56 protein-coding genes and 2 tRNA genes (1 of these 58 running past the window's edge) are annotated in these 55,580 nt (G+C 60.4%); 29 read left to right on the top strand and 29 right to left on the bottom strand.

Translation table 11 applies throughout. The features are described 5' to 3' along the window. On the top strand, window positions 1-102 hold the 3' portion of the coding sequence (locus tag DXY10_RS02545) for a resolvase (protein WP_115015817.1). The gene continues 369 nt to the left of window position 1, outside the view; only the last 102 of its 471 coding nucleotides appear in the window; its start codon lies beyond the left edge, outside the window; its stop codon occupies window positions 100-102. Here the strand turns inward: DXY10_RS02545 and DXY10_RS02540 are convergent. From DXY10_RS02540 to psbH, 4 genes are read right to left on the bottom strand one after another with little or no spacing between them, the layout of a single operon-like run. Further along, window positions 80-337, bottom strand: coding sequence for a DUF3146 family protein (locus DXY10_RS02540; RefSeq protein WP_115015815.1), 258 nt, complete (start codon window positions 335-337; stop codon window positions 80-82). The two genes, DXY10_RS02545 and DXY10_RS02540, sit on opposite strands and share 23 nt — an antisense overlap. Continuing rightward, window positions 334-954 (bottom strand): aminoacyl-tRNA hydrolase, encoded by a 621-nt coding sequence (gene pth / locus DXY10_RS02535; RefSeq protein WP_115015813.1) that lies wholly within the window; start codon window positions 952-954, stop codon window positions 334-336. Before pth ends, DXY10_RS02540 begins: the two co-directional genes overlap by 4 nt. After that, window positions 954-1,256, bottom strand: coding sequence for a TatA/E family twin arginine-targeting protein translocase (locus tag DXY10_RS02530; protein ID WP_115015811.1), 303 nt, complete (start codon window positions 1,254-1,256; stop codon window positions 954-956). The genes pth and DXY10_RS02530 overlap by 1 nt, the downstream gene beginning before the upstream one ends. Window positions 1,257-1,265: 9 nt before the next feature. Continuing rightward, a complete protein-coding gene (gene psbH, locus DXY10_RS02525) occupies window positions 1,266-1,466 on the bottom strand; it encodes a photosystem II reaction center phosphoprotein PsbH (protein ID WP_115015809.1) in 201 nt (66 codons plus the stop codon). A gap of 86 nt (window positions 1,467-1,552) precedes the next feature. Here psbH and psbN point away from each other — a divergent pair, with 86 nt between their 5' ends. Continuing rightward, window positions 1,553-1,693: a photosystem II reaction center protein PsbN gene (gene psbN, locus DXY10_RS02520; RefSeq protein ID WP_115015806.1), complete on the top strand. Its 141-nt coding sequence runs from the start codon at window positions 1,553-1,555 to the stop codon at window positions 1,691-1,693. Here the strand turns inward: psbN and DXY10_RS02515 are convergent. Continuing rightward, window positions 1,681-4,683 (bottom strand): alpha-mannosidase, encoded by a 3,003-nt coding sequence (locus DXY10_RS02515; protein WP_115015803.1) that lies wholly within the window; start codon window positions 4,681-4,683, stop codon window positions 1,681-1,683. The genes psbN and DXY10_RS02515 overlap by 13 nt on opposite strands. Window positions 4,684-4,744: 61 nt before the next feature. On the opposite strand from DXY10_RS02515, the gene DXY10_RS02510 reads away from it, so the two are divergent. Beyond that, window positions 4,745-4,864 (top strand): photosystem II reaction center protein I, encoded by a 120-nt coding sequence (locus DXY10_RS02510; protein WP_006042333.1) that lies wholly within the window; start codon window positions 4,745-4,747, stop codon window positions 4,862-4,864. A gap of 178 nt (window positions 4,865-5,042) precedes the next feature. Continuing rightward, window positions 5,043-8,123 carry a DUF3769 domain-containing protein gene (locus tag DXY10_RS02505; protein ID WP_371411110.1) on the top strand — a complete coding sequence of 1,027 codons (3,081 nt, stop codon included), beginning with the start codon at window positions 5,043-5,045 and terminating at the stop codon, window positions 8,121-8,123. 22 nt (window positions 8,124-8,145) lie between these two features. Here DXY10_RS02505 and DXY10_RS02500 read toward each other — a convergent pair whose 3' ends face one another. The 7 genes from DXY10_RS02500 to DXY10_RS02470 form a co-directional block, all read right to left on the bottom strand. After that, on the bottom strand, window positions 8,146-8,613 hold the full coding sequence (locus tag DXY10_RS02500) for a pentapeptide repeat-containing protein (RefSeq protein ID WP_115015797.1): 468 nt from the start codon (window positions 8,611-8,613) through the stop codon (window positions 8,146-8,148). Between the two features lie 60 nt (window positions 8,614-8,673). Continuing rightward, complete coding sequence (locus tag DXY10_RS02495; RefSeq protein WP_115015796.1) at window positions 8,674-9,291, bottom strand: 3-isopropylmalate dehydratase small subunit 2; 618 nt, start codon at window positions 9,289-9,291, stop codon at window positions 8,674-8,676. 56 nt (window positions 9,292-9,347) lie between these two features. Beyond that, window positions 9,348-10,763, bottom strand: coding sequence for a 3-isopropylmalate dehydratase large subunit (leuC, locus tag DXY10_RS02490; RefSeq protein ID WP_115015793.1), 1,416 nt, complete (start codon window positions 10,761-10,763; stop codon window positions 9,348-9,350). Window positions 10,764-10,784: 21 nt separating this feature from the next. Further along, on the bottom strand, window positions 10,785-12,089 hold the full coding sequence (locus tag DXY10_RS02485) for a competence/damage-inducible protein A (protein WP_115015790.1): 1,305 nt from the start codon (window positions 12,087-12,089) through the stop codon (window positions 10,785-10,787). Then, on the bottom strand, window positions 12,082-13,227 hold the full coding sequence (locus DXY10_RS02480) for an MraY family glycosyltransferase (RefSeq protein WP_115015788.1): 1,146 nt from the start codon (window positions 13,225-13,227) through the stop codon (window positions 12,082-12,084). Before DXY10_RS02480 ends, DXY10_RS02485 begins: the two co-directional genes overlap by 8 nt. 90 nt (window positions 13,228-13,317) lie before the next feature. Then, window positions 13,318-14,610, bottom strand: coding sequence for a serine hydroxymethyltransferase (glyA, locus tag DXY10_RS02475; protein ID WP_115015786.1), 1,293 nt, complete (start codon window positions 14,608-14,610; stop codon window positions 13,318-13,320). Window positions 14,611-14,699: 89 nt separating this feature from the next. Then, a tRNA-Arg gene (locus DXY10_RS02470) sits at window positions 14,700-14,773 on the bottom strand. Window positions 14,774-14,901: 128 nt separating this feature from the next. Here DXY10_RS02470 and DXY10_RS02465 point away from each other — a divergent pair. Genes DXY10_RS02465 through DXY10_RS02455 form a run of 3 tightly spaced genes read left to right on the top strand, consistent with a single transcriptional unit; the run spans window position 14,902 to window position 15,762 of the window. Beyond that, complete coding sequence (locus tag DXY10_RS02465) at window positions 14,902-15,186, top strand: hypothetical protein (protein ID WP_115016019.1); 285 nt, start codon at window positions 14,902-14,904, stop codon at window positions 15,184-15,186. Further along, window positions 15,183-15,473, top strand: coding sequence for a DUF3181 family protein (locus DXY10_RS02460; protein ID WP_115015783.1), 291 nt, complete (start codon window positions 15,183-15,185; stop codon window positions 15,471-15,473). The genes DXY10_RS02465 and DXY10_RS02460 overlap by 4 nt, the downstream gene beginning before the upstream one ends. Before the next feature lie 25 nt (window positions 15,474-15,498). Continuing rightward, window positions 15,499-15,762: a cytochrome-c oxidase gene (locus DXY10_RS02455; RefSeq protein WP_115015781.1), complete on the top strand. Its 264-nt coding sequence runs from the start codon at window positions 15,499-15,501 to the stop codon at window positions 15,760-15,762. Here the strand turns inward: DXY10_RS02455 and murJ are convergent. Then, window positions 15,749-17,356: a murein biosynthesis integral membrane protein MurJ gene (murJ, locus tag DXY10_RS02450; protein ID WP_115015778.1), complete on the bottom strand. Its 1,608-nt coding sequence runs from the start codon at window positions 17,354-17,356 to the stop codon at window positions 15,749-15,751. The two genes, DXY10_RS02455 and murJ, sit on opposite strands and share 14 nt — an antisense overlap. Window positions 17,357-17,468: 112 nt before the next feature. Between murJ and sfsA the strand changes: the two genes are divergently transcribed. From sfsA to DXY10_RS02430, 4 genes are all read left to right on the top strand, one after another. Then, the gene (gene sfsA, locus DXY10_RS02445) at window positions 17,469-18,242 is read left to right on the top strand and encodes a DNA/RNA nuclease SfsA (RefSeq protein ID WP_115015776.1); all 774 of its coding nucleotides are present in this window, start codon (window positions 17,469-17,471) and stop codon (window positions 18,240-18,242) included. Between the two features lie 126 nt (window positions 18,243-18,368). Further along, complete coding sequence (locus tag DXY10_RS02440; protein WP_115015773.1) at window positions 18,369-19,910, top strand: ammonium transporter; 1,542 nt, start codon at window positions 18,369-18,371, stop codon at window positions 19,908-19,910. Window positions 19,911-20,063: 153 nt separating this feature from the next. Continuing rightward, complete coding sequence (locus tag DXY10_RS02435; protein ID WP_115015770.1) at window positions 20,064-21,266, top strand: 4-hydroxy-3-methylbut-2-enyl diphosphate reductase; 1,203 nt, start codon at window positions 20,064-20,066, stop codon at window positions 21,264-21,266. A 61-nt stretch (window positions 21,267-21,327) separates the two neighbouring features. After that, window positions 21,328-21,972: a DUF1997 domain-containing protein gene (locus DXY10_RS02430; protein WP_115015769.1), complete on the top strand. Its 645-nt coding sequence runs from the start codon at window positions 21,328-21,330 to the stop codon at window positions 21,970-21,972. Between the two features lie 35 nt (window positions 21,973-22,007). Here the strand turns inward: DXY10_RS02430 and DXY10_RS02425 are convergent, their stop codons facing one another. Together DXY10_RS02425 and purH are read right to left on the bottom strand one after the other, a co-directional pair. Then, window positions 22,008-22,466: a DUF4079 domain-containing protein gene (locus DXY10_RS02425; RefSeq protein ID WP_115015766.1), complete on the bottom strand. Its 459-nt coding sequence runs from the start codon at window positions 22,464-22,466 to the stop codon at window positions 22,008-22,010. Window positions 22,467-22,546: 80 nt separating this feature from the next. Then, complete coding sequence (purH, locus tag DXY10_RS02420) at window positions 22,547-24,109, bottom strand: bifunctional phosphoribosylaminoimidazolecarboxamide formyltransferase/IMP cyclohydrolase (protein WP_115015764.1); 1,563 nt, start codon at window positions 24,107-24,109, stop codon at window positions 22,547-22,549. Window positions 24,110-24,167: 58 nt separating this feature from the next. On the opposite strand from purH, the gene DXY10_RS02415 reads away from it, so the two are divergent. Continuing rightward, on the top strand, window positions 24,168-24,803 hold the full coding sequence (locus DXY10_RS02415; protein WP_115015762.1) for an alpha/beta hydrolase: 636 nt from the start codon (window positions 24,168-24,170) through the stop codon (window positions 24,801-24,803). Between the two features lie 28 nt (window positions 24,804-24,831). Here the strand turns inward: DXY10_RS02415 and DXY10_RS02410 are convergent, their stop codons facing one another. Further along, entirely contained in the window at window positions 24,832-25,200 is a 369-nt protein-coding gene (locus DXY10_RS02410; RefSeq protein WP_115015760.1) for a DUF3155 domain-containing protein, read from the bottom strand. Window positions 25,201-25,558: 358 nt separating this feature from the next. Here DXY10_RS02410 and DXY10_RS02405 point away from each other — a divergent pair, with 358 nt between their 5' ends. Further along, window positions 25,559-26,707 (top strand): sensor histidine kinase KdpD, encoded by a 1,149-nt coding sequence (locus DXY10_RS02405; protein WP_115015757.1) that lies wholly within the window; start codon window positions 25,559-25,561, stop codon window positions 26,705-26,707. Here the strand turns inward: DXY10_RS02405 and cobS are convergent. Further along, on the bottom strand, window positions 26,652-27,449 hold the full coding sequence (cobS, locus tag DXY10_RS02400) for an adenosylcobinamide-GDP ribazoletransferase (protein ID WP_115015755.1): 798 nt from the start codon (window positions 27,447-27,449) through the stop codon (window positions 26,652-26,654). The two genes, DXY10_RS02405 and cobS, sit on opposite strands and share 56 nt — an antisense overlap. Before the next feature lie 72 nt (window positions 27,450-27,521). Between cobS and tgt the strand changes: the two genes are divergently transcribed. Further along, on the top strand, window positions 27,522-28,640 hold the full coding sequence (tgt, locus tag DXY10_RS02395; RefSeq protein ID WP_115016016.1) for a tRNA guanosine(34) transglycosylase Tgt: 1,119 nt from the start codon (window positions 27,522-27,524) through the stop codon (window positions 28,638-28,640). Between the two features lie 31 nt (window positions 28,641-28,671). Then, on the top strand, window positions 28,672-28,815 hold the full coding sequence (locus DXY10_RS02390) for a photosystem II reaction center protein K (protein WP_115015753.1): 144 nt from the start codon (window positions 28,672-28,674) through the stop codon (window positions 28,813-28,815). A 111-nt stretch (window positions 28,816-28,926) separates the two neighbouring features. Here DXY10_RS02390 and DXY10_RS02385 read toward each other — a convergent pair whose 3' ends face one another. Then, complete coding sequence (locus DXY10_RS02385) at window positions 28,927-29,661, bottom strand: WecB/TagA/CpsF family glycosyltransferase (protein WP_115015750.1); 735 nt, start codon at window positions 29,659-29,661, stop codon at window positions 28,927-28,929. A 49-nt stretch (window positions 29,662-29,710) separates the two neighbouring features. On the opposite strand from DXY10_RS02385, the gene DXY10_RS02380 reads away from it, so the two are divergent. Beyond that, window positions 29,711-32,923: a glycoside hydrolase family 15 protein gene (locus tag DXY10_RS02380; RefSeq protein WP_115016014.1), complete on the top strand. Its 3,213-nt coding sequence runs from the start codon at window positions 29,711-29,713 to the stop codon at window positions 32,921-32,923. A 15-nt stretch (window positions 32,924-32,938) separates the two neighbouring features. On the opposite strand, the gene DXY10_RS02375 is transcribed toward DXY10_RS02380, so the two are convergent. From DXY10_RS02375 to DXY10_RS02365, 4 genes are all read right to left on the bottom strand, one after another. Next, on the bottom strand, window positions 32,939-33,943 hold the full coding sequence (locus DXY10_RS02375) for a Gfo/Idh/MocA family protein (protein WP_115015748.1): 1,005 nt from the start codon (window positions 33,941-33,943) through the stop codon (window positions 32,939-32,941). Between the two features lie 66 nt (window positions 33,944-34,009). Further along, entirely contained in the window at window positions 34,010-35,323 is a 1,314-nt protein-coding gene (locus tag DXY10_RS02370) for a hemolysin family protein (protein ID WP_115015746.1), read from the bottom strand. A 13-nt stretch (window positions 35,324-35,336) separates the two neighbouring features. After that, window positions 35,337-35,409 (bottom strand) — tRNA-Ile (locus DXY10_RS14420). 13 nt (window positions 35,410-35,422) lie between these two features. Further along, window positions 35,423-35,962, bottom strand: coding sequence for an occludin/ELL family protein (locus DXY10_RS02365; RefSeq protein ID WP_371411108.1), 540 nt, complete (start codon window positions 35,960-35,962; stop codon window positions 35,423-35,425). Window positions 35,963-36,021: 59 nt separating this feature from the next. Between DXY10_RS02365 and pyrE the strand changes: the two genes are divergently transcribed. The 3 genes from pyrE (at window position 36,022) to DXY10_RS02350 (ending at window position 37,845) form a co-directional block, all read left to right on the top strand. Further along, window positions 36,022-36,579 carry an orotate phosphoribosyltransferase gene (gene pyrE, locus DXY10_RS02360; RefSeq protein ID WP_115015744.1) on the top strand — a complete coding sequence of 186 codons (558 nt, stop codon included), beginning with the start codon at window positions 36,022-36,024 and terminating at the stop codon, window positions 36,577-36,579. Next, window positions 36,576-37,433, top strand: a complete 858-nt coding sequence (locus DXY10_RS02355) for a folate-binding protein YgfZ (RefSeq protein ID WP_115015742.1) — start codon at window positions 36,576-36,578, stop codon at window positions 37,431-37,433. The genes pyrE and DXY10_RS02355 overlap by 4 nt, the downstream gene beginning before the upstream one ends. Before the next feature lie 70 nt (window positions 37,434-37,503). Next, window positions 37,504-37,845, top strand: a complete 342-nt coding sequence (locus DXY10_RS02350; RefSeq protein ID WP_115016008.1) for a DUF805 domain-containing protein — start codon at window positions 37,504-37,506, stop codon at window positions 37,843-37,845. A 122-nt stretch (window positions 37,846-37,967) separates the two neighbouring features. Here DXY10_RS02350 and DXY10_RS02345 read toward each other — a convergent pair whose 3' ends face one another. Next, entirely contained in the window at window positions 37,968-39,431 is a 1,464-nt protein-coding gene (locus DXY10_RS02345) for a TM0106 family RecB-like putative nuclease (RefSeq protein ID WP_115015739.1), read from the bottom strand. A 65-nt stretch (window positions 39,432-39,496) separates the two neighbouring features. On the opposite strand from DXY10_RS02345, the gene DXY10_RS02340 reads away from it, so the two are divergent. The 6 genes from DXY10_RS02340 to DXY10_RS02315 are packed head-to-tail and all read left to right on the top strand — an operon-like array spanning window position 39,497 to window position 46,516. After that, on the top strand, window positions 39,497-40,957 hold the full coding sequence (locus tag DXY10_RS02340; RefSeq protein ID WP_115015736.1) for a phosphoglucomutase/phosphomannomutase family protein: 1,461 nt from the start codon (window positions 39,497-39,499) through the stop codon (window positions 40,955-40,957). Window positions 40,958-40,988: 31 nt separating this feature from the next. Beyond that, window positions 40,989-41,576 (top strand): RdgB/HAM1 family non-canonical purine NTP pyrophosphatase, encoded by a 588-nt coding sequence (gene rdgB / locus DXY10_RS02335; protein WP_115015733.1) that lies wholly within the window; start codon window positions 40,989-40,991, stop codon window positions 41,574-41,576. A 52-nt stretch (window positions 41,577-41,628) separates the two neighbouring features. Next, window positions 41,629-42,666 carry an SAM-dependent methyltransferase gene (locus tag DXY10_RS02330; protein WP_115015732.1) on the top strand — a complete coding sequence of 346 codons (1,038 nt, stop codon included), beginning with the start codon at window positions 41,629-41,631 and terminating at the stop codon, window positions 42,664-42,666. Next, window positions 42,666-43,721 (top strand): Glu/Leu/Phe/Val dehydrogenase dimerization domain-containing protein, encoded by a 1,056-nt coding sequence (locus DXY10_RS02325; protein ID WP_115015729.1) that lies wholly within the window; start codon window positions 42,666-42,668, stop codon window positions 43,719-43,721. Before DXY10_RS02330 ends, DXY10_RS02325 begins: the two co-directional genes overlap by 1 nt. Continuing rightward, a complete protein-coding gene (locus DXY10_RS02320) occupies window positions 43,718-44,908 on the top strand; it encodes an FAD-dependent oxidoreductase (protein ID WP_115015727.1) in 1,191 nt (396 codons plus the stop codon). The genes DXY10_RS02325 and DXY10_RS02320 overlap by 4 nt, the downstream gene beginning before the upstream one ends. Before the next feature lie 36 nt (window positions 44,909-44,944). Continuing rightward, window positions 44,945-46,516: a BCCT family transporter gene (locus DXY10_RS02315; protein ID WP_115015725.1), complete on the top strand. Its 1,572-nt coding sequence runs from the start codon at window positions 44,945-44,947 to the stop codon at window positions 46,514-46,516. On the opposite strand, the gene DXY10_RS02310 is transcribed toward DXY10_RS02315, so the two are convergent. The 5 genes from DXY10_RS02310 to fabI all read right to left on the bottom strand — a co-directional run bounded on the left by DXY10_RS02310 (window position 46,501) and on the right by fabI (window position 51,589). Beyond that, window positions 46,501-47,679: an MFS transporter gene (locus DXY10_RS02310; RefSeq protein WP_244281896.1), complete on the bottom strand. Its 1,179-nt coding sequence runs from the start codon at window positions 47,677-47,679 to the stop codon at window positions 46,501-46,503. The genes DXY10_RS02315 and DXY10_RS02310 overlap by 16 nt on opposite strands. Before the next feature lie 51 nt (window positions 47,680-47,730). After that, a complete protein-coding gene (locus tag DXY10_RS02305) occupies window positions 47,731-48,474 on the bottom strand; it encodes an SIMPL domain-containing protein (RefSeq protein ID WP_244281895.1) in 744 nt (247 codons plus the stop codon). Between the two features lie 55 nt (window positions 48,475-48,529). Then, on the bottom strand, window positions 48,530-50,041 hold the full coding sequence (locus DXY10_RS02300) for a carotenoid oxygenase family protein (protein WP_115015719.1): 1,512 nt from the start codon (window positions 50,039-50,041) through the stop codon (window positions 48,530-48,532). Between the two features lie 56 nt (window positions 50,042-50,097). Then, the gene (hisB, locus tag DXY10_RS02295) at window positions 50,098-50,700 is read right to left on the bottom strand and encodes an imidazoleglycerol-phosphate dehydratase HisB (RefSeq protein WP_115015717.1); all 603 of its coding nucleotides are present in this window, start codon (window positions 50,698-50,700) and stop codon (window positions 50,098-50,100) included. A gap of 106 nt (window positions 50,701-50,806) precedes the next feature. Beyond that, window positions 50,807-51,589 (bottom strand): enoyl-ACP reductase FabI, encoded by a 783-nt coding sequence (gene fabI, locus DXY10_RS02290; protein ID WP_115015715.1) that lies wholly within the window; start codon window positions 51,587-51,589, stop codon window positions 50,807-50,809. Window positions 51,590-51,700: 111 nt separating this feature from the next. Between fabI and DXY10_RS02285 the strand changes: the two genes are divergently transcribed. Together DXY10_RS02285 and DXY10_RS02280 are read left to right on the top strand one after the other, a co-directional pair. Continuing rightward, the gene (locus tag DXY10_RS02285; protein ID WP_115016002.1) at window positions 51,701-52,633 is read left to right on the top strand and encodes an FAD-binding domain-containing protein; all 933 of its coding nucleotides are present in this window, start codon (window positions 51,701-51,703) and stop codon (window positions 52,631-52,633) included. A gap of 7 nt (window positions 52,634-52,640) precedes the next feature. After that, a complete protein-coding gene (locus tag DXY10_RS02280) occupies window positions 52,641-53,084 on the top strand; it encodes a hypothetical protein (protein ID WP_115015712.1) in 444 nt (147 codons plus the stop codon). Here the strand turns inward: DXY10_RS02280 and DXY10_RS02275 are convergent. Further along, complete coding sequence (locus tag DXY10_RS02275; RefSeq protein ID WP_115016004.1) at window positions 53,027-53,533, bottom strand: hypothetical protein; 507 nt, start codon at window positions 53,531-53,533, stop codon at window positions 53,027-53,029. The two genes, DXY10_RS02280 and DXY10_RS02275, sit on opposite strands and share 58 nt — an antisense overlap. A gap of 161 nt (window positions 53,534-53,694) precedes the next feature. Here DXY10_RS02275 and DXY10_RS02270 point away from each other — a divergent pair, with 161 nt between their 5' ends. Both DXY10_RS02270 and DXY10_RS02265 read left to right on the top strand, forming a co-directional pair. Then, window positions 53,695-54,270 (top strand): thioredoxin family protein, encoded by a 576-nt coding sequence (locus tag DXY10_RS02270; RefSeq protein WP_244281894.1) that lies wholly within the window; start codon window positions 53,695-53,697, stop codon window positions 54,268-54,270. A 19-nt stretch (window positions 54,271-54,289) separates the two neighbouring features. After that, window positions 54,290-55,504, top strand: a complete 1,215-nt coding sequence (locus DXY10_RS02265; protein WP_115015708.1) for a DegT/DnrJ/EryC1/StrS aminotransferase family protein — start codon at window positions 54,290-54,292, stop codon at window positions 55,502-55,504. Window positions 55,505-55,580 lie beyond the last annotated feature (76 nt).

The following is a 55,580-nucleotide window of genomic DNA, read 5'->3' as shown; positions in this document are numbered from 1 at the left end:
ATTGCAGCCCTTGTTCTCCTGGAGGATCACATTGGCCAGCAGCTCGAGTGGCCAAGGCCACCATCAAGAGGCCCTGGCTTCAGAAACGTGACCGAACGGTGAAGGTGTAATCACCTCCTGCTTCAAGGTGATAGTCAGCCTTGACCAAAAAGCGCAGCAACGCGTCCTGAATCAAGGCCCTTCCAAGCGAGGGTTCAACCGTCAGTTCTCCACGATCGAAAGACCAGCAGAACTGCCAGGAGAATCCTCCGGCACTCACCTCTCCCTCTAGGCACTTCTCCTGAAAGCTCTGACGCAGAACTCTCAGATGGGCATTCGTCACAGGAAGTGGCGTCATCCCTGCTCCTCCGTTGCAAGCTGCAAGCCATTGAGATGATTGCCAGCGCGATCGAGCCCCTGCTTCTGAATCAGAACGAGACCACGCAAAACCTCCTCAAGCACCTCGTCAAGCAGGGTCTGTTCCGCCTGATGAAAGCTGCCAAGAACGTGAGATACGGTGCGGGCCCGCCGCTCCTCCGCCGAGCGACCGGGAGCTCCGATCCCGATCCGAAGACGAGCAAAATCCTGAGTGCCGAGATGCTGAATCGTGCTTTTCAAACCGTTGTGGCCTCCAGCACTGCCCTTGGCACGCAGGCGCAATCGTCCCAGAGGCAGATCCATGTCATCCACTAGGACAAGCACCTGATCGACAGAGAGATCAAACCAATCGAGAGCGGCACGAATCGATCGTCCGCTCTCATTCATGTAGGTCTGAGGCATGAGTAGCCGCAGTCGGTTACTGCCTAGCCCCACCTCCGCCAACTCCCCCTGGAGTTTGGTCATGGTGCGGAAGCGTACGTTCTCGCGCTGAGCCCAGGTTTCCAGAGCCATGAAACCAACGTTGTGCCGCGTGCCGGCATAACGCTTCCCCGGATTTCCGAGCCCCACCACTAAGCGGAGATCACCGCTTTGCATCACCCCTCTGACGACGGTGGCAAGGAGGACTGAACCACATCAGCACCGTCCTCACTGGACTGGGACTGGGACTGAGACAATCCGGTGTCGCCAGACGATTCTGAAGAATCTGAGGCTATGACCTCAGGCTCAGCCATGGCTTTGTTGATCTCGCGTTCAAATTCCTTGGACGCCGACTGGAATCCCTTGAGCGTTTTACCAAGGGTGCGACCCAGCTCGGGAAGGCGTTTTGGCCCAAACACAAGCAGGGCCACAGCACCAATCACGGCCATCTCAGGAAGGCCGACCCCGAAAACGTTCATGAATCAGCTTCAGCCGAGGCCGTTCCAGTTGACGTTGATGCCCTCAAGGATCAGGGACTTGTTGTACAGCTGCAAGATCACGAGCAGGAAGACAAGGAAAAGGGACATAAAAATGCCCATCACCGGTGTCGTTCCCCATCCCGGCACCACCTTGCCGTACTCGGAGTTCAGGGGACGGAGGAGATCTCCCAGACGAGTGCGTTGAGCCATGGCAGCGCTTGGGTCTCGGGTGAGGTTAAGTCTCGGTACTGTAAAGGTCATGGCCCTGATTCAGGCCGAACCTGTCGAGAGATGTGATGGAAACCTCTTCACCAGCCCTATCCGTTGCCATTGGCGTACTGGCTGTATTGCTCGGCCTAACCGGGTTCGGGGTCTACACCGCCTTCGGACCACCGTCCAAAAAACTGGACGATCCCTTTGATGATCACGAAGACTGATTCGCCGGCTCAACGTTCTCATCGGCAGGCGAAAGCTCCAGTTCCACCAGTTCGCCTGGCCTGAGGGTGACCGAGCCAGCCGGCTCCTCGTGCCGTCGCATCACATTCCAGCCTTGCGGGCACCAGGTTTGGCGGCGGGCGCCAGGGTTGTGCACTCTGAGCGTCAATCTGGAAGGGTCGCCCTCCGCCCGATCGAGTGGAGTCAAGACGGCCACAGGCACCAGTCCGACTGGGAGCGACGGCAGCAAGACAGTCGGATCGGCCAGTGATGAGGGCCGACACCAGCCCGGTTCGCGAAAAGCGATCGCCGCCTGAGGGATGCCATCCCTGCACCAGCCTGCAGGCGTTGGCATCAGTGCCACGCGCTGGCGATGCCAGCCACGGTCCGCACCAGGGTCAGGCCAGGTCGGGCCTCGTAGCAGTGAGACACCCAACCGCCCCGGCTCGGCATCCACCCCCTGAGGGCCATCAAGGAGTAGCGCCAAGCCACCTCCTGGGGCCGCAGCCTCGCTTGCACACCATGAAATCACTGGCACTTCCCATCGCACCCGCTCTTGAGGGGTGCACAGCCTGGCGGGGCGTTCGATCACTCCGCCACTGGTGTCCGCCGCCCAGCGCACAGCGGACTGCGCCAAGGGGATCTCCAGTCTGAGCAACTCATGGGTCTGCTTCCAGTGCACACTGCAGATGAGCTCCAGCCAGGGGCTGTCCGCCCTGAGCTGACAATCAAGCCGAATCCGACTGTGACCGGCACGAGCACGCACCAGCACCCGTGCCACCAGGGGGCCCGCCTCAACCAGTTGAAACGAGGCCGATTCCCACTCCACAGGCAACGGATGATCGCGGTAATCAGATGCAAGATCCCAGGCATCCCAGAACTCGCCCTGATCTCGAAAACGTCGCAACGCGATTGGCCCCAGCAACTGCGGCACGCCGGCACCATCCCAAAGCTGATGCACTCCTTGCGCACCGACTTCCGCAGACAAGCGGCCGTTGCTCAGGCGAAAACCTCCAGTCGAGATGGATTCGACCTGCACAGCTCCCCGCACAACCCCTTGAGGTGGATCGACTGTGACTCGACATTCCAATGGCAACGCCGCCACCCCCTGGAGCACCGGCAGCTGCACCCATGCACCGCCAGACACCGCAGGCTGAATGGGCAATGGCTGCCCCATGGCAGCCCATCCTGCATGCGGCAACCGCAGCACCGGAGACCACCGTGCCAAGGGCTGAAGGCCCACCCATGCCCAGCCCTTGGCATCCACGCCACCACCGCCCAGTAGCTGGGCGAGATGTTGATCACGCTGTGCTGAAGCCTGGCGGCGACCCTGGCGCCACAGCGATTCGGCCTGGTCGAACACCTCCGGTATGGAGGTTCCAGGAAGGATGTCATGGAACTGATGGAACAGCAGCGTGCGCCAATCCGCCGAGGCAGCTGGTCGATCCGCACTGCGGCGGCGAAGCAGCGCCGCCGTCAGATCCGCCTCCCGCAGCAGACGCTCCAAGCTTCGATTGTGGCGTTTCTGATCCGGTCGACTAGTGGAACATCCCCGATGAAGATCGAGATAGAGCTCATCGCGCCAAACCGGCAACGTCGCCGCCATCGGTTCCAGCTCCGCTAAAAAGTCGCGAACCGTGGAGGGAGACCGATGCGTCACCTGGGGGTGGCCATCCCATAGCTCCATCTGCTCGAGCATTTCCACAGTGGGGCCGCCGCCGTGATCACCCACGCCTGGTGTCCAAAGCGCATGATTCAGGCCTGTGGCAGCTCCAAAGGCTCGATGTTCAGCCTGGATCGCAGCCGGATCGGCGTCAGTGCCGATCGGCGGCAGCATCAAGGCGAGTAGCTCAGCACCACCGCGGCTACGCCAACGAAACAGACGATGGGGGAAGGGCTCACTGGCATTCCAGGCGAGCTTATGGGTGCAGAACCAGCGCACTCCCTCCGCCACGGCCACCGCCGGCACACCCGCTGCGAAGCCAAAGCTGTCGGGTAACCACGCCAGTTGATGCCGCCATTCAGGGAAGGCCCGACGGCTGTATCCCTGTCCGAGACAGAACTGTTGCCAGAGAGATGCCGTGCTGACAAGCACGCAATCAGTCTCCACCCAGGGGCCGTTGATGGGTTCCCAACGCCCGGCCATGCTGGCCGCACGAATCCGTGCCCACAACGCCGGCCGAAAGCGCTCCATCCATTGATAGAGAGCGGGTGTGGAATGGGCAAAGCGCAATTCCGGGAAGCTCTCCATCAAATCAAGCGCCGAACGGAAGGTCCGTTCCGCCGCTTGCCAGGTATCCGCGACTGGCCAGAGCCAGGCCAGGTCAAGGTGTGCATGGCCAATCCAATGCAGCACTCCAGCAGGGGCAGGAGTCTTGAGAAGCACAGCCGCAACGGCCTCAGACGCCTGAGAGGACAGAGGATCCAGCTCCAACAACGCCTCAGGCAAGTCCGCAAGGGACGGCAGCGCCAAATCCAGCGCTTCGGGCAGAAGCAGCTGCGCTGCGTCATGGGCAGGCCGCAGCGGTTCACGCACCACCTGACTGGTAATCAGCGCGCCATCGTCATGACAGGGACTGCGCAATTCCAGCAGGACCTCAAGCGGCGTCCCCTGACGCCAGGACGAGGGGAGCGGCCAGCGGCAGCGCGTATCAAACAGGTCTCCCTCGTGCACCAGCACCCCATCCACCCAAAGGCGCACCTGATCAGCCCACCAACTGAGCACCAAACGTTCACGGCACTGTTCACCAGTGCGCCAGACCTGCGGACAGATCAGTTGAAGCGTGAGCCGGCGCCAGAGGCCCCCTCTTGGCCAGATCAACAAACCACGTTCCACCCAGTCAGGGCGGTGCATTTGCCCCCACGGGTCATCAAGGGCAGGCCCCCGGCCTGGATCCTCCATTCGACGCCACTGCGGCTTCAGATCCAGGCGCGAGCGACTGCGAAACGTTTCAATCCACTCCGATCGCCGGGCCTGGAGACGGTTCTGCATCGTGTCTAGCAAACATTGCCCCATAAGATGATGACGCTGTCCCAGACGCCGGTCGGTCTCCATGCTTGCCCTCAAGATTTCCGTGTACTCGGTCGTCTTCTTCTTCCTTGGGATCTTCGTGTTCGGCTTCTTGGCTAGCGATCCCAGCCGCACACCCAGCCGCAAGGATCTCGAAGACTGACTCTGGCTGATCTGATCCAGGCTGTCGGTCACGCGCAGCACTGGTCAGCACCAGATCATTCCAGCGATCTCACCATGGCAAGATCAGCGGCCTCAGGAGAGATCGCTTGCCAGGTCGATTCGCCAAGCCCCACCGCCATCAACTGATTGCGATCGGGTCACTTGGGCTGTCTGCGGCTTTGGCACTCACGAGCGGAGAGAAGGCTCTTGCCCAAAGCGAAGACATTCGCAGGCCATCAAGCACTGGCCAAGTCAGTCAATCAACAGCGTCGAAGACGCCGCCCCTTGAGATTCAGCTGCGAGCAGATCAGCAGAGGTTCGACGGCGAACGTGACCTGTTTGTGGCCGAGGGCAACGTCAGTGCCCAAATCAATGGTGGGCTGCTTCAGGCTGACAGGATTGAATTCGATTCAAATTTCAGTACCTTCGCCGCACAAGGCAGTGTGCGCTACCGCAGGGGAGCTCAATATTTCCAGGCCAGCACGCTTCGCTTCAGCCTGATTCAGAACGAAGGCATCCTTGAGGACGTCTATGGCGTTCTCGATCTGGACAGCGCCGCAATCGACCTCAATCCCACGAGCCCATCGGGAGAAGCTGCTGCCGTTCGTTCCATCCGACCACTGCCAGTGTTGGAGAGCTCGGGGCTGGGATTTCCAACGGCGTTGCAGATCGAGCTGTCCGGCAGGACCGCTGAACGGATCAGCCCGCAAGGGGACACTGGTGAGTTCTGGACGCAGGAGCTTCCTGGCTCTGGTGACTGGGTCGTTCCAGGGCCGGTGCATGCCGAATCTGCAACCCATCTGGGCATGGCCTGCCCACCTGTTCTCCCCCCGATTCCGCAATGGCATCCCCATCCCTGGGCGGCCACAGCCTGGGGTGGCCAAAGCATCGACTCCAACTTTGGCGACACCTTTCTCTTCAATGGACGCATGCGTCCGGAATATCTGCTCGGTGTGACCCTGCAGAAACGAATCTGGAAAGCCGGCCCCCTAGCGATCGAACTCGAGGGCAATCTCTTCGGCCACCAGGCCTATCAACAGCCAGGCGGCGAATTTAATCAGGCGGTTCCCTACGCAGACACGCCTGGACAACAGTTCGGTGAAGGCATTCTCGGCATTGGGGCCCGACTTTGGCTCCAGCCTTGGCTGAGCTTCGGAGTGGTGGAAGGCGTCAGTTACTTCACAGCAGCCAGTAACTATGAACGCACCTACCGCGAAAACTACGCGGAGCTGCTCAACTATCTCGGCATTGAGCTCGAGGCCGCAGTCTCGAAACAGCTCTCACTGGTAGGACGCATTCACCACCGATCAGGCGCATTCGGCACCTACAGCGGTGTGCGAGAAGGCAGCAATGCCTACCTCATCGGTGCGCGTTACCGCTGGGGGCGAGATCGCTCTGCTGCAGTACAAAGCGAGGTGCCACCACCACTGGGTTGTCCCGACCCAGACCGCGCAAACCGCAGGCCCTCTCAAAACCTCAACCAGGAGCTCGAGGCCATCACACTGGATGGTTCGGGTACGCGGGTCACTGCAGGACACTCCTCCAGCCAGCCGGAGCCCATCGCACAGACCCGATACTCCAGCCTCTCGCCATCGGAGCAAGAAGCTCTTCGTGCCAGGGCCATTGCCGCAATTGACCAACGGATCAGCAGCATTCAGATCCAACAATCCCTCACGATCGAACGGCGTCTCGGTATCCCCGGCGGAGGCCAGAGGAAGCAGGAGACCCGCGAGCAAACCATCGAGGAAGAAAACGATTACGGCGGCATGAAACCCACCCAACTCAAACAGCTCGGACGCACGCAGCTGGTGACAGGTGAAATCAGCCGCTGGCGGATCCAAGCCAGCAAGATCCGCCTCACACCGGAAGGCTGGACCGCTGACCGCATGGGCTTCACCAACGATCCCTACACCCCTGCCCAGACCCGCATTGACGCCGAAGACGTGGTCGCCACACAGGAGACCAACGGCGACATCCTGATCAAGGCGCGCCGGAACAGGCTGATCGTTGAAGAGCGGCTACCCATCAACGTCAGCCGCACCCAACGCATCCAGAAGCAAGAAGAAGTGGATAACCGCTGGGTCCTGGGGATTGACAACGATGACCGCGATGGCTTCTTCATCGGCCGCAACCTCAAGCCGATCAAACTCAGCAGTGACTACCAGTTGGATCTGCAACCGCAGCTTCTGGTGCAGCGGGCCATCGATGGTCAGACCGACAGCTATGTGGCTCCTGACAGTGCAGTCGACAGCGGCAAAGTTGAGCAAGCGATCACAGCAGGTGATGCCTTTGGCCTTGAAGCCGAGCTCTCAGGTCAGCTGTGGGGATGGCAAACATCCTTGAACGCAGACATCAGCAGCTTGAACCCCGCCAACTTCGCGAATGCAAGCCGCTATTGGGGAGAACTGAAAAACCGCTTCAACCTGCCTGTGGTTGGCAACTTAAAGACACGCATGTTTGGGGCTTACCGCTACCGCACATGGAATGGATCCCTTGGCCAAACCGACGTGTATTCAGCCTTTGGCGGATTCGCTGAACAGAAAGGAGACTGGAACTGGGGCCAACTCACCAACACGTTCCTCTGGCGCATGGGCGTTGGCAACTATCAGGCCGAAACGTTCGAGAGCGAAAACCTTGCTGATCTGTGGCGCGCCAATATCTACGCCTCCCTCAACAGCAGCTATCCGCTCTGGCGAGGTCAACCTGCAGCGCTCACCCCTGAAGCCGCCTATCGCTATTCGCCAGTCGCCATCGTCCCTGGCATCACGCTCAACAGCAATGTCAACACCCTGCTAGCGGCCTACGGCAACGGCACCCAACAGAACACCGTCTCTCTAAGTGGTGGCCCCACCCTGACCCTTGGGACCTTCAGTAAACCGTTCCTGGATTACACCCAGGTGTCGCTAATCGGTGGCGGCACCCTCAAACAGGGGTCCAGTCCGTTTGATTTCGATCAGGCGGTTGACCTCGGCACGATTGGCATGGGTGTCACCCAGCAACTGGCCGGTCCCTTGATCATCAACGCCGGTCTGGCACTGAACGTCAACCCGAATTCGGCGTACTACGGCAACGTGATCAACTCCAACCTTGAGCTGCGCTGGCAGCGACGTTCCTACGACTTCGGTTTCTACTACAACCCTTATGAAGGGATCGGCGGCTTCCGATTCCGCCTCCATGACTTCAACTTCACCGGAACCGGGGTGCCATTTATTCCCTACACGCCGACCAACTTGAACAACACCGACAACGGCCTGTTCTGATCAAGGCTGCATTCTCAGCCGCTCAATCAGGTCCACCGCCATAAATCAAGTGGCTACCGGTAAGGTCCGAGCCGGCGTACTGCATGCCATCGGTTTTCACCCCAGGGGCATAGGCATTGATCACCACCGCCTCCCGCAGATCAGCGCGACGCAGATCCGCTCCAGTGAGTTCAGCATTGCTGAGCACGGCCCTTTGCAGATTGGCACCATCCAGACGAGCCCCACTGAGGTCCGCTCCCTCGAGATTGGCACCTTCAAGGCGGGCACCACGCAGATCGGCATCACGAAGATCCACTCCAATCAAATGGGCACCGCCCAAATCCACCCCTCGCAGATCACACCCACGACAGTCCCCTGTGGACTGAAGACGCACCACCGGATCGACCTGGATCGGAATCGGCTCCGCCGCCCGCAAGGTGGCAACCGTGCCAAGACTCAAAGCGAGCAACCCAGTCAGGGAATAACAGGTGGGGAACAGCGGAAAGCCCATCAGCCGGATGCCTCTTCTTCATTCATAGACACTGAGGCAAGTGTCCGCAGCCCAGGCGACTTAAAAGCCGTTCAGATAGGGGAGTGCAGCCATGGTCTGCTTCAGCTCAGCATCGCGGGCCACCAACTGAGAGGTGGCATCCCAGCGACCGCTCAGCAACATCTCGAGCGCTCCAGACTCAAATCCAACACCCCACTCTCCAGCCGCTTCACTGCGGAACTGACAGGCCTGCAGATCCAGGCTCCAAGATGCAGTGGCATCCGCTGAAACTGCTGCCTGCAGCTGCTTGATCTGATCCGAGCTCGCCGTGGCGCAAGGGATGCCAAGAGCCAGGCAGTTGCCGTGGAAGATCTCAGCAAAGCTCACACCCACGAGTGCACGAATACCCCAGCGCATCAAGGCCTGAGGAGCATGCTCCCGGCTCGAACCGCAACCGAAATTTCCATTCACCACAAGGATCGATGCTCCGACATGCGCTGCCTGATCAAAGGGATGGTCACCAGCCAGCTCCTGACGATCATCAGCGAAGGCCTGGGAGCCAAGGGCATCAAAACTGACGCATTTGAGAAAACGGGCCGGAATGATCCGATCGGTATCGATGTCATCGCCACGCAGGGCAAAGGCCCGTCCATTGACGCTGGTGATCGTTCCCTGGGGGAAAGGGCCGGACTGGGTCATGGCTGACGTGGAAAAACAACGAAGAAACGAACAACAGACATGCAGCGCGGATGCATTCAGCCCTCGGCGGGAGCAAGGTTGCGCACGTCGGTGACCGCACCATGGATAGCTGCTGCCGCAACCATGGCCGGGCTCATCAGCAGGGTGCGGCCAGTGGCTGATCCTTGTCGTCCTTTGAAGTTGCGGTTACTGGAACTGGCACTGATCTGACGACCTTCCAGCCGATCGGGATTCATGGCCAGGCACATCGAACATCCCGGCTCCCGCCAATCAAATCCGGCGGCGCGAAACACCTGATCGAGCCCCTCAGCTTCCGCCGCACGGGCCACCTGTTCCGAGCCCGGCACCACAAAGGCCTTGATGCCGTCAGCCACTTGGCGACCACGAGCCACATCGGCAGCGGCCTGGAGATCACTTAAGCGGCCATTGGTGCAACTGCCAATAAAACAGACATCCACGGGTACTCCAGCGATCGCAGAACCCGGGGCCAGATCCATATAGCGGTAGGCCTCCTCGGCAATCGGCCGATCGGCTGGATCCATTTGCTCGGTGGTGGGCACCGTCTCATCCACACCGATGCCCTGGCCTGGCGTGATACCCCAAGTCACGATCGGAGCGATCGCTGCGGCATCAAACCGCACCTCATCATCAAAGCGGGCATCAGCATCGGAAGCCAAAGAGCGCCACCACTGCACTGCCCGATCCCAAGCTTCACCCTCAGGTGCCTCCGGCCGACCAGCGAGGTAGTCGAAGGTGACTTGATCAGGGCTGACGTACCCGCATCGGGCGCCACCCTCGATGGCCATATTGCAGAGGGTCATGCGCTCTTCCATCGACAGAGCCTCGATCGCAGGCCCTGCGAACTCATACGCATGGCCCACCCCAGCCTTGACGCCGAGAGTGCGAATCACATGCAAGATCAGATCCTTGGCAAAAACCCCAGGGCTGAGCCTGTTCTCGAACCAAAGACGGCGCACCTTGAGCTTGTTCATCGCCAAGCTCTGGCTGGCCAAAACATCACGCACCTGACTGGTGCCAATCCCGAAGGCGATAGCACCGAAGGCGCCATGGGTGGATGTATGCGAGTCACCGCAGGCGACCGTCATCCCAGGCTGGGTGAGGCCCAGTTCCGGGGCAATCACATGCACAATCCCTTGGCGGCCGCTGCCAAGCCCATACAGAGTGATGCCATGGCGAGCGCAGTTGCGCTCCAGGGTGCTGAGCATCTCTTCCGCCAGGGAATCGGCGAACGGCCTTGCCTGGCTCGTGGTCGGCACAATGTGATCCACCGTGGCCACGGTGCGGTCCGGACACCGCACGGGAAGGCCCTTGTCCTCCAGAGCCGCAAACGCCTGGGGGCTGGTGACCTCATGGATTAGGTGCAATCCGATCAGCAGCTGGGTGGGTCCACCGGGGAGATCCGCAACGCTGTGCAGATCCCAGACCTTGTCGTAAAGCGTGCCGCTGCTCATTCCGGCCAAGTGATCAGCCGTTCACCCTAAGCCGCAGCCTGATGGAGAGTGCATTAAGAGACGCAGCCGCAGACGATCAAGCGCTTCGCCAACACTGAGACGACGAACCCAGTCGCGACCTCGCGTCTCTCCAAAACGGCAAGAACTGCTGATACAGCCATCCGGACCAGCCACAGCAATATGCACCAACCCCACAGGCTTGTCATCGCTGCCCCCACCAGGGCCGGCAATCCCAGTAATTCCTAGGCCCCAATCAGCCCCAGTACAGCGGCGTACTCCTTCAGCCATCGCCGCTGCCACAGGGTCACTGACGGCGCCATGGCGAGTCAACAGCTCTGCTGGAACGCGCAACAGCGACTGCTTGACCGCATTGGCATAGGCGATCACCCCCCCGAGCACAACCTCGGAAGAGCCCGGGACTGCTGTCAGTGCTGCCCCCAGACCGCCGCCGCTGCAGGACTCCGCCACCGCAACGGTCTGTCCTCGCTGGCGCAGCAATTGGAGGACCACTGACGCGAGGCTGTCGGCATCAACCCCAAAACAGTGATCACCGGTGCGCCGACGTAGCTCCACCTCCAACGGCTCTAGAAGCCTTCGTCCTGCTTCAGGGTTGTCCGCGCAGGCGGTGAGTCTCAGCATCACCTCCCCGCCACCGGCATAGGGCGCAACGGTGGGATTGGTGCCTGCGAGCAAATCATCGATCTGTTCAGCCAGGCTGGATTCACCAATCCCCCAGAAATGCAGAAGGCGACTGGTGAAGACCCCCTGAGCCAGTCCAGCCTGCTCCAACCAGGGAACTGCGGTGGCAGTCCACATGGCCCGCATTTCACTCGGCACCCCAGGAAACGTGAGCAGGGTGAACTGCTCCTGAGGTGACCAGATCATCCCTGGTGCAGTGCCAGTGGGGTTGGGCAACACCGTGGCACCCCTTGGGAGGAGAGCCTGACGGCGTGTACTGAGGGACGGTTCACGACCACGACTGCGAGCCTTGGCGGTGATGTCAGCCCACACCTCCGGACGCTCCTCGAGCGGCACCTCAAACGCGGAGGCAATCGCCTCAGTGGTGAGATCGTCGGGTGTCGGTCCCAGACCACCGGTGGTAATCAGCACCCTGGAGCGCGTTGCCGCTTCGCGCACGAAGGCAATCACCCTGTCGCGGTTATCCCCCAGCACGGACTGGCGATAGTGCGGCAGACCCAGACCAGCCAGCTGCTCGCCAAGCCAACGGGCATTGCCATTGAGAATGTTCCCCAACAGCAACTCAGTGCCAACGCAGAGCAGCTCGACACCCTGACGCGTTGCGGCATCAGCCGCACCCTCAGCCATGGTTGTGATGACAGGCTGCGAGGTTCTTGTCTGCATGAGCTCGTCTGCGTGCAGCCTTCCGAGCCGTTTCTTCCATCTGACGACGACGCATCACCACGACGGTGGCCACCAAAATCGCCGTCGCTAAAGCCAACCAGAGAAAGCGGAGCTCAACGTTGGCCACCACCATCGCAAGAGCCGCCAACCATTGCGTGAAGACGTAGATGAGCAAAACCGTGCGTCGATGACTGAACCCCGCACGTAACAAGCGGTGATGCAGGTGGCGCCGATCGGGATAAAAGGGGGAATGGCCATCACTCAGCCGCCCCATGATCACGGCAGACATATCCGCTAGGGGCAGAGAGAGGATCAGCAATGGCAGCAAAAGACTGACGGTGGTGAGCCCTTTGGCTGGGCCAACGATGCTGACGGCAGCCAGCGTGAAGCCGAGGAAATAGGAGCCACCATCGCCCATAAAGATGCGGGCTGGATTGAAGTTGTGGCGCAAGAAACCGAAGCAGCATCCCGCCAGGGCCGCCGCCAGCAAGCCAGCTGCAGCCTGGTTAAGCGAGAAACTCACCGAAAGCAGACCAACCGCTGCAATACCGGCCACTCCGGCAGCAAGACCATCAAGGCCATCCAGCCAGTTGATTGCATTGGTAATTCCCACCAGCCAGATCACCGTTGCAGCGAGGCTGAGCAGTTCGGGCAAAACGATGACCGAGGCAGACCCACTCAGCCAGGGGAGGTCAATCGCACCGATGCGCACCCCCTGGGACCACACCACCATGGCCACGGTGATCTGGCCTGCGAGGCGCGGCCAGGGGGAAAGAGCGAACAAATCATCGGCCAGCCCGATGAAGAAAAAGCAGAGAGATCCAGCCAGCGTCGTCCAAATCAATTGGTCGCGATCGGGTGCTAGCAGGCCAAACCCGCCAATGGCCCAGATAACGGCCAACGCAGCGCAGAAGCCAAAGACCATGCCCACACCCCCCAGGCGCACCATCGGGGTGGAGTGCTGTTTACGCGGATCGGGTTGATCAATCAGCCCCAGTTGCAGACCCAGGCGTCGCACCAAGGGAACGACCAACGTCGTCATCCCTGCCGCAATCATGAGCGTGATCACGGCCACGGCGAGAGGGCTGCTCGCGAGGATCACAGAAGACTCCGGAGGCGGATCACCCAGATCGGATGAGAGGGTTCCAATCTAGGCAAGCCAGCCACATCGTTCCAGCCACCGCTAGGACAGTCAGGCAAGCGCCGGCACAGGCGAAGGATTGAGATACAGCGGGAAGCGCCTGCAAAGGTCGAGGACCCGCTCACGGCAACGATTTTGCACAGCATCGTCTTCGGGGTTGAGCAGACGGTCTGCAATCACATCAGCCACCTCAGCGAAGGCTTCAGCATCAAATCCTCGGGTGGTGAGGGCTGCGGTTCCGAGACGCAGACCACTGGTGACGAAGGGAGACTCAGGATCAAACGGCACGGTGTTCTTGTTGGCGGTGATATTCACATCACTCACCAGCAGATCGGCCACCTTGCCCGTCATACCAATGCTGCGCAGATCAAGCAGCACAAGATGGTTATCGGTGCCATCGCTGACCACATCGATGCCGCGAGCCTGAATGCGCTCAGCGAGAGCCTGGGCATTCGCCACGACCTGACGGCTGTAGACCTTGAAGTCGGCCTGTAAGGCCTCGCCAAAAGCCACAGCCTTGGCCGCGATCACGTGCTCAAGCGGACCACCCTGGGTCCCAGGGAAGACGGCCTTGTCGAAACGCTTGGCAAAGTCAGCATCGCGACAGAGGATCAAGCCACCGCGAGGCCCCCGCAAGGTTTTGTGGGTGGTGGTTGTCACCACATCACAGTGAGGCAAAGGACTGGGATGCACTCCTGCAGCCACGAGCCCGGCGATGTGGGCCATATCAGCCAGTAAGAAGGCACCCACTTCATCGGCGATGGCTCGGAAGGCAGGGAAATCGATCGTGCGTGGGTAGGCGGAATAGCCGCAAACGATCAGCTTCGGTTTGTGCTCAAGCGCAAGTTGCCGGACCCGCTCCATGTCCAGGCGCTGGGTTGCTTGATCAACTCCGTACTGCACCACGTTGAACCACTTACCGCTCACGTTCACGGGCGATCCGTGGGTGAGGTGCCCGCCATGGCTGAGGTCCATACCCATGATCGTGTCGCCAGGCTTCAGCAGCGCCAGAAAGACGGCGAAGTTGGCCTGGGCACCGCTATGAGGCTGAACGTTGGCCCAGGCGGCACCGAAGAGCTGCTTGGCCCGCTCGATCGCCAGCTCCTCGATGGCATCCACGTGCTCACAGCCGCCGTAGTAACGCTTGTGGGGAAGGCCTTCGGCATATTTGTTAGTGAGAACCGAGCCCTGGGCCTGCATCACGGCACGAGAGGCAAAGTTCTCGGAGGCGATCAGCTCCAGGTGCGTTTCCTGACGGTTCTGCTCCTGATCAATCAGGGCAGCGATCGCGGGATCGGCATCCACCAGAGCGGCATTGATCGGAGCGGAAGCGCTGTCTGACATCGGAGGAGGCCTGCTGTTGATGAATCGTAGGAAATGACTTCCAACGCATTGATTGCAAAAAAAAACTGCCCTTGCGGACAGCTTTCAAGCGCGCCTGGAGAGATTCGAACTCCCGACCCTCTGATCCGTAGTCAGATGCTCTAATCCGCTGAGCTACAAGCGCTTGGGCCCGACTATCTGAGCTCATCGAGGCACCCGACGTCAACCATGTCTGCGGCCCTGTCGCATCAGCGGAGCTCCCACGTGCTCGAAGCGAGCGCCACAATCAATGCATTGCACAGGCGCTGCTCCATGCCTATCCGCTGGTACGGCCCGGCCAATCCGGAGGATCCGATTTACCGGCACTTCAGCCGGATTGTGAATCTCACCCTGCACGCTGGCGTCTTTGCCGCCATCAATAGCGGGCTCTGGTTCGTGCAGGGCATGCGGCACCCTTGGGAGCATCTTGCTTGGTTCACAGAGCTCTGGTTCACGCTGTTGATGGTGCAACTGATCACCGTGATTGCCCAACGACCCCGCCGAACTGAACCAGTGAGCACCACCTCCACGAATCCTCAACAACGCGATCAGCCATGAGCCTCGACGCTGCTGCCCTACGCGATCTGACCACAGCGCTCAGCGATCGTCTTTACCTGCAAGTCGCCGGATGGCATCTCTATCTCGGCGATGCTGGCCTAGCGGAGGCTCTAGCGATCGAATGCAGCGCCCGGCTGGATCAAGGAGCCGGAATTGCTGCCCGCCAAGCGCTCGAAGCCCTGCAGGTTCCCATGGGTGGAGGCAGCACCAAACTCCCACTGGCCCGTCTGATTCCTGCTGTACAGCTTCATGATCTCGAAGAGATCTTGGAGGAGTACTGCCGATAAGGTTGCTGCCAACCCGGACGTTCCCGTGCTGATCATCGAGGTCACCAATGCCCGCGAGGTGATGCGCCAACGCATCGGCAAGCTCGGAGAGCGCCTGATCGGCAAAGTTGTTGATTCCGAGGCTCAGGTTGAGAAAGCGTTAATTCAGGAGCTCGAAAACGCTTTCAAAGAATTCGGGATTGAGGCCCGCATCTTGTCCGTGCAAGGTCCTCAAGTGGTGGGTCGCCAGCAACTAGAGCTGCCCATCCAAGTGAGGGAAGACCGCAACGTCATTCTCAGCGACGACTAAACCGGCGCGTAAAGGCGCTTGTGATTTGGGCCACTTCCGGCACATCAAAGGCACGACCCAGAGCGAAGAAGACCAGACAACTCGCCGCCGTCGACAAGCCCACCTGCAACAAACGCCCCACCAAATCGTGGGGCCAGGCAATCAGAGCACTCAGTGCCCATGCTGCTGCACCTGAAAGCCCAGCAGACACCAACAGGGACATCCCATCCATGGCCCAGTCCCGAAGGGGCAAAACCTGAAGTCGCGACTGCAACGCCAACAGCAATGCGATGCAGGTGATCAGATTGATCGCCACCGTCGCAAGCACCAGACCCGGAGCACCGAGATTGAACGGAAGCTGAGGGCCCCAAGGAGTGGGGCCACCCACGAGAACCCAGTCGAACAGAACATTCATGCCGATCCCCGCCATGGAGAGACGGAAGGGAGTGGTGCCATCGCCCAACGCGTAAAAAACACGCACGAGCACATCCCGACCGAGATAAGCCGGCATGCCGACGCCATACGCCATCAGCAGTCCGGTGACCAACTGCACGGCCTGGGCATCGAAAGCACCACGTTCGTAAACCAGCGCCACGATTGGGCCCCCGAGAGCCACAAACAACGCGCCCAGAGGAAGCATGCTGGCCGTCGAAAGCATCAGTCCCTGACGGATGCGTGCCACCAGAGCAGGGCGATCCTCTGCGGCCGTCAACCTGGCGAAGGTGGGTAGGAGCGGCACCAGCAGAGCATTGGAGATCAAACCCAATGGGGTCTGCACCAGCAGATTGGCGTAGCCCAGACCAGCCGCCGCACCGAGAATTCCAGAGGCGAAAAACAGATCAGTGAACACATTGATCTGCAACATGCCCGAGGAGAGGGTGGCAGGTCCCATCACCTGCAAGACCTCACGCACCCCTGGATGGCGCCAGTCCCAGACGAAATGGAGGCGAGCCAACCCATGCTTGATCAACGCCGGGAGCTGGAGTAGCCACTGGGAAAAGGCGCCAACGAGGGTGGCGAGGGCCAACACCACTCCACCCCGGATCGCGAACTCGGGCAATGCAATCGAGTCGCCGAGCTGCCACCAGAGCAAACCAACGCCGAGAATCAATGCCAGGCTTGACATCAATGGTGAAATAGCCGGGATCCAGAACTCATCGGCGGCATTGAGGGATCCAAAGCCGAGACCGATCAAACCGGCAAGCAGAGCCATCGGCGCCATCACTTGCAGCTGAAGGACGGCGTTGTGGTGCAGCTCTGGAGGCAGTCCCGGCCCTACCAGGGTGATCAGCGGGTCGGCCGCAAGCACCAGTGCGAGGGTCACCACCAACAACACAGCACTCACCATCGTGTTGAGCGTGGCGAGGATATGGGCACCCTCCTGCCGAGGGCGACGACTCAGAACGCTCACCATCGCACTGTGGAAGGGCCCATTGATGCCGCCGAGCAGGATGAGCAGAAATCCCGGCAGCACGTAGGCGTAGTTGTAGGCGTCATACGCAGCCCCAACGCCGAAAGCAGCGGCAATCACTAGTTGTCGGACGAGGCCGCCCACCTTGCTGAGCAAGGTGCCGTAGGTCACCACCAGAGCGATGCGCTTGAGGGATCTCGCCATGGAGGGACCGCAGGCAGTGAAGAGTCGGGCGGTATTCTCGGCCGCCTGGGGCTGAGCGGCACAGGCCAGGGGCCACCATGGCCACCATCCCCGGACTCTTCAGCTCACACCCATGGCTGACTTACCCCTCCTTCAATTCGAGGCCTTACACGAAGGGGTACTGCTCAAGCGCTACAAACGTTTCCTGGCTGATGTTCGCCTGGATGACGGCACAGAGGTCACAGCCCATTGCGCCAACACCGGACCCATGACTGGCGTGCTCCTGCCAGGCCAAAGGGTGCGACTGCGCCATGCCCCATCCCCTACCCGAAAACTGGCCTGGACCTGGGAGCAAGCAGAAGTGCCTGGAGCGGACGGAAAAGAGTGCTGGGTTGGCATCAATACTGCACTCCCCAATCGACTGATCCGCTCAGCGATCGAAGCCGGCTGCCTCGATGCGCAGCTTGGCGAGATCGGCTCCATCCGAGCCGAAGTGCCCTATGGCAAGAACAAGAAAAGCCGCATCGACCTACTGCTCCAGCCGGCGGAACAGGCCGTTGATCAACGCCCGATTTACTTGGAGGTGAAAAACACCACCTGGTGCGAAGGTTCCCTGGCACTCTTCCCGGACACCATCACCGAACGGGGGCAGAAGCATCTGCAAGAGCTAATCGACGTACTGCCCAGCGCACGGGCTGTTCTGGTGCCCTGTTTAAGCAGGCCGGATCTAACCTGCTTTGCTCCAGGCGATCGCGCAGATCCACGATACGGCGAACTCTTTCGTGAAGCCCTTGATGCCGGCGTCGAGGTGCTGCCCTGCTGCTTCCGTTTTGAAAGCGATCAGGTGAGCTGGCTGGGCTTGAGACCCGTGCAACGGCAGCAGCCCAGTCAAAACCAATCGCTGTAGCGAGTGTAACAATATGCACCTTTTGCAAATTCGGTAGCCAAAGACACTTGAAAAAAGTTCTTTAGCGAGCATTTTTGATGTAGCGGTGGGCCATCACCACCGGCTTTGCAGCCCTGCTTTTCATTTATGACAACTGCTCTGCAGCCGCCATCGAGGCGGAGCAAGACACGTCTCCAGGAGGCCAGCCTCCTGGATGGCCCCATGCTCCTCCTACGCAGCATCCGCGGCTTTAGCTCCGATCGCTCCCGCCTCTGGCTGGCAACCGTTCCCCTCGCCCTACTCGGGCTAGGCATTTTCAATCTTTCCGTCCGAGCCGAAAGCGTCGGCTTTAGTGACCTCACAGGTGCACAAGCAGCGAAGTTCCTCGCTGACAACCTTTGGCTGCTGATCGCAGCAGTGCTTGTGATCTTCATGAATGCGGGCTTCGCCATGGTCGAGGCCGGCATGTGCCGTCAGAAAAACGCTGTCAACATCCTTGCGAAAAATCTGTTTGTTTTCGCACTGGCCGTCACCGCTTATTGGGTTGTCGGTTATTCCCTGATGTATGGAGATTCAATCGTTAGCGGTTGGCTTTCCTTCAAAGGATTCTTCTTTGACTGGAGTGCAGCTGATGCCTTGGCATGTGCCGCAAACCCTGATCCAGCCAAGGATTGTGTGCAGTTGGTGCCATCCATCGACTTCCTCTTCCAGGCTGCTTTTGCTGGTACTGCCGCAACGATTGTTTCCGGACTCGTGGCTGAACGCGTCAAGTTCGGTGAATTCGTGGTCTTCGCAATTGTGCTGACGGGTGTGATCTACCCCATCTCTGGTTCCTGGGAATGGAACAGTGGTTGGCTGAACGAGATTGGGGCGAGAGATGCTGATGGAGCCGTGATTCGACCCTTCATCGATTTCGCAGGATCTTCAATCGTTCACTCAGTTGGAGCCTGGGCAGGGCTGGTTGGAGCCATGCTCCTCGGCCCTCGCATTGGCAAATTTGTGAGTGGCCGTCCCCAGGCCATCCCAGGCCACAACATGGCCATTGCCACTCTTGGAGCTCTGATCCTTTGGATCGGCTGGTATGGATTCAATCCAGGCTCCCAACTCGGCATGGATGAATGGGTGCCCTATGTGGCAGTCACCACCACCCTCGCGGCGGCAGGCGGTGCCATCGGCGCCACGCTTGTCTCCACACTTACTTCGGGTAAGCCAGACCTGACGATGATCATCAACGGCATCTTGGCTGGTCTCGTCAGCATCACCGCAGGTTGCGCCAACCTCACCTGGGTTGGCTCCTGGTTTGCCGGTTTAATCGGAGGCATCATTGTTGTCTTCGCAGTGGCCGCGCTCGATTCCGCCGGAATCGATGACCCGGTCGGAGCCTTCTCCGTCCACGGTGTCTGTGGTGTTTGGGGAACTCTCGTCATTGGTCTCTGGGGCTACGACATCCAGGAGAGTGGCGATGCGCTCGGACTGTTCAACGGCGGAGGCATCGACCAGCTTGGAATCCAAGCCCTTGGCGCCGGTGCCTACGCACTTTGGGCCCTAGTGACCTGCTGGATCGCCTGGTCAGTGATCGGTGCCCTATTCGGTGGCATCCGCGTTACTGAAGCCGAAGAAACCGAAGGCCTTGACATCGGTGAGCACGGCATGGAGGCCTATCCAGACTTCGCCACCACCAACAACTAGACAGCCACTCTTGGCTGAACGCAACAAACCAGGTCCGGCCATCAGGTCGGACCTTTTTATTGGGCAGAGATGGCCAAACCATCCGCAACAACGACCCCTGTCACGTCAGACAGCCGGAGCTGCCCATAGAGTCATGCCACTGCTTTGCCGGATATGGATACCCACGCCTTCAAGCGTTCTCTGCACCATTCCGACCGCTACAACCGCCGAGGCTTCGGACGCGCCGACGAGGTCGCCGGCAGCCTGGAGCAGGCTTATCAGAGCAGCCTGATCGGCTCGATCCGTGATAACGACTATCGCCTCAGCCATGGACGCCTGAAGGTTCGTTTAGCAGAAGCCTTCGGCTTCTGCTGGGGCGTGGAACGGGCCGTTGCGATGGCCTACGAGACCCGCAAGCACTATCCCCATGAGCGGATCTGGATCACCAACGAGATCATTCACAACCCATCTGTGAACGACCACCTCCGTGAGATGAACGTGGAGTTCATCGCAGTCGACCAAGGCGTGAAGGACTTCTCCGGTGTTGACTGCGGCGATGTGGTGATCCTTCCCGCTTTCGGGGCCACAGTGCAGGAGATGCAACTGCTCAACGAGCGAGGGTGCCACATCGTTGACACCACTTGCCCCTGGGTCTCGAAGGTGTGGAACACGGTGGAGAAGCACAAGAAGCACACCTGCACCTCGATCATTCACGGCAAGGTGAAGCATGAGGAAACCCTTGCCACCAGCTCCTTTGCCGGCACCTATCTGGTCGTGCTCGACCTCAAGGAAGCGCAGATGGTGGCCGACTACATCCTTGGCAACGGCGACCGCGAGGCTTTTATTGCCAAATTCGCCAACGCCTGTTCCCAGGGATTCGATCCCGATCGCGACCTTGAACGACTGGGCGTGGCGAACCAGACAACAATGCTCAAAAGTGAAACCGAGGAAATCGGGCGCTTATTCGAACGCACGATGCTGCGCAAATACGGACCCGCCGACCTCAACGATCACTTCCTGGCCTTCAACACCATCTGCGATGCCACCCAGGAACGCCAGGACGCCATGTTCTCGCTGGTGGATGAACCCCTCGACCTGATGGTGGTGATCGGTGGTTACAACTCCTCCAATACCACTCACCTCCAGGAGATTGCCATCAGCCGCGGCATCCGCTCCTTCCATATCGACACCCCGGAACGGATCGGAGCCGACAACAGCATCGAGCACAAGCCCCTCGACCAGGAAGAAGAGCTCAGAAGGGAAGACAACTTCCTTCCCTCCGGCCCTGTGACCGTAGGCATTACCTCTGGCGCCTCGACACCAGATCGCGTTGTAGAACATGTGATTCAGCGACTGATCGCACTGAGCGAAAGCTGACCCTGGGCACCTTTACATTGGTTGACACGCGGGGACCCTCCCCGGAAAGGGACCGCGATCCGTGCTGCTCTTGACGAGACATCCAGCTAACACCCTGCGCCATAGCAAGGACCCACAGGTCCGCTGCTACAGCAGTCATTTCTCCGATCAGATGGAGATGCGCGCCCCTATGGCCCAGGTCAGTTCGTACCTGGATCGTCATGAGGGCTGGTTTAGGCGTTGTGCCAAGCCGATGGAGGTCGAGGTGCTTGATCCACAGGCCTACGCCCTACGGCTCGGCCGCTTCGGCAATTTTGGCTTCGAAGTGGAGCCGACCATCGGCCTTCGACTTCTTCCCCAGCAGCAGGGAACCTATGCCATCGCCACGGTGCCTGTTCCCGGTAGCGGCGATGGCCTCAATGCCCTCTACGACGTTGACTTTCAGGCCTCATTGCGACTTGAAGACACCGCAATCAGCACAGCTGAACAACCTGCGGCAGCTTCAGAGATCTCAACGAATGTGAGCTGGGATCTTGATCTGTCTGTCTGGATCAAGCTCCCCAAAGTGATCACATTGCTTCCAGACGGTCTGGTGCAATCGAGCGGTGATCATCTTCTCCGCCAGATCGTGCGCCAGATCTCCCGACGGCTGACTTGGAAAGTGCAGGAGGACTTCCACGCCACCCATCATCTGGTCTGTCCACCACGCAAAAGGGCGGCGTTTTAAACGCCGCCCAAAGTTGCCAAGGCCCTCTGCCAAGGTCAGCTGTTCGTCCAGATCTTGTTCACGATTTGCAGCCCACTCACGACCTGCCAGAGGAAGAGCGTGAGCATGCCCATATTGAGACCAACATGGACCTTGCGGGCAATCACATTGCCACGTTGCATCAGGGGTGACAGTGAGGCAGCTCCAGCAATCATTCCCGTCATCGCCAGGCCCACCAAGAGATGAGGGCCAACAAACAGTTTGCCGTTGTTGAGGTAGGTGACGGCCATGCCTCCAAGGCTTCCAAACACCATCAACGCCAGCAGCATGCTGCCCCAGAAATAGTGACGCTGGGCAAACTTGCCGGGGAGCAGAGCCTTTCGCTGCTCAGCAGTGCCAGTGCGTACCTTCTTGGTCTTGATGCCAAGAAACATGGCATAGCCACCCATGGCAAGAAGCAGCCCCATCAGAAGTGGATGGACGAAGTTGAGGCTGAAAGGAAGAGTGGCCAGCATCGAGAGAAGCAGTTGCGTGGAAGGAATTTAGAACTGCACCCAACCCGTCGCTGACCAACACGGTCGAGCTGAAACCTGATTCAGTGAAGAAAATGCCGCCGACCGGTGAGCATCATCGCCAGCCCCAGTTCATCGCAAGCCTTAATCGAGTCGGCATCGCGCATGCTGCCGCCGGGATGAATCACCGCGGAGATGCCATGGCTGGCAGCGAGACGCACGGTGTCATCAAACGGGAAGAACCCGTCGCTGGCGAGCACCGCATTGTTGGCTTGCTCCCCTGCAGCCTCAAGGGCCAATCGGGCTGAACCAACCCGATTCATCTGGCCGGCACCGACACCAAGGCTTTGCCCCCCACGCGCCACCACAATCGCGTTGGAACGCACATGACGGACCAGCTGCCAGGCGAATTGGAGGTCAGCTTTTTCCTGCTCTGTGGGCTGGCGCTGAGTTGGCACTGTCCAAGTGGCGGGATCAATCGGCTGATCGTCGAGATCCTGGACAAGCACGCCACCAAGGATGCTGCGTAAGTGATCATGACCGGCGGCATCGATCGCGGCGGACGAGAGCTCCAACAAGCGCAAATTGGCCTTGGTGGACAGCACCTCGCGAGCCTCCGCAGTAAAGCCTGGGGCCACAACACACTCCAAGAAGAGACTGGTGAGCTCACGAGCCGCCGCCGCATCCACCTCCCCATTGATGGCAACAATGCCACCGAAAGCACTGACCCTGTCTGCATCGAGAGCGCGTTTGAGGGCATGGGCTACCCCATCGCCCACGGCAACACCGCAGGGATTGGTGTGCTTCACAACGACCGCTGCTGGCTGCTGGGCAGGATGACGACCATCGACACCAAAGCCGAATTCGCGCACGGTCGCCAGTGACGCCTCAAGGTCGAGCAGGTTATTCGTGCTCAGCTCCTTGCCCTGCAATTGGAGCGCGCCACCCCAACCCTGGTTGGGCTGGCTGTACCAACGAGCCTTCTGATGGGGGTTTTCGCCATAACGCAACGTCTGGCGCAGAGGCACGGCATCAAGCCATGGAGCCGACTCAACATCCATCTGCCCAGCCATCCAGACACTGATCGCCGTGTCGTAAGCAGCCGTGTGCTGAAAAGCTTCGAGCGCCAACTGTCGGCGCATTGGAGCGGGCACACCCCCCCCTGAGCTCTGAAGAGCGTCCAGCACACGCTCGTACTGATCGGGGCTGGTCAGCACTGCCACATCGGCATGGTTCTTGGCCGCAGCCCGCACCATGGTCGGTCCGCCGATGTCGATGTTCTCGATCGCCTGATCCCAGGTCACATCCGGGCGGGCAACCGTCTCCCTGAAGGGGTAGAGGTTGACCACCACCAGATCGATCAGAGGGATCTGTTGCTGCTCAAGATCCTGGCGATGGGCGGCATCATCGCGCTTGGCAAGGATGCCGCCATGCACACGTGGATGCAGGGTCTTAACTCGTCCGCCCAGGATTTCAGGCGCACTGGTGTAGTCCGCCACCTTGGTCACAGGCAACCCCGCGTCCTGAAGCACCTTTGCAGTGCCACCGCTAGAGAGCAGCTGAAAGCCATGCTGATGGTGCAACGCCTCAGCCAAGGGCACCAGACCGGTTTTGTCAGAGACGCTCAGCAGGGCGAACGGAGCCATGGAATCGGGGCAAAATCAGGCCTGAGCCAACCTACGCAGCAACGCTCCAGCACCCCTCATGCCCTCGGCCACCGCCACCGCTCTCCGGCACCAGCCGAGAGCTGACGCACAAGCACGACTGGTGCTTCTCCACGGCTGGGGAGCAGATGCCGATGACCTGCTCCTGCTCGGGGAAGCCCTGGCGCAGCAGACAAGAACAGCTCTTGAGCTGGTGGCCCTCCCCGCCCCTGAGCTCCATCCCCAGGGCATGGGTCGCCAGTGGTATGGCCTTTTCCCTGCAGAATGGGAGGCTGTGCCCGCAGCACAGGAGCACCTCAAGGCCAGGCTGCTCGAGCTGGCCAACGATGGCCTCCCCCTTCAAGCAACAGTGGTGCTTGGGTTTTCCCAAGGAGCCGCCATGGCCCTAGCAACCGGCTCCAGTCTCCCCTTGGCCGGATTAATTGCTTGCAGTGGCTATGCCCATCCCAATTGGAACCCACCAATGCAGCGCCCCCCTGTGCTGCTCATCCACGGCCTTCAGGACGAGGTAGTACCGAGCTCTGCGGCTGATGAGCTCTCAAGACGCCTGGCCGAGAGCCAGGCTGAGCTGAAGCTCGAGACCTTCAACGGGGGGCATACCATCCCCGACAGCGTCTTTCCAACCATCTGCAAGACGATCGACACCTGGCTTGGGACTCCAGGTGTCGACGCTTGATGACCGCTGAAGCAGTAACCGAGCGGGCCTAAACGAAGGCGTACTCGTACTCTTCCATTTCTTCCCAGTCATCGGAGGCCAGTTCTAGACCTTCGAACATCACCTCTTCGCCAACCTTGTCGACGATGGAACGCAGTGAGGGGAAGAGGAAGTGGTTCTCTTCGGCGTACTGGGCGCTGAACAAGCCCTTTTCACCCCAGAAGAAATGATCCGTGGTGTGCTCGTTGCGGCGCACACGCAGCAGTGCAGGCGCGCTGATGCAGCTTTCAGCGATATAGCGTCGGGCTGCCGTCACCGGCTTGTGCTCGCCCGTCTCAAGATGAAAGGTGGCGACATGGGCCAGAACCCGCTGACCTGCCAGGCGGCGGCGACTAATGCGCTTGCGCTTCTTGGACATAAGACGATGACCCCCAGAGCGAGGGCAAGAGAAAGAGCAGGGAGGGACAGAACTGTCCAAACGTCAGCAGCAGAAGCGGCTAGGGGGAACTGAGGGAACTCAGCGCCGCACCAGAGCACGCATCACGATTCAGTCAACCGGAGTCGACGCAGACAGAGATGGTTAGTGGTCAAACTCTGCTGTAGCCTTGGTCGCAAGGAATGTGCAACCAAAAACTGGGCCCGATGACGTTTCGCACACGCCTTAGGGCGTTGCGGTGTCTGTCGATCATCAGATCTTAAGACTTTTTCCCAATTTTTCAAGTCCCTGGGCTAAGCAGACCTTCAGATCGTCTGTATCAAGGGGCACGATCGATGTCATGCCACTGTCGGAACGCTTCCTGCAACTGGCGCAGCAACAGCTCGAGAGCTTCGCTGCTGTGCATGCGCTGTCCCATTTGGTTCTGTATGCAGCCCAAGGGCAGGAGGGGGAGAGCGCCAGCTTGGAGATGGTGCAGCAATGGCCCACAAGCCCCACATCCTTACCACCAGCCGAAGCCGATCCCAGCCTGCGCATGCCCAGCCCTGAACGGCGCTGGTACCCCCTGCGCAACGGCAATCTTCTGCTCGGGGCCCTTCGGGCCGAAACCATTAACGACCAGGCCTGGACAACCGATCTGGATCAACGCCTCCAGGCCAGTGCCAGCGCCATGGCCCAGTGCCTGAGCCTGGACGTCGAGCGCAGCCGTCTGATGGAGCAGCTCGAGCAACAGCGACAGCAACTGAATCTGATGGTGCATCAGCTTCGCAATCCGCTTGCCGCTCTCCGCACCTACGCCCAACTGCTGCTGCGACGGCTTGATCCCGACAGTCACCACAGGGCGCTGGTCGAAAACCTGCTGCAGGAACAAGGGCAATTGGATCGCTACATCTCCGCCCTCGACCGGATTGGCAACCCCGATATACGCCTTGCCAGCAGCGGCAGCACTCCACTGCTACTGCCTCCAGTGCTCCCCGACCACCCCGCAATCAGCCTTCAGACGCTGGTGGCGCCCCTGGCGGAACGCGCCGCCGCCACGGCCGCATTGCAGGGGCGTGACTGGCATGGACCGATGAAGTGGCCGGCATGGATGCAAGAACCCAGACCGGCTGCCGATGCAGTCGTGGCCGAGATCCTGGCCAACCTGATGGACAATGCATTCCGTTACAGCCCATCCGGAGCATCACTCGGGCTCAAAATTCTTGAGAAGGGTCTCTGCCTTTGGGACGAGGGAGACCCGATCCCTGAGCATGAACGGCAAGCGATTTTTAGCCGGGGCGTCCGAGGCAGCCGCAGTAAGGACCGCAGCGGCAGCGGACTCGGTCTGGCCCTGGCACGCCAACTCGCGGAGGAACGGGGCGGGAACCTTTTGCTGGCCGAAAGCCCAGCCACAGTCGATCCCCAATTACCAGCGAAAGGCAATGCCTTTGTGCTCACCCTGCCGCGCCATCCAGCAGAGGGAGAAGCACAGCAAGAGCAACCAAGGTGAAGCTCTCGGTCCACACAACCGATGCTCCGTAGCTGTCTCCGGTATGGCCACCAAGCCTGCGGCCGAGACATTCAGCCACAACCCCACTGATCACCACACCCACCGCCATCGTCAAAGCGATCAGAAACCAGAACGGCTGAGCCAAAGCAAACGTGAGCGCAAGGGTGATGGACGCCACGATCAGGGCAGGCACCCACTCCCTCAGGCCACGGGCCCTGGCCCGATGAAAGCCCGCCGTTCCATCCGGCCGCAGGTAGCGAAACCGATGCAGGGCCCATAGCGGTGAGCATCTCCCCCAGAAGCCAGCACTAAGCAACACCACAGGGATCCATGCCGGCAGGCGATCAGCAAGAGACCACAACGCAGCAACCTGCAGGATCAACACCAAGGCAAACGCCTGGACGCCGCTGGCACCGACCCGACTGTCGTCCATCGCCTCCAAGCATCGTGACGGACCGGCAGCCAAACCATCGGCACTATCCATCACCCCATCCACGTGCAAACCGCCGGTGATCCAAACCCCCACGCTGATTACGAGCAACACGGAAGCCGCCACAGGCCAGCCCAGAGCTTGCAGAAGCAGCCATACAGCCACCTGCAGGGCTGCAATCACGAGGCCAATCCAAGGGGCAAAGCGGGCGATGCGCTCAAATCCAGGCGCCACACCAGGCCAACCGGGCAACACCGAATAGAAGACCCAGGCACCGGAAAGGTCGCGCAACCAGCCAGGAGCGCTCGGCATCGACAGGAGCGGCGAACGCCGCAGCAAGAGATGCCGCTCACCGTAGGGTCAGGCATGGCCCCGGATTGGCCCGTGTTCCGCTTTCAGATCGACGCACACTGCAGCCACACCAAAGCGCGCTGCGGTTGTTTTCAAACGCCCCATGGCCCGGTCTCCACCCCACGGTTCATGCCGGTCGGCACTTTGGGCACCGTCAAAGGGGTGACCAGCGCGCAACTGGCTGAGACAGGAGCACAGATGGTGCTGTCCAACACCTATCACCTGCATCTACAGCCTGGTGAGCAGGTCGTGGCCGAAGCCGGCGGCCTCCACCGCTTTATGGGCTGGGATGGCCCAATGCTCACTGATTCAGGAGGGTTCCAAGTCTTCAGCCTGGCGGACCTCAACCGCATCGACGATCACGGCGTGGATTTCCGCAATCCCAGGGATGGAAGCCGCATCCTGCTCACACCTGAGCGCTCGATGGAGATCCAGATGGCCCTGGGGGCCGATGTGGCCATGGCATTCGACCAGTGCCCCCCTTATCCAGCTACCGAGAACGACGTGGAGGAGGCTTGCCGCCGCACCCATGCCTGGCTTGAGCGTTGTGCCGCCGCCCACACCAAAACAGATCAAGCCCTGTTCGGGATTGTGCAAGGAGGCTGCTACCCCCATCTGCGCGAACAAAGTGCCCGTGCCATTGCCAGTTTCGACCTGCCCGGCATCGCCATTGGCGGGGTGAGCGTAGGGGAGCCGGTTGAAGACATGCATCGAATCGTCCGCCAAGTGACCCCCCTGCTGCCCAGCGACCGTCCCCGCTATCTGATGGGGATCGGCACACTCCCGGAGATGGCTGTCGCTGTTGCAAACGGCATTGATCTGTTCGACTGCGTTCTACCGACACGCCTCGGTCGCCATGGCACCGCCTTGGTGAATGGGGAGCGCTGGAATTTGCGTAATGCCCGCTTCCGCCATGACCACACGCCCCTCGATCCAAGCTGCAGCTGCCCAGCCTGTCAAAGTCATACCCGGGCCTACCTGCACCATCTGATCCGCAGTGAAGAACTGCTGGGACTGACCCTGCTGAGCTTGCACAACCTCACCCACTTGATCCGCTTCACCACAGCCATGGGCCAAGCCATCCGCGAAGGCTGTTTTTCAGAGGATTTCGCTCCCTGGGATCCGGACTCTCCGGCCCATCACACGTGGTAGCGTCCGCTGAACGACGTTTTACATCGCCGGGATGGCCGCCACCACACTCGATCTGCTGGCCCAACTGCCCGAGGCTTATCAGGCCTTCGGTCCGCTGGTCGACATCCTGCCGATCATTCCTCTGTTGTTCCTGCTTCTCGCCTTCGTTTGGCAAGCCTCCGTTGGCTTCCGCTAATCAAGTCGAAGGCAGAGCGAAAGCTTGAAGAACCTCGACAAGGCCCCTGAAGCCTTGTTGATGTCACTGTCTATTTGGGAAAGACCGATAAGTCTTGATTGGCAAGCCCAATCAACGACCACGCAACACTGCAAGTGCAAAGGCAGGCAGGGACAACATCCGTCGCCAGCGACTCGGTTCCTGCACCAAGCGATAAAGCCATTCCACTTGGAAGCGGCTCATCCATTGTGGTGCCCTCTGCTTGACTCCGGCCCAGACATCGAAACTGCCTCCTACACCCATCCACAATCCAGGCTGCCCTTGTCGCACACGCTGTGACCACGTTTCTTGGCGCGGTACGCCGAGGGCAAGCAGCACGAGGTCCGGAGTCTGAGCCCTGAGATTGGCTTCCAGTTTTGGCCAATCGTCAGCGGATTGGTAGCCATGCTCTGCGATCACAACCTGCAGCTCCGGCAGTTCCCGGACCAGGCAATCACGCAGTCGGTCCATCACCTCAGGAGTCGCACCGATCAGCGCCACTCTCCAGCCATGAGTCTGGGCATAACTGAGCAGGGCACGAGCCAGCTCAATGCCGGGACTGCGGCGCACCTTGACACCCTGGCGGGCCAGAGCCCAGACCACGCCAGCGCCATCCGGAATCACCAGCTCAGCATCAGCAATCGCTGCGCCCAGAGAGGCATTGGCCCTGGCCAACATCGTCATCTCTGCATTCAGGGTCACGATCTGACCACCTCCGCGAGTATGCAGACCAATGGCAGCCCTAAGCACGTCTGCACAGGCATCCACCCCAATCCCCAGCACATGGCAACGGCGTTGATCAGAAGGATCGAGATTGACAGTGCCCATCCAGGTCGAGCCAAGAGAGGAGAATTTAGGTCCGGTCGGCCAGGAGGTCATGGTTCGGACGCAACCCACCCCCTTCGATCTCAATCAAGAAGAGCAGCGAAGGCAGCTGCTCCACAGCCTGGACCAATCAATTGAGCGGGTGGTTCTGAGCCGCCAGCATCCAATCACCGGCCTGCTTCCCGCCAGCACCGCACACACCGTCCATGGCAACTATGGCGATGCTTGGGTCCGCGACTGTGTGTATTCCATCCAGTGCGTCTGGGGCCTGGCCCTCGCCCATCGGCGCTTAGAGGGGGTTGCCACAGCCCGCTCCTGGGAGCTGGAGCAACGGGTTCTGGCACTGATGCGGGGCCTGCTCAACGCAATGATGCGCCAGGCCCACAAAGTCGAGCGTTTCAAAAAAAGCCTCCATCCGCTTGACGCCCTTCACGCCAAATACGACACAGCCACCGGTGACACGGTGGTACCTGATAACGGCTGGGGACACCTGCAACTGGATGCCACATCGCTGTTTCTGCTCCAACTGGCGCAACTCACCCGGAGCGGGCTGACGGTGGTGCGTAGCCGCCATGAAGCGGACTTCATCCAAAACCTGGTGTATTACGTGGCCAGGGCTTACCGCATTCCCGACTACGGCATTTGGGAGCGCGGCGACAAAGGCAATCACGGCTTACCCGAACGCAATGCCAGCTCGATCGGAATGGCCAAAGCGGCCCTGGAGGCCCTGGAGGCCCTCGATCTGTTCGGAACAAACGGTGACGGCAGCGTGGTTGTGCAGATCCCCCAGGGTTCATTGGTGCGTCTGCGCCGCGCCCTGCAAGGGCTGCTCCCTCGTGAGTCAGCAAGCAAAGAATCTGATAGTGCTTGCCTCTCTGTGGTGGGCTACCCCGCCTGGGCGATCGAAGACCGGCAGCTAGTGGCCCGCACCTGCGACCGAATCCGCCGTGATCTCGGCGGACCCTATGGCTACAAACGGTTCCGCCGTGATGGTCACCAGACCGTGGTGGAAGACATCAGCCGTCTCCATTACGAGCGAGAGGAACTAGCCACCTTTGAGGGAATCGAATCGGAATGGCCCCTGTTCCTGGCCTACGAACTCATCACCGCCTGCTGTGAAGAACGCTGGGATGAGGCCAAGCAATGGCAGGAGCGGCTCCAACCGCTGGCCGTCGAGCACAACGGCGAGCGGCTTTATCCAGAGCTCTATGTGGTGCCAAAGGACGCTCTCAGCGCTGAACGTCGACAACCTGGAAGTCAACAGCGACAGGCCAACGCCAACGTGCCGCTGTTGTGGACCCAAAGCCTCGCCTGGCTAGGGGAGATGTTGTTGGCAGGTCTGCTACTGCCCGAGGACCTGGACCCCTGCGGGCGGAGGCTGCCGGCTGCGCTTGGCGCAGATCGGGTGTTGGTGACACTAGTGGCCAGCAACTCCAACCAGGCCAACGTCCTCAGAGATCGAGGCTTTCCGGTGTCTGACACGAACTCAGGCGAGGTGACGGTGCAGCCATCGGCAGCCCTCAAACAACGGCTGCGCCCAGTCGGTGCCAATCAAGAGCTCGGTCTCAGTGGCCATCCACCGGTACGAACGGAATCAGCGGTGACCGCCCGTTTCTATCGACAAGGGCAAAGCCAGATGGTCTTCCCCCCCTCCGTACTGGAGGAGGACACGTTCTATCTCACGGATGACCCGAATCATCTGGTGGAAACCGTGTTGAACGAACTCCACCTCCTGCAGCGTCACTGGCGTGGCGCAGGGGCTCCTCTGCTGGTGATCCCAATCTCGGAAACGGTGTTCTCCAGAGCACCGGAGACTGTGCTGGCCCTCGCAGAACGGCTTTGCACTGGAGAAATCGATGGCATCGCCGTGCACTATGCACACCTTGACGAGCTGGCCAGTCAGGGCCAATGGGTCGATCTATCGGAGCAGCGGCGCGGTACCTGGGCTGACCCTGCAGACCATGACCAGAGCACTGACCCGACTCGCTTGTTGCAGGACTCCACCGATCTGGGCGATCTCACCGCCGCGCAGGAGCAAGAACTCGATGACATCTCTCCAGCCGAACTATGCGAACGCCTCTGGAGCAGTGCCTCCCTGCGCGAGCAAGCCGAAGTGCTTGAACAGCTGAACATTCGTCTCGGCGATGGGGCCCAGCTACAGGGACCACAGGGCAGCAGCGTCACACTGCTTGCCCTGGTGGAGGAGATCTATCGCCGCGGTCTGCAGCAACAAGACTGGAATGTTGTGAGACGCTGCGCAGGCGTGCTCGGTCTGGTGCACCCCCAGCTAGAAGACGCACTAATCGATCTGCTTGCCCGCCAGAAAACTGTTGTGGTGGGGCGCAACTACACCGCCGACTCGAGCCTCAGTCGTCCAGTCGGCAGTGGAACAATTGCGGGGCTCATTCGCCGTACCTGTGGCAGTGATGCCCGCGAAAGCAGCCTGCAACAGGAACTTTTACTGGCACTGGATGGCCTGGCCAGACGCCAGCCCCAGCTGCTGAGCGGCACCCTCACCCTGCAACTGGGACAAATGCTGTTGCTGCTGACCTCCGAACTGGCCGCTGAACGACACTGCAGCCAAGACGAAGGCTTCGAGGCTCTCTGCAGCGAGCCTCCCCACGCCATCGGGCTACGCCTACGGGCCGTGCTCAGCGACCTTGAGCATGCCCGAGCATCGTTAAAACGCAACGAACAGCTTCATCTCAGCGGAAAGGTGCAATGGGCCGTACCAGCCCCCATGGAAGAGCAACCCAGTGGTGGAGACTGGCTCCAGCATCGAATCCGACTCGGATCACTGCAGCGCGTACCCAAAGACTTCCATGCAGGAATCTGGTCACTGCTGCAACACTGCCGCGGCCTGGTCATCGGCGACAAGCTTGAACGGCGCAATCGACTCACCAGTGCACTGCTACTGGAGAAAACACCTGGCGAGCGAAATTTTGCTGTTCAAATCGAGCATCTACTCGGAAGAATCAGCGCACCGGAATACCGACAACTCTGCAGCGAATGCCTGTTGTCACTGATGGCCTTTACCGCCACCAATCCAAACGTGCGCTTCGACGATGACATTGCTCTCGATGTAGTGATCGGACATGCGGTGCGTGTCGGCTGGGGACTCACCCACCCCGAGCAAGACGTTGCCAGTTACTCCGAGCACAAGGCGGCTGCATGGGCTCAGTTCTATCGCGCCTCACCAGCGCAGTGTCGCCACTGGCAGATTGCTGCTCTTCGGGACTTGGCGGAACTGGAAGGCTTGGTCTGAACAGAGCGGCAGAGATCAGATCGGATCGTTCAAAGGCACACCGATGCCTGGATGCTCAACGGCATGCTCAATCAGATCCGCCAGTTTCAAGGCTCTGGATGCCTGTTGACCATCAACAGCAGGCGTTTCCCTGCCTCGCACGCACTGAAGAAAGTGCTCAAGCTCGGCATACAGAGGCTCGATTGAGGTGGTACTCACCTCTTCGATAAAACCATCATTGCGGTACAACAGCTCGCCATGGTCAGCCGAGTACCACTCGTGGGCACGGCGATGAATGTGGAGGTTGTGATTGAGGAAGTCAGTCTCCACAAGGCTTGCACGGCAATGGGCACTCAAGCTTCGGATTTTGCGATGACTCATTTTGCTAGCCGTGAGGCTCGCCACCACACCGTTCGCAAAACCGAGGGTGGCGTTCACGTAATCAATCGGTCCCTCAGCACTGCGGCCACCCGCGGCAGCGAGGCTGACCACAGGGGCCTGGGCAAGCTCTAAGACCAGATCGAGATCATGGATCATCAGATCGAGCACCACCGACACATCGTTGGCGCGGTCTGCATGGGGACTATGCCGACGCGCCTCCAAAACAACCACCTCCTCATTGGCAACCACCTTGATCAGTTCACGGAAGGCAGGGTTGAAACGCTCGATATGCCCCACCTGCAGCAAACGCCCATTCCTGCTCGCAGCAGCGATCAAGGCCGATGCCTCCTCTTGGCTCGCCGCAATCGGCTTCTCGATCAGCACATGCAGGCCGGCATCGAGACAGGCGAGGCCAACGGCATGGTGCAGCAGCGTTGGTACAGCGATACAAACCGCCTCAACCTCAGAGAGCATCTCGCGGTAATCGGCAAACCAACCGCAGCCGAACTGCTCTTTTGCCAGCTGGCCGCGGTCGGGGTCGGGGTCGGCGACCCCAACGAGCTCAGCATCTTTGAGCAGGCTCAGCACGCGAGCGTGATGCCAGCCCATGTTGCCAATTCCGATCACACCAACCTTCACCGGCACCATTGGTTCGGTCATGGGCAGGCGAAAGGGATCCGGCCAATTATCCCTGATTGCTCTTGATCAGACGAACTGACCACAGCTTTAGGCATCGGAGATCTCAGGATTGTGGTCTTCAGAAGCGGTGGGCGAGCCTTCTGGGCACACCAACAACACACGGCCAATACGGGGTCCGTCCATCGCCACGATCTCAAATTGCAGCCCGTGATGTCGCAAGGCTTCTCCTTCTGCGGGGATGTGTTGCAGCCGCTCCAGCAAAAAACCGGCAAGGGTGTGGTGCTCCGTGGCCTCGGGCAATTCAAGTCCAAGCTGACGATTGAGCTCGAAGATCTCCAAGTCCCCAGCCACCAGCCAGCTACCAGGGCTGTTCATCAAGGGCTGGAGATCCGGAATCTCCGAATCCGGCTCCGGCTCCTCCCCAACGATCTCACCAGTGAGGTCCGCTGCGGTCACCAGCCCCTCAGTACCACCGTGTTCATCCACCACCAGCAACAAGGGGTGGCCATTGCGGATCAGGGCCAGCAGCTCCGCCAGGGTGCTGGTTTCGAGGACGCTTTCGGCAGGAAGTAGGTAAGGCTCGAGTGGCGAAGTCTCATCCAGCAGCCCGCCAGCAATCGGTTCGGCAAGCAAGCGCAGATCAAGGACTCCCCTCACGTCATCAAGCGATTGGCCAATCACCGGGAAGCGGGCATGACGGGTGCGGTGCACCGCCTCCATCAGCTCAGCAAAACGCACATCCACAGGAAGCGTGACCATGCCCGAACGAGGCACCATCACCTCCCGCACCTGGGTATCGCGCAACGCGAACACTCCTTCAAGAATGTTGCGTTCGTCTGGCCGCAGACCGGTGACATCGCCACTTTCGATCAGGGTTTCCAATTCACCCGCAGTCAGCGGTGAACCCAGGGAATCCCAGCGCGCCGGCAGGCCCATCAGTCTCAGCACTAAAGAGGCCAACGCCTCCAAAAGCGAGAGCAGCGGCCGCAGCACCCGCATCACCACCTCCAGAACCGGCGCCAAGATCAGTGCCGCCCGTTCCGGACGGCTGAGCACCCAGGCACGGGGCAACAAGCCCGCCACCAACGTGGCCAAGAGGGTGAGGAACAGGAACCAGACCAAATTCCACCAGCGGCTTGGCAGCGTCTGCTCAGGCCACCAATACCAAGCGAATCCGCTGCCAGCCCAGCCGAGAGCGACCAAGGAGAGCGTGGCTCCGAGCTGACACATCAGCAGGGCCCTGCGCATGCGGCGCTGCAGGCGATGCACCGCATGCGCCCCAGCCACACCCTGCTCATCCAGCACCCGAACTCGACTGGTCCGCAGGCGCAGCAGAGAGACCTCAACCGCTGCAAAGAACGCTGGCATCACCAATAGAACCAGCAGAAGCAGGATGCGCATCAGTTGGGGTAAATGGGGGTCGCGAGGATCGAACTCGCCTTAGGCGAATTATGAGTTCGCTGCATTCACCAGATTGCTAGACCCCCTCGCCATGTGGATTTACCACAGGCCGCGCACTGGCGTGCCAATGGTTTCGCTCGGAGGGAGGTCCAGTTCCACCATCACCGCTTCAGAGATGACTTCACCCTCACTGGCCAGACTGCTATCAAAGCCACTGGAGATATCGACAGTGCGCCATGGGATCGGCTTGCTCTGCTCCTCCAGCAAGGCATCGGTGGTGTTTTGCAGCACAGAGCCATCCCAGACGATCGTTTGATCGGGGAATCCAAAGCCCATCAGGCGATTGCCCTCCGGACCGCCCATCGCGATGCCGAGCAGGTCAGTGACCTGATGGATCACATCCACGCCGCGGGCAAAGGGAGCTGTCCAGGTATAAAAGCGGCGATCCACCATCGCGTCAGTTCGCTCAACGGGTGAGCAGCGTGTGATCTCCACCGGCAGAGCCGGCCCTGAGGTCGGTATTGCAACAGGCGCCTCAAGGCTGGTAGTACAAACCACAGGTCGGGCAAGCACCTGTCGCGCCGGATTGATCGCCGCCAACACCAACAGCACAAGCGAAGAGCGAAGAAGGCGCGACACAACCCAGGACCCAGCTGAGCGCAAACTAGGCAAAAGTTTCGTCCCGGACCAGTCCCCCTATGAGCCGCGACACCCTGTTGAACAGACTGGCCGCTGAGTGCTATCGCCATGGCACCTTCACCCTCGCCTCCGGCCGCAACAGTGACCATTACGTGAACTGCAAACCCGTTGCCCTGAGCGGAACTGGCCTAGCCCTACTCAGCCCAGCCATGCTCGCTTGCGTGGAGCCTGACGCAAGCGCCGTCGGGGGACTCACTTTGGGTGCGGATCCATTGGTGAGCGGAGTGGCGATGGCTGCAGCTCAGGCTGGCCGCAGCCTGGATGCCCTGATTGTGCGCAAGCAGGCCAAAGGCCATGGCACCGGCGCATGGCTGGAAGGTCCCTTACCACCAGAAGGCGCACGGGTCACGGTGTTGGAAGACGTCGTCACCACCGGAGGATCGTCGATTAAAGCCGTGAATCAACTCAAACAAGCCAGCTATGTCGTGGAGCGGGTGGTCACGATCGTGGATAGGGAAGAGGGCGGCCATGAAGCCATGGAGGCCGCTGGGCTGGAATTGGTCAGCTTGTTCAGACTGAGCGAAATCGCAGCCCGTGCCCAGGAGCTGAAGACATGACAGAGGGCGCACAAGCACTGCGCTGGGATGCCAGCTTTCCATCTCTACGTCTGAACGGCAGCGGCTGCCGCCAGTTCTTGCATGGTCAGACCAGTGCTGCGATTGATCAGGCCCCCGACCATCAGCTCATCCGCAGCTGCTGGCTCACGGCCACAGGCCGAGTACAAGCCCTCCTCGAGGTTCGCCTCGATCCAGAAGGAGCCGAGGTCTTGGTGCTCTGCGGCGATGCAGAAGCCGTGCTCACTGGCTTCGATCGGGTGATCTTCCCAGCCGATCGCGTCAAGATCGCCCAGTCAGGTCACAGGCGACGCCTGCAACGACTGCGCCAAGCTCCCCAACCCCTGCGGTGGGATCAGGACGTCCTCTGGCTTGCGGGCACGTCCCTACCTTCGGATTGGGAGATCCTCAATTTGGCCAGCAGGGAGCAACTCGAGCACTGGCGTCTCAGCCACGGACTGCCCTTCAGCAATCACGAGTTGAACGGCGACACCAATCCTCTGGAGCTGGGCCTCGGGGACTGGGTGAGCCTCGATAAAGGCTGCTATCTCGGACAGGAAACCATGGCCAAGCTGGCCTCCCGCGATGGGGTGAAACAAAAGCTGCGTTGCTGGACCGTTCAAGCCGCCGGTGCCCTATCCACCTGCCCAGAAATCGGAGACACCCTTCGCCACAACGGCGAGCGCGCAGGAACCATCACCTCCGCCCTCCAAGAGGGCAACAGCTGGCGAGGACTGGCCTTAATTCGACGTGGCGCCTTACAACAACCATCGCTTGAGCTATCGACCGGAAGCCAAGCCGTCAGCTTGGACGAACCGCCAGCCTTCCAAGAGTGCGGGGGAACACAAGTCAGCTAATTTTTTTGTCTCGAAACAGACAAAATTCCAGATTAGCGCCATAGTTCTTGCGAGAAATCGCATGGGATCCATGGGACCGATTGAGGCATTCACCACTGCATGGAGGAAATCCTTCACCTACGGCGGCACAGCGACGCGAGCTGAATACTGGTGGTTTGCCCTGGTTGACGCGATTGTTTATGTCATCCTCCTCATCATCGGAACCACCGTTTTCAACAGCACTGAAAATGGCATCCTCCTGGGTTTAGCGGTGATCTACGCCATTGCCCAAATCTTTCCTTCCCTCTCAATCACCATTCGCCGTCTTCGGGACGCAGGCAAGGATTGGGTCTGGATTTTTATCAACTTGGTGCCCTTTATTGGTGGCTTCTGGTTTCTCTATCTTCTGGTGCAGCCCAGCGTGGTCGGCTGAAGCCAAGTCAGCTTGACCACTCAGATTGACTACTGAGATTGACTACTGACATAGCAAGGGGCTTCAAGGCCCCTTTTTCATGACCAAAGCCTTTTTGTCAACAACATCCACCAGCCTCCGGATTACTTGTCTTGCTCCAACAACCATGAGGCAACCGCCCATGTCGCCAGGCAATCATCTTCGTTGTAAGTAAAAATCCAGCGCAAGGTTTGGTGATGTCCGCGATCGAGAGGACCGGATCCCCGCCACTGCCGCCACCACAACAGCGCACGGGCTCCGTCCACACTGCGTTGGCGCCACTGAAAACCGCGCCATGCGGCGACGGACTTAAGGCCATAACTGTTGAGCGGTAATCGCCAGTGATGCCGCACCCGGGCATGCACATCCACCAACCGACGCTTGTTGCTCTCCAACAGGCGATCACTGCCCCCCTGACGCTGCGCCATGCGTTTCAAAGCCAGCGATTCGGTCTCGCCGTAATGAAGAATCGGCCAGTCGGCGTAAGAAGCCAGCAAACGTCGCAGCCTCAGCCAAGAACGCTTCTCGCCATGTTCCTGGAGCACCAGCAGTGGGTGATAACGGGCTCGAGCGAGGTCCCAGCGGCCTGACGGGTCACGCGGCAGGCAAACAAAACCATGCAGGAAGTCATCGCGAGCATCGGGATCCGACTCGATGTCGTAAAGCAACACCCCTCCCGCCATCGCCAGTTCGGGAAGACTCGGAGCTGGATCAAGTCGCTCCACCAGACCATCACGTTGGGCCCGGGCTTGGACGACCAACGGAAGTGCCACCGCACCGTGCTGTTCGCCGTAGCGCTCGAGCTGAGTGGCCAACAGTGCAGGATCAGCCGCCGCCAAGTCCTTGAGGCCATGGATCCCTAACTCCTGGAGCATCTCGCGGCGTTTCGCCCCGATTCCACTCACTTCGCTGAGATGTCCTTCAGACGCGGCCTCGGCATTGCAGAGGCCTCTCCAGCTACAGAGTGTGCATTTGCGTCGGTCGGCCGCTAGCGGAGGCGGATCCAAACGCTGTAAATCAGCCGCCAACTTGACCAACGCTTCATCCAACTGGCGCTGAAGGGCTGCATTGAGGGGCAGCCGTTCCTTCTCCAACCGTCGCCCAGCTCCTGCAACCGCGAGAGCCTCTCCCACGGGCGACTGCTGCAAATCCGCGAGTAATTGTCCCGCCAGGGCAAGGGGGAAGCGATGTTCACGGGTGAGCCTCCGTCCCTGACGGGCAAGCACTGGGCGATAGGCGAAGTCTCCCCAGCGGCTGCTGCCGGCCACCCGTTCAAGCAGCGGCGGATGCGCCTCCAGGGGAAGGCCATCGGGCCCCTGTCCTGTCAAACGAACACCCACTACACCAGGGGCACCCTCGGCCAAGCCGGGAAGCCCCGCTGCGGGCTTCTTCGGCAGCAAAGCCACAAAACTGCGTTGCTGATCGTCGAGCTGGAGGGTGCGATGGGCGGTGTAGATCCTGGCGCGGGAATCACCATGCCGATCCAGCCAGGCCCGACGCCGGCAACGCACCCAGCTGCGCAACAGGCGATCGGTGAGTGGCTTGTCAGCAAAAGGGGTGTCACCCATCGCCCGACGTTACGGCGGCCCGCTGCTAGATCCTGAATCGAACGCCTGCTTCCCTCCAGCCGTCCATGGCTTCAGCTCCCCTACCTCTCGCTGCCTCGCCAATCCAGTTCGGCACCGATGGATGGCGGGGGATCCTCGGGGTCGACATCACCGTGGAACGCCTGCTGATGGTTGCTGCCGCTTCAGCTCAGGAACTGGCGCATCGAGCTCCGCCCAGCAACGCGAGTGAAACTGTGGTGATCGGATACGACCGCCGCTTCCTTGCACCAGAACTCGCCGAGGCGATTGCTTCAGCAGTGCGCGGCTGCGGCCTCAAACCGCTCCTCAGCACCACCGCCGTGCCCACCCCTGCCTGCAGCTCAGCAGTCGTGGAACGTCAAGCACTCGGGGCACTGGTGATTACTGCCAGCCATAACCCACCGGAATGGTTGGGGCTGAAGATCAAAGGCCCGTTTGGAGGGTCGGTGGAGGGCGACTTCACCTCAGCAGTCGAGAAGCGCCTAGCGGCGGGAGGCATCACCGCAGCCATCCAAGGCGATACCGAGCGGTTTGACGCCAGAGCGGAGCATCTGGCATCTCTGCGAACCAAGGTCGACCTTGATGGCCTACGCCGCGGCCTTGATGCCATGAACCTGAAGGTCATTGTTGATCCCATGCATGGCTCTGCCGCCGGGTGCATGGCCGAGCTGCTCGGTGGCCCGGATGGACCAGTCCGTGAAATCCGCAGCTGCCGCGACCCTCTGTTCGGCGGCAACCCACCTGAGCCTCTCGCCCGTTACTTGCAGGAATTGATCACCACCGTGAAGGAGACGAGTGCAAGCGGTTCTCCAGCTGTGGGCCTGGTATTTGACGGCGACGGCGACCGCATTGCTGCGGTGGATGAGCAGGGGCATTTCTGCAGTACGCAACAACTGATGCCTCTGCTGATCGACCATCTAGCGCGTGCACGCCAACTTCCCGGCTCAGTCGTGAAAACAGTGAGCGGTTCAGACCTGATGCGTCTAGTCGCCGAAGACCTTGACCGTGAGGTGCTGGAACTGCCTGTGGGCTTCAAATACATCGCCTCCCAGATGCTGAACGGAGAGGTGCTGATCGGCGGTGAAGAATCCGGTGGTGTGGGCTTCGGCATGCATCTGCCTGAACGGGATGCCCTGTTTGCAGCCCTACTGGTGCTCGAAGCGCTTGTCGAAGGGGGCAAACCGCTTGGCGCCAGAGTGACATCGCTACAGGATCGCTGCGGTGGAGCCAGCCATTACGACCGTGTGGACCTGCGCCTGGCCGACATGGCCTCCCGCCGCCGCCTCGAAACACTGTTGTCGCAGAACCCACCCAAGGAGGTTGCCGGCACACCGGTGCAAGAGGTGATGTCCATCGACGGAGTGAAGCTGCGGCTCGGCCCCAGCCACTGGCTCATGCTCCGATTCTCCGGCACCGAACCACTGCTGCGGCTGTACTGCGAAGCGCCCAGCTCCGAACAAGTCGAGACGGTGCTCACCTGGGCCAAGAACTTCGCCACCGCGATCTGAGCCCATCTCCGCAACTCTCCCTTTCGCCACGATGAGACCTCGCACCCTGGTCATCGCCAGCGGCAATGCCGGAAAGATCCGTGAATTCGCTCGCCTGCTGGCCCATTTACCTCTGAACCTGAAGCCCCAGCCCAGCGACATGGATGTGGAGGAAACTGGCACCAGCTTCAGCGAAAATGCAAGGATCAAAGCCATTGCCGTGGCCGCTGCAACCGACCATTGGGCTCTGGCCGATGATTCGGGATTGAGCGTGGAAGCCCTCGGAGGCGCTCCCGGCGTCTACTCCGCGCGCTATGCCGACACAGATGAAGCACGGATCACCCGCCTGCTCTTGCAGTTAGGCGCCAACACAAACCGTGAGGCACACTTCAGTGCTGCTCTCTGCATCGCCGCCCCCGATGGCCGCGTGCTGGCCGAAGTCGAGGGCCGTTGCCTAGGACGAATCACCCAGGAACCACGGGGGGAGGATGGCTTTGGATACGACCCCATCTTCGAAGCAACCGGCACCGACCTGACCTTTGCAGAGATGCCGTCAGACACCAAAGAGCGCCTTAGCCATCGCGGCCTTGCCTTCATGCAGCTGGAGCCAAAGCTGCGCGAGCTTCTTAAGGTTGTGTAGCGAGTCAGGCCTAGGCAGCGCTGTACCGTGCAATCTGACGCTGACGAGGTCGATGGCCATCGCCATGACCACGGGTTACAGCGCACAGACCGAAGGAGCTCTGCTCTGCATCGAAGCTGCTTCGGACTGGGCCTTGACTTGTGTGGATTCCCTGGCTGCCCAAAACAGCCACGTGCTAATCGACTACGGAGCTGCCGATGGTGGCACCGCTGTTGGTCTCTGGAACCAGATTCTGGATCGCCTGCATGCCAACCAGCCTGAGGCGCATCTGACGCTGATCGGCAATGACCTGCCAAGCAACGACAACGTGGCCTTGGCGGAAAACTTGGCCCTCCAGATTCCTCGGTCCCCGAAGCCGACCGTCTTAGTGAGTGCTCGCAGTTTCTATGAGCCCTCCGTGGCACCAGACACGGTGAGTTTCGGCTTCTCCGCCACCGCGATGCACTGGCTGAGCGCCTCTCCAGGTCCGCTCAATACCCATACCCATGTGCTTGCCTCCGGCGATAGCGAAGCCTTGGAACGCTTCACGGCCCAAGCGCTGAAAGACTGGAACTACGTCCTTGAACTGCGCAGCCGCGAGCTCAAGGTGGGAGGGCGACTGTTAACCGTGAATCTTTCACGCGATGAACAGGGTCGCTATCTGGGGCACAACGGAGGGGAAACCCGCAATGTGCACGACCAGCTCCATCAGATCTGGCGCGGCATGGCCGACGAAGGACTGATTAGCGAGGAGCAATACCGCAATGGCACCGTCAACAACTTCTACAAGTCACCGACGGAGTTCATGGCCCCCCTCAAAGACCAGTCGTCGCCGGCATACCGCAACGGTCTTCGCCTGGTGGATGAGCGAACGGCCTATGTGAAGTGCCCTTATCGCCGCCGCTGGAACGAGGACGGTGACACCGCCACGTTCGCGGCAGGACTGATGGCCACGATCCGCAGTTGGAGCCGTCACAGCTTTGCTTCCGCCGCAGGCGATCAAGCTGCAGACACGGTGTATCAACGCCTGCAAGAGCGAATTGCTGCTGCGCCGAGCGAGTGGAGTCTCGATTACGTCGAGCACCATCAAATGATGGAACGGGTGGGCTGATGGGCAGCGCCACAGATCACACGCCGCCGGTGACGGTTCTGGCGGAACACGTCTCCGACCATCTCTCCGTCTTTGTGGTGGCCGAAGCCACGGATGCCAAGAGGCCGGCGAATGGTGGCCTTCGGCTGCTCAATTACCCGAGCGATGAAGCCTGCATCGCTGACGGACAGCGCCTGGCTGGCCTGATGACCCACAAGCACGATCTCTACGGCACCGGTTTCGCAGGCGGCAAGATCGTTGCTCGCGCCTCCGACCCAGAAGCGGTGAAAGAGGAATTGATCAGCGTCACCGCAGAGCTTCTCGAATCTCTGGACGGGGCAATGATCACAGGCTGTGATCTCAACACCAGCCTCGAAGACATGGAGCGTCTGACCGCCTTGACGCCCCATGTGCTGGCAGCGGTGGGCAGTCCGGTGGATGCCAGCGCTGCCACTGCCCACGGCACCCTTGGTGCTGTGGAAGCCGTGCTGGGCAACAAACTGGAAGATGCTGAACCAGGGCGCGCCCTGGTTCACGGTTGCGGCGCCGTGGGCGGCACGGTCGCCCGCACCTTGGTGGACCACGGCTGGACAGTGTTCACCGTTGATCTGAGCCGGGAGCGAGCCGGCTTCAAAGGCGCAACACCTCTTCCCAACGATTGTCCTTGGTGGGAACTGGAGCTGGATCTGTTGCTGCCCTGCTCGATCTCAGGCCTGATAGATGCCTCGATCACCGCGGCGCTGCGGACCAAGGCGGTGGTCCCCGCCGCCAATGCACCCTTCCAGGATCCCCAGCTGGCCGAGAGCCTGAGGGAGCGTGACATACCTGTTTTGCCCGATCCTCTGGTTAATGCGGGAGCCGTGATTGCCGACTCGATTGAACGCTTCTCCCCTGAAGCCTGGAAAGGTGCCGGTGCTGAGGACGTTTACACATTCGTTAGGGATGAAGTGCGCCAACGCGCCAGCAAGTATCTGAACCAACGCGATCAAGGCCTGTCTGTGGGGGCTGCCCTGAATCAAGTGGCTGCAGCCCCCCGCACGGAGCCCATCGGTCTCAGTTTCGGAGAAACGGAATGACCAGTCCTGCCCCCATTCCAGCTCAGACGTCTGTCGTCATCGTTGGCGGTGGCATGGCAGGCCTGAGCTGCGCGGCTTCATTAGCGCGCAGTGGCATCACTGATGTGGTGTTGGTTGAGGCCCAGACCCTGGCCCATGCCAAAGCCAGCAGCTTCGGCGAAACCCGGATGTTCCGCGAGATGTACTCCGACCCGGTGCTGTGCCGTCTAGCCCAGGAAGCCAACAGGCTGTGGCGAAAGGAAGAAACCCACGCCGGCGAAACACTGCGCCAAACCCACGGGTTGCTCTTCTACGGCGAAAGCTGGAATGAGGAAACGATCGAGGGATCGATCCCTGGAGCGCGCAGAGTGATGGATGACCAGGGCATTCCTTACGAAGCACTCAATGCGGCTGAGATTGCAGCCCGCTTCCCGCTGAAACCCAAAGCGGAGTTCACCGGCCTGTTTGAACCCACGGCGGGTGCGGTGCGTAGCGACAAAGTAATCGCCCATTGGATTCGCACCGCCCGCAACGCTGGCCATCAACTGATCGAGCACAGCCCAGTCAGCAGCATTGATGCTGATGGCGGCGGTGTCCGCCTGGAGAATGGCCATCACATCGCAGCCGACCAGGTGGTGGTGGCTTGCGGAATCTGGAGCCAGTTGCTGCTCGCCCCCCTCGGTCTTGCTCCCAAGCTCGAGATCTGGCCGATGCTTTGGGCCCACTACACGGTGGATCCAAACCTCGCCGACCGTTACCCGCAATGGTTCTGCTTCCAGCAGGAGCGTGGCGATGACGGCGGGCTGTATTACGGCTTCCCCGTCTTGAGCCGAACAGAGGATGGCAGGCCAAGGATCAAAAGCGGGATCGACTGGGCACCGAAAGAGCTGCGCGTAGCTGAACCCAACGCCATGAGCAGCGAACCACCGCCACGACTGGTCGAGCTGCTGGACCATTTCCTGTTCAACAACCTCGAAGGCGTGCAGGAACGCGTTGAAACGGTGATCAGCCCATACTCCATGACCAGCGATGTGAACTTCGTGCTGGATCGTCTCACCCCGAAACTGAGCCTGTTCGCAGGGGGATCGGGCCAATCCTTCAAATTCGCACCACTCATCGGTGACTCACTCGCCCGACTAGCCCGTGGCGAACAACCAGCTGTTGATCTGAGCTGCTGGAGCCACCAGCGTCAGGCAGTGCGCCCCTAAATCGACGTCCGCGCCTCGCTCCCTCCCCAGAAATCCATGCCGCAATCCACCCCTTCCCCTCGCCCCTGGTGGCGCCAACCACCCCTATGGGTGGGAGCAGGCCCTTTGCTGGTGTTCCTGGTCGTGTCAGCCATCGACCTGGCCCTGGCCAAAAAGTTCACCGATCAGGGCCAAGAACTGATCAGCACGCTGCTCGGTGGGCTCTGGCAGTGGATGGTGCTGCTGCTGTTCCTGATCGCGCTGGCCATCGCAGTGAGCCCTGTGGGGAAGCTGAGACTGGGGGGTGAGAACGCGAAACCAAGTTTCAAGTTCTTTGACTGGTGTGCAGTCTTGATCTGCACCCTGCTCGCCGGCGGCGGCGTGTTCTGGTCAGCAGCCGAACCGCTGTTTCACTACCTCACCCCTTCCCCTCTGTTCCAAGCAGCAGGGGTTGAGGGGAAAACGGCTGCGGCCGTGGATCCAGCCCTGGCCGTGAGTTTTCTGCACTGGGGATTCCTCGCCTGGGCCCTGGTTGCCACCACTACCACCATCACGTTTTCGATTCTGGAGCGGCGTGGTGAACCCCTTCGCCCCCGCACCCTTTTGGTCACTGTGCTGCCAAGGGGGTGGGTGGACGGACCCATCGGCGATCTCGCCGATGGCCTTTCAGTGGTCGCAGCAATCGCCGGCACCGTGGGGCCGCTTGGGTTTCTCTCCCTTCAGCTCAGCGATGCTGCCGGCCAACTGCCATGGATCACCAACAGTGCTGGTCTGCAATCGCTCGTGGTCGTCCTACTGACTGCCGTGTTCGCCACGTCAACCGTCAGCGGCATTCAGAAAGGCATCAAATGGCTGTCGGAGCTCAACGTGTGGCTCACCATCGCCCTGGCGGCTGGGCTGCTGCTTCTGGGCCCTGGACTTTGGCTGATCCAACACTTCTTCAGCGCACTGCTGAGCAATGTGGTTCATCTCCCCCAGATGGCCCTCCTTCCTCGCAATGCCCAAACAGGCGAATGGCTCAACTGGTGGACGATCTTCTACTGGGGCTGGTTCCTCGGCTACGCACCCCTGATGGGCCTGTTCACAGCCGGGGTGAGCCGTGGACGCAGTATCCGGGAATTGGTGCTTGCGGTGGCCATTCTCTGCCCACTGGTCACCAATCTCTGGTTCACGCTTGTGGGTGGAACAGGCATGTATCTAGACCTGAACGGTAAGGACATCACCAGTGCACTTGAGAGCGACGGCATCAATGCCGCCGCATCCACATTGCTGACGATCCTCAGCCACCTTCCGCTGTCGGGACTTCTGATTCCAATTGGTCTGTTGCTGGTGGTGCTGTTCATGTGCACCAGCGCCGACTCGATGAGCTATGCCGCAGCCATGGTGGTGAGCGGCCGGGATGAACCCCCAGCACCACTCCGCCTCTTCTGGGCTCTCATGATCGGCAGCCTCACGCTAGTGCTGCTCCGGGTCGGCTCCAGCCTGACCGATCCCACATCGATCAACGCTCTGCAGGCCTTCATTGTGATTGCTGCGGTTCCTGTCACCCCGCTCGTGCTCGCGACCCTATGGACGGCTCCACGGTTGGCTTGGAAAGAAGCGCAGCGCAGCGGTCAAGACAGACCTTGATCAAGCGATGGCCTGAACACCAGCCCCAAAGCGATGGCAACGCCAAACAAGGCCAGTAGGCCATAGACCATCAGCACAGGCATCACATCCCCAGGGGCTGATGCCTGAAGGATCAGCCCAGAGACAATCGCCATCACCCCACCCATCACCGTGCCAGTGGTGTTCACGATCGCCACTGTCAAAGCGGTGTGCCCCTGCGGAGCTCCTTCTTCTGCCAATGGGAAGGCGAGCACTGCAGCACCTAGCCCGAGACCCAGACAGAGCGCAGACGCCACCAGCGCCGCAGACGCATGATTGGGGAGCTGCAACAGAGCCAGAAGAGCCAATCCATTCAGCACGGTGCCTGTCAGCAGCACTCGCCCCCGACGCAGCGCACAGCTGCCGAGATATCCCGACAGCACCATGCCTAAGGCGATCCCCAGGGACATCGTCAGTGACATCCACTGCATGCGCTCTCCGCTCCAACCGCGCAGACCAGAAATCAATCCGTATTGGGCAAGACCAAAGACAAACCCACCGCCCCACGCGTAAATGAGACAAGCTCGGATGACTTGGCCTACAGCTGTGGGGGTCCACGGATCAGCACTCTGCGAGCGGTGTCGATCAGGTGCACACACCAGAACCGTCCTGCCTTGCGTCAAGACAATCACAGGCACAACCACCAGCACCGCCAACAACAGCGCCTGAACGATCACTAGGTGCCTCCAGGCCGCCGTCGGTAAGACCAATGGCACAAAGGCGGCGAAAGCAGCACCCCACCCCAGCAGGCTGTCCGTGAGCCCCATCGCCAAGGGAAAACGCTTCGCTGGCAGCGTCTTACGGGCGATCAGCGCTGAGGCAGGGAAAGCCACCGCACAGGCCATGCCCATCCCCATACGACTGAGCATCAGACCGGGCAAATCGTGACTGAAGGCAAAGGCGACACTGAATCCAGAGGCCAACAGGGCAGCCATCCACAACCAACGGTCCAGACGTCCCTGATCGAGAAGGCGACCGACAGGAATTTGCAGCAATCCATAGGGCACAAGAAAGCTGCCAGCAATCAACGAAACCCGACTCACGGACAAGCCCAGATCCCGCCCGAGTGACTGCTCATAAAACTGAAAACTGGTCTCTGCCCAGACCAACCAAGCGACAAACAACAAGCTTGTGAGCCAAAGCAAGCGATCGCGCATCCAACACACCTAGGGGTAGCCCCATTGTGTGAATCAGGTTCAGCTCAGGCAGTACGAGAGATCAAGGCTGAGCGTCTGGCTTGGCTTGGGCGCTTCATCAGGGTTGTAACCCTCACTGGCCTGGCGCGAGGCCATGGCCATCGGCTGGACACCAAACCCTCGCTGATCAATTCGCAGCAAATCAACCCGCCGCAGGCCAAGGGCCTTGGCCGTGAGCTCGGCCCGTCCACGACCATTCAGCAAAGCCTGCTCCAACAACTGATCAGCCAGCGACGTGTTGCCAGTGCGAGAGGCGAGGGAGAGCATCCCCTGCAGCCGCACCCCTTCAAGCCGAGCAGCGGTCTGAATCAGGGCGTCGTAACGAAGGCGGCTCACTTCACCGCTCATGCTGGTGCTAGCCCGTTCGACACGGCGCCCAGCGCCACCACTACCCATGCGGTCATGACGGGGAGCGGCAATCGTGAGCCGGCCCATCGCCAACGGCTTGATCTCCCGACGAGCCTGCTCAACCCGCTGATTGAGCAGGCTCGTTGCTGCACTCTTGGTGCTGGCCTCAGCCTCCAGACGCAGCGAAAAGCGAAACCGATCACTCACAACAGTGCCGCGTTCAAGCACCTTGATCTGGAGAAGGGTGCCGTTGCAAACACGCTCCGCAGCCATCATCGGCGCCACAGGCAGCAGCTGTAGCCCAAGCCCAAGCGGAGCCAATGAAGCCCATCCAGCACAAGCACCCAGAGTGCATCGAGACACGGCAGGGAGTGGACAGAAGCTCAGCATCGTCATCGAGAACGATCAGACCACATCCCCATGCTGGAGAAGTCAGGCAAAACAATCCTGCTCAACCGTGACCGGGCTGCGTCAAACCATGACTGGGCACCCAGCTGCCATGCAAACCATGAGGAATCGCCAGGGGAAGCTCCAGCACGGCCTGCTCTTGGAGGTCGTCAGCCCTCAGAATCACTAGATCAGTGGCTTGGCGGGCACTGTTCCAGACAGGAACCAGCACCCAACCATCGTCTTCCTTTGCACTGCCTGGGCGGGGCACCATGATCGGCTCGCTCACAAACCCGCGCGGCGCGGCACTCCATCGCTGCGTTTCACCGGTGTGAACATCCCGCTTTTGAATGGCCTGCAGGGGATCATTGCCCTGCTCCCGCTCCGCAACCGCCATCCAGGCGAAGCGTGCAGGCAGGCCTTGATGGTTGGGATGCACCATTGCGAACTCACAGCAACGGTCTCCAAGCAGCTCAGTGCTGCACTGACCACTAGGGAGATCGATGCGACAACGCTTCAGCAGACCGGCAGGAATGCTGTCGAAATCCACCTCACGGAAATCCACCTCCGGCCCGATCGAGGGGAAATCGCTGTAGTGGATGCTGTCGATCAGCACAGCATCGTTCTCCTCCCAGGCATTGACATGGTGAAAGACAAACCCTTCGGGCGCAGGCACCAGACGGGGAGGCTCTCCGGCATAAGCCCCTGACTCCCGCGGCACCAACCAAAACATCGCTTGGCCGCCTGTCTTGGAGGCCAAGCACTGCGCTGCACCCTTCTGGCCCATCACGAAAGGCAGCGGATTGAACGCCACTGCGTTCTGCAGAAACACTGCCCAGTTCGGCGTGATAGCGAAATCGTGGAGGAAGGCAAAACCGTTGAAGCTGTCGCGGCGATCACAGAGCAGATCTCCGGCCCGGATGGCCGCAGAGGGATCGTCTTGAGTGGCGAACTCCATCAAACGGATCGTGCTTCGAGGCCCGGTGTTCACCCCAAACGTGACCATGCGGGGACTGCCGTGATGGCCGGGATCAAAGCGGGGGTGGGCACTGAAGGCCTCGCCCTGACTCAGCACCCCATCGAGCAGCGACAGCCCCCGTGTCTCAAGGCTTTCAGGGTCTAGCGCGTGGGGTTCGGCCGCCTCCCAGAGGGCGAGGAGCTGATCTCCCAATCGCACCACATGGGTATTGGCAATGTTCTTGAGGCGCAGATCGAATGCATTGGCCAGTGCACCACCTGGCTTCTGAGTGCCGAAGACGCCCCGATAGAGAAAGCGACCGGCCTGCTCTTCCTCCTTCCAGCCTTTGGTGCGCACGAAGCGGTTGCTGCAGTGGGCTTCGCCTGCACCAAAATTGATCGCGGTGATCATGCCGTCGCCATCAAAGGGGTGATGCACGGACTGACCATCCCGTTCAAGCCGGCCCGGCCCGTTGCGGTAGAGACAGCCCTCGAGTTGGGCCGGAACACTCCCTCTGGCCACCGGCACCCTCTCCCGCGTGAGCTCCTGCTCAACGTTGCGGAAGGCGCTGGCCCAGTCAGCCCTATTGAAACGGGCAGTGGCAGGAGCAACAGTCACAACAGCACGAGCATCAAGACGTTCATCTTCTCGTAACGGACTATGAAGCGTGGGCGTTAGCTCCCGGCCTGCTCCAGCACGCCCTTGCTGCTTGGCACCGCCCCTGCCCGCCGAGGATCGATCTCGGTGGCGAGGCGCAGGGCTCGAGCAAAGGCCTTGAAACAAGCCTCCACGATGTGATGCGAATTCACTCCATCGAGCTGACGGATGTGCAAGGTGAGACCTGAATTGTTCACCACAGCCACAAAGAACTCCTTCACCAGCTCGGTGTCGTATGAGCCGATCTTCTGGGTCGGGATGTCCAGTCCGAAGCTGAGGTGAGGCCTGCCTGAACAATCCAGTGCCACTTGCACCAAGGCCTCATCCAACGGGGCGACGAAATGTCCGAATCGATGGATGCCGCGGCGATCACCAAGGGCCTGGGACAGAGCCTGGCCCACAGCGATACCCACATCCTCATTGGTGTGATGGTCATCAATATGGGTGTCTCCTGTGGCCGCAATCTCCAGGTCAATCAGCCCGTGGCTACTGATCTGGTGGAGCATGTGATCCAGGAAAGGCACACCCGTCGAGGCCGTGCAGCGTCCATTGCCGTCAAGGCCAAGCCTGACGCGCACATCAGTTTCACCGGTGACGCGATGGACTTCACCTGTGCGCATGGCCCTCTGCGCTCGAAGCGCATGATCAGTCAGTACTGACTGATCATGCCGAACAGAGCAAAAGGCACCAGCCTCCTTCAGCCGATGCCTGCTCGCTGGCAACCCATCACATGCCGTTAATGCAGTAGCCGGAGTCGACGTAGATGGTCTGGCCAGAGATCCCGCTAGCCAGATCGCTGAGCAGGAAGGCAGCGGTGCCACCCACCTCCATCTGAGTGACGGTGCGGCGCAGAGGAGCCTTCTCCTCCACGTTGTGAATCATGTCGAGGATGCCGCCGATGGCCGAACTTGCGAGGGTGCGGATCGGGCCAGCACTAATGGCATTGACTCGAACTTGCTTCTCAGGGCCCAGCTCCGCCGCCAGATAACGCACGGAGGCTTCCAAAGCCGCCTTAGCCACACCCATGACGTTGTAGTTGGGGATGGCCCGCTCAGAGCCCAAGTAGGAGAGCGTGATCACACCAGCTTTCTCACTGAACAGCGGCTTGGCATAGGCACAAAGGGGAGCCAGGGAGTAGGCGCTGATCTCCAGAGCACGGGCAAAGCCTGCAGCCGTGGTGGCGCTGTAATCACCGATCAACTCCTCCTTCCCCGCAAAGGCAAGGCAATGCACCAGCCCGTCCAGCTGGCCCCACTTCTCCTTGATCTCGGCGAACACCGTTTCCATTTGGTCAGCGTCCTGCACATTCAGAGGCAGAAAGAGGCTGGGCTCAAGGGGAGCGGTGAGCTCGCGCACCTTCGCCTCGAAACGACCCTTGTCATCCGGCAGATAGGTGATGCCCAACTCGGCACCAGCGGCCTTGAGCTGCTGGGCGATCCCCCAGGCAATCGAACGGTTGTTGGCAATACCTGTGACGAGGATCTTCTTGCCGGTGAGATCGAGAAGCATCGAGCCGTGCCCGCGGGATAACAATTCGGGTGATTCTCCCCCACACTGCGACCATTCGCGCTTTCAACTGCAGAACGACAGAGTGAAAGCCAGTGCCAGGTGGACGCCCCGTTGACCCAGCTGCCCGCTCCACCACCCCTGAACTGGGCAGTTGCAGAGGACGACCTGCCCCGGGAGTTCCCGAACCGAGACGAGTTCGCACAGGATCTGGAACAGCTGTTTCCGCAGACCGAAGGAGGCCTCAGCCCACTCCGCGGGGGACGTGATGCAGCCGAACGGCAGCTGGAACGGATGAATGCCAAGTGTTACGGGCGCAGCCGAAACCATCTCGATGGCGCCGTCACCCAGCTGTCGCCATACATCCGACACGGCGTTCTCAGCCTTGCGGAAGTGCGTGAGGCGGTTTTTGACCAACTGCGCCAGCACCGCCAGCAGCGAGAAGACGGAGCGACGCTGATCAAGGAGCTGGGCTGGCGGGATTTTTGGCAGCGGATATGGACCGGCCTAGGTGATCAGATCAACAACAACCAAGAGGAACTCAACACCGGCCACGATCCGAACTCTTATGGCCGAAACGTGCCGGACGACATCCGCACAGGACGGACCGGACTGGCCTGTATGGATCGGTTCCAAGCGGACTTGGTTGAAACAGGCTGGCTGCACAACCACGCCCGCCTGTGGCTTGCGGCCTACGTGGTGCACTGGCGACGGGTGCACTGGAAGGCAGGGGCCGACTGGTTCCTTGAGCATCTGTTGGATGGCGATCCAGCCAGCAACCACCTGAGTTGGCAATGGGTGGCCAGCAGCTTCAGCCACAAGCCCTATTTCTTTAACCGCGAAAACTTGGAGCGATACAGCAAGGGCCGGTTCTGCACGGATTGCCCCAGCGCAGGCTGTTGTCCGTTTGAAGGCAGCTACGCACAACTCGAGACCCAGCTCTTTGCCCCCCCAGCCGCCATCGGCGACACCGGCGGAACGCATGGGAGGGAGCGAGGCGCCACCTTTGCCCGGCCCTCAGCCGCCGCCGCCCGCCCAAAACGCTGAAGCCACCATGCCCTTACAACGTCCCGTCCTCTGGGTGCATGAGGAAGCACTCGGTCCCCGCAACCCAGCCCTGCTCGCCTGGCCCCAAGCCCCGGCCCTGTTCGTATTCGACAGTGCCTGGATCAGCTCAGCCCACATCAGCCGCAAGCGGATTGGCTTTCTGTACGAGAGTGCATTGGCGTTGCCTGTGAGCCTGCGCAAAGGCGATGTCGCAGCTGAAGTGATGGCCTTCGCCAAGTGCCACACAGCCGATGGCGTCGTGAGTAGCCGCCCGGTCGACCCCCGCCTTCAGCGAATCGCCAACTCCATCCGACGGCAATGGCCGATCGTGCTGTTGGAACCTGACGCCTTTGTGAACCCTCCACGCCCTCCCAGGCTGGGACGCTTCAGCCGTTACTGGCGCGATGCGGAATCCGTGGTCTGGGAGGGTTTTACCAGTAACGCCTCCTGACGAGCATTCTCCTCAGCTGGATCGGTGAGCAGGTGGTGCTCCTCCAGCGCCGGCAAGTGCAGAGGCCTCACGTCTGAAGCCTGGCGCGGAGGTTCGATCCAAAGCCAACGAGCCTGGGGCACCCTGGCCGCGCACAGCGCCTTGAGCTCTTGCTCAAGGGCACTGCGCACATCCTTGCGACCCACAGCGGTAAAGAACTCCTGCCTAGTCGCCACACCGGACGAGAACGGATGGCTGCCATTGCCGTTAAACAGCCGCGCTGGATCGACCAACCAGCGCGGCTTGCAGACAGCCCTGTCGGTTGTATCCGTCTCGAGATAGAGATGGATCCCGTAGCCATCAGGCTGGTTCACCACCGCCAGACCGTCGTGAGCTTGATGGCGTTGCAGCGGGAACACCTTCCAGGCAGGACTGGGCTCCGAGCTGTTGCAGGCAGTGAGCGCCAACATCACCCCAGCCCCGAACAGCAAGGACGCCATGCGCATAGGGAAGGCCACACCGTGTTGGGTTAGCGGGGTGATGCGCTGCACAGCCACGACACGACTCCAGCAGATTCCGGCCCATCCTGAGGGCAAAGCGCCGCCGTTTCATGGTTCTGACACCCTCCACCATGCTTCCACTCGCTAGTGCAATGCCGGCGTTCGCCCTGCCGGTGGCCGCAGGCACAGGGAGCGATGGGCTGATCAAGAGCAGCCAACTTCCACAGCGTCCCGTGCTGCTGATGTTGCTGTGCAGTCACTGCCCGTTCGTGAAGCACATCGAAGCAGAACTGACCCGACTCGAACAGGACTACGGCCAACAAGTGAGCCTGCTGGGGGTGGCCAGCAACAGCTGGATCACCCATCCCCAGGACGGAGCTGATGCGCTGGCAAACCAAGCCCGAAGGAACCACTGGCACTTTCCCTATCTGCTCGACCAAAAGCAGACTCTGGCGAAAGCCCTCCAAGCCGCCTGCACGCCCGAGTTCTATCTGTTCGCTCCAGATCGCAAGGGAATCGAGACCTTGCGCTACCGAGGCCAATTGGATGCAAGCCGACCGGGCAATGACCGGGCTCTGGATGGCCACGACCTACGCGCAGCCCTGGATGCCGTGCTGAAAGGGAACGCTCCCAATCCGGAACAACACCCTTCGCTCGGCTGCAACATCAAGTGGCACCCTGGCGAGGAGCCCCAATGGTTTAGGTAGACGGCTTAAGGTTTCCCTCATGCAGGTGCCTCCCTTCAGTCTCAGTCAGCAGCTCACCGATCTGGGGCCTGAGCTGGACGACGCCATTCTGCGCGTGTTGCACAGCGGCCAATACATCGGCGGCGGTGAGATCCAGAGCTTTGAGACGGCTTTCTCAACCTGTGTGAGCACAGCTCATAGCGTGGGTTGCAACAGCGGCACCGACGCCCTGATCCTTGCCCTGCGTGGCCTCGGTATCGGAGCAGGCGATCAAGTGATCACCGCCTCCTTCAGCTTTTTTGCCACCGCCGAGGCAATCAGTGCGGTTGGTGCCACCCCGGTGTTCGTGGATGTCGATCCGATTACCTATCTGATTGATCTCACCAAGATCGAAGCTGCCATCACGCCGAACACCAAAGCGTTAATGCCAGTGCATCTGTTCGGCCGGCCGGTCGATATGGAAGCGCTGATGGCGATCGCTCGACGCCACCGCCTCCAGGTGGTTGAGGATTGTGCTCAAGCGACAGGTGCCAACTGGAACGGCAAACCGGTGGGCAGCTGGGGCGATGTGGGCTGCTTCAGCTTCTTCCCCACCAAGAATTTGGGCGGAGCAGGCGATGGCGGCGCCGTCACTTGCGATGACGATGGCCTTGCCCAGCGCATACGCGAACTGGCGGTGCATGGCATGCCTCGCCGCTACCTCCACACCGCATTGGGCTACAACAGCCGACTTGATGCCCTGCAAGCAGCGGTGCTCAACGTCAAGCTGCCCCATCTGAGCACTTGGGTGGAGAAGCGGGCTGCGATTGCCTCTCGCTACATCAAGGCTCTGGCAGACCTCCCAGGCTTGGAATTACCCGATCCTGCGGCCGATCCTGCCGTGGGCCATGGCTGGAATCAATTTGTCGTGCGCGTCAATCTCAGCCAAGAGGAGCAGCAAACCGAGTCCGCTCCTGGCAGTAATCCAGCCAGCCACTTTGGGCTGCCCAAGAGCCATCGTCGTGATTGGCTCAAGCAAAGCCTGCAGGAGCAAGGGGTGAGCACGATCATCTATTACCCGATTCCGATCCACCGTCAGCCCGCCTATGTCGACCTCGGGCTTGCACCTGGCAGCCTGCCGATGACCGAACAGCTCTGCAGTGAAGTGCTGAGCTTGCCGATCTTCCCCGAACTGAGCGAGGAACAGCAGGATCGTGTGATCAGGGTGGTGAAACGTCTTCTGAGCAGCAGCGCCCAAGAGCAAATGGTGGCCTGAGCCCCTTGCAGCCCTCCTAGGCAGCACCGTGCACCGGCTGCCGCTCAACCTCGACCCCTCAATGCCGGTGCACGTC

This window comes from Synechococcus sp. UW140 (assembly GCF_900474295.1).
Taxonomy (GTDB): Bacteria; Cyanobacteriota; Cyanobacteriia; order PCC-6307; family Cyanobiaceae; genus Synechococcus_C.
Note: the sequence above shows the minus strand (reverse complement) of the source record. Positions and strands in the feature narration are given on the sequence as shown.

What these genes read in the sequence shown, in the direction of transcription:
- DXY10_RS02540 (WP_115015815.1), bottom strand. Translation starts at nt 337, where the DNA reads ATGACGCCACTTCCTGTGACGAATGCCCATCTGAGAGTTCTGCGTCAG.
- pth (WP_115015813.1), bottom strand. Translation starts at nt 954, where the DNA reads ATGCAAAGCGGTGATCTCCGCTTAGTGGTGGGGCTCGGAAATCCGGGG.
- DXY10_RS02530 (WP_115015811.1), bottom strand. Translation starts at nt 1,256, where the DNA reads ATGAACGTTTTCGGGGTCGGCCTTCCTGAGATGGCCGTGATTGGTGCT.
- psbH (WP_115015809.1), bottom strand. Translation starts at nt 1,466, where the DNA reads ATGGCTCAACGCACTCGTCTGGGAGATCTCCTCCGTCCCCTGAACTCC.
- psbN (WP_115015806.1), top strand. Translation starts at nt 1,553, where the DNA reads ATGGAAACCTCTTCACCAGCCCTATCCGTTGCCATTGGCGTACTGGCT.
- DXY10_RS02515 (WP_115015803.1), bottom strand. Translation starts at nt 4,683, where the DNA reads ATGCAGAACCGTCTCCAGGCCCGGCGATCGGAGTGGATTGAAACGTTT.
- DXY10_RS02510 (WP_006042333.1), top strand. Translation starts at nt 4,745, where the DNA reads ATGCTTGCCCTCAAGATTTCCGTGTACTCGGTCGTCTTCTTCTTCCTT.
- DXY10_RS02500 (WP_115015797.1), bottom strand. Translation starts at nt 8,613, where the DNA reads ATGGGCTTTCCGCTGTTCCCCACCTGTTATTCCCTGACTGGGTTGCTC.
- DXY10_RS02495 (WP_115015796.1), bottom strand. Translation starts at nt 9,291, where the DNA reads ATGACCCAGTCCGGCCCTTTCCCCCAGGGAACGATCACCAGCGTCAAT.
- leuC (WP_115015793.1), bottom strand. Translation starts at nt 10,763, where the DNA reads ATGAGCAGCGGCACGCTTTACGACAAGGTCTGGGATCTGCACAGCGTT.
- DXY10_RS02485 (WP_115015790.1), bottom strand. Translation starts at nt 12,089, where the DNA reads ATGGCTGAGGGTGCGGCTGATGCCGCAACGCGTCAGGGTGTCGAGCTG.
- glyA (WP_115015786.1), bottom strand. Translation starts at nt 14,610, where the DNA reads ATGTCAGACAGCGCTTCCGCTCCGATCAATGCCGCTCTGGTGGATGCC.
- DXY10_RS02465 (WP_115016019.1), top strand. Translation starts at nt 14,902, where the DNA reads ATGCCTATCCGCTGGTACGGCCCGGCCAATCCGGAGGATCCGATTTAC.
- DXY10_RS02460 (WP_115015783.1), top strand. Translation starts at nt 15,183, where the DNA reads ATGAGCCTCGACGCTGCTGCCCTACGCGATCTGACCACAGCGCTCAGC.
- murJ (WP_115015778.1), bottom strand. Translation starts at nt 17,356, where the DNA reads ATGGCGAGATCCCTCAAGCGCATCGCTCTGGTGGTGACCTACGGCACC.
- sfsA (WP_115015776.1), top strand. Translation starts at nt 17,469, where the DNA reads ATGGCTGACTTACCCCTCCTTCAATTCGAGGCCTTACACGAAGGGGTA.
- DXY10_RS02440 (WP_115015773.1), top strand. Translation starts at nt 18,369, where the DNA reads ATGACAACTGCTCTGCAGCCGCCATCGAGGCGGAGCAAGACACGTCTC.
- DXY10_RS02435 (WP_115015770.1), top strand. Translation starts at nt 20,064, where the DNA reads ATGGATACCCACGCCTTCAAGCGTTCTCTGCACCATTCCGACCGCTAC.
- DXY10_RS02425 (WP_115015766.1), bottom strand. Translation starts at nt 22,466, where the DNA reads ATGCTGGCCACTCTTCCTTTCAGCCTCAACTTCGTCCATCCACTTCTG.
- purH (WP_115015764.1), bottom strand. Translation starts at nt 24,109, where the DNA reads ATGGCTCCGTTCGCCCTGCTGAGCGTCTCTGACAAAACCGGTCTGGTG.
- DXY10_RS02415 (WP_115015762.1), top strand. Translation starts at nt 24,168, where the DNA reads ATGCCCTCGGCCACCGCCACCGCTCTCCGGCACCAGCCGAGAGCTGAC.
- DXY10_RS02410 (WP_115015760.1), bottom strand. Translation starts at nt 25,200, where the DNA reads ATGTCCAAGAAGCGCAAGCGCATTAGTCGCCGCCGCCTGGCAGGTCAG.
- DXY10_RS02405 (WP_115015757.1), top strand. Translation starts at nt 25,559, where the DNA reads ATGCCACTGTCGGAACGCTTCCTGCAACTGGCGCAGCAACAGCTCGAG.
- cobS (WP_115015755.1), bottom strand. Translation starts at nt 27,449, where the DNA reads ATGCCGAGCGCTCCTGGCTGGTTGCGCGACCTTTCCGGTGCCTGGGTC.
- DXY10_RS02390 (WP_115015753.1), top strand. Translation starts at nt 28,672, where the DNA reads ATGGCCGCCACCACACTCGATCTGCTGGCCCAACTGCCCGAGGCTTAT.
- DXY10_RS02385 (WP_115015750.1), bottom strand. Translation starts at nt 29,661, where the DNA reads ATGGGCACTGTCAATCTCGATCCTTCTGATCAACGCCGTTGCCATGTG.
- DXY10_RS02380 (WP_115016014.1), top strand. Translation starts at nt 29,711, where the DNA reads ATGGTTCGGACGCAACCCACCCCCTTCGATCTCAATCAAGAAGAGCAG.
- DXY10_RS02375 (WP_115015748.1), bottom strand. Translation starts at nt 33,943, where the DNA reads ATGACCGAACCAATGGTGCCGGTGAAGGTTGGTGTGATCGGAATTGGC.
- DXY10_RS02370 (WP_115015746.1), bottom strand. Translation starts at nt 35,323, where the DNA reads ATGCGCATCCTGCTTCTGCTGGTTCTATTGGTGATGCCAGCGTTCTTT.
- pyrE (WP_115015744.1), top strand. Translation starts at nt 36,022, where the DNA reads ATGAGCCGCGACACCCTGTTGAACAGACTGGCCGCTGAGTGCTATCGC.
- DXY10_RS02355 (WP_115015742.1), top strand. Translation starts at nt 36,576, where the DNA reads ATGACAGAGGGCGCACAAGCACTGCGCTGGGATGCCAGCTTTCCATCT.
- DXY10_RS02350 (WP_115016008.1), top strand. Translation starts at nt 37,504, where the DNA reads ATGGGACCGATTGAGGCATTCACCACTGCATGGAGGAAATCCTTCACC.
- DXY10_RS02345 (WP_115015739.1), bottom strand. Translation starts at nt 39,431, where the DNA reads ATGGGTGACACCCCTTTTGCTGACAAGCCACTCACCGATCGCCTGTTG.
- DXY10_RS02340 (WP_115015736.1), top strand. Translation starts at nt 39,497, where the DNA reads ATGGCTTCAGCTCCCCTACCTCTCGCTGCCTCGCCAATCCAGTTCGGC.
- rdgB (WP_115015733.1), top strand. Translation starts at nt 40,989, where the DNA reads ATGAGACCTCGCACCCTGGTCATCGCCAGCGGCAATGCCGGAAAGATC.
- DXY10_RS02330 (WP_115015732.1), top strand. Translation starts at nt 41,629, where the DNA reads ATGGCCATCGCCATGACCACGGGTTACAGCGCACAGACCGAAGGAGCT.
- DXY10_RS02325 (WP_115015729.1), top strand. Translation starts at nt 42,666, where the DNA reads ATGGGCAGCGCCACAGATCACACGCCGCCGGTGACGGTTCTGGCGGAA.
- DXY10_RS02320 (WP_115015727.1), top strand. Translation starts at nt 43,718, where the DNA reads ATGACCAGTCCTGCCCCCATTCCAGCTCAGACGTCTGTCGTCATCGTT.
- DXY10_RS02315 (WP_115015725.1), top strand. Translation starts at nt 44,945, where the DNA reads ATGCCGCAATCCACCCCTTCCCCTCGCCCCTGGTGGCGCCAACCACCC.
- DXY10_RS02305 (WP_244281895.1), bottom strand. Translation starts at nt 48,474, where the DNA reads ATGACGATGCTGAGCTTCTGTCCACTCCCTGCCGTGTCTCGATGCACT.
- hisB (WP_115015717.1), bottom strand. Translation starts at nt 50,700, where the DNA reads ATGCGCACAGGTGAAGTCCATCGCGTCACCGGTGAAACTGATGTGCGC.
- fabI (WP_115015715.1), bottom strand. Translation starts at nt 51,589, where the DNA reads ATGCTTCTCGATCTCACCGGCAAGAAGATCCTCGTCACAGGTATTGCC.
- DXY10_RS02280 (WP_115015712.1), top strand. Translation starts at nt 52,641, where the DNA reads ATGCCCTTACAACGTCCCGTCCTCTGGGTGCATGAGGAAGCACTCGGT.
- DXY10_RS02275 (WP_115016004.1), bottom strand. Translation starts at nt 53,533, where the DNA reads ATGTTGGCGCTCACTGCCTGCAACAGCTCGGAGCCCAGTCCTGCCTGG.
- DXY10_RS02270 (WP_244281894.1), top strand. Translation starts at nt 53,695, where the DNA reads ATGCTTCCACTCGCTAGTGCAATGCCGGCGTTCGCCCTGCCGGTGGCC.
- DXY10_RS02265 (WP_115015708.1), top strand. Translation starts at nt 54,290, where the DNA reads ATGCAGGTGCCTCCCTTCAGTCTCAGTCAGCAGCTCACCGATCTGGGG.